A 57,671-nucleotide genomic window follows, 5' to 3' on the forward strand; every position below is an offset into this window, starting at 1 on the left:
GCTCTTCCGATCTGGCAAGCTGTTCATGGTGTCTGCGCGGACGGCCGGGAAATGGGCCGACCGCTACCGCGTCGAAGGCCCGACCGGGATGGTCGACCGCAGCTCACGACCAACCACACAACCGAACAAAACACCACCACACCTGGTGCGACGCATCGTGGCATTGCGTTGGCGGCACCGGTTGGGTCCGATCTAGATCGCGGGCCGACTCGCGATGCCGGCCTCGACCGTGCACGCAGTACTGGTTCGCTGCCGAATCAACCGTTTGTCGCGCATCGACCGTGTCACCGGTGAACCGCTGCGCCGCTACGAACATGCCCACCCCGGCTCGATGATCCACGTCGATGTCACCAAGTTCGCCAACATCCCCGACGCCGGCGGGCACCGTTACCTGCACCGCGCCCAGAGCAAGCGAACCGGGGAACGCGGCGCCGCTTACCGGCCCGTCATCGGCACGGCTTACGTCCATACCGTCATCGATGATCACTCCCGCCTGGCCTACGCCGAGATCTGCACCGACGAGAAGGCGGTCACCGCGATCGGGGTACTGCAACGCGCGGTCACCTGGTACGCCGAGCGGGGTGTCACCGTCGAGAAAGTATTGTCCGACAACGGATCAGCCTATAAATCACATGCCTGGCGTGATGCCTGCACCGAGCTCGGGATCAGGCATAAACGGACCCGTCCCTACCGGCCGCAGACCAACGGCAAGATCGAGCGATTCCACCGCACTCTGGGAGAGGGCTGGGCTTATGCCCGGCTCTACGATTCGACCGAACAACGCAACACAGCACTACCGGGCTGGTTGCACTTCTACAATCACCATCGAGCCCACTCCGCGATCGGAGGTCGGCCACCGGTCACCCGACTGACCAACCTCCCTGGACATCACAACTAGGCGACTGGCGGTGACCTTTGTCTCGGGTTCCGCGATGGGAATGGGCCGTCGATCCCGGCGCTGTCGCAGGTCGGCGTACAGATTACATGCTCGCAACCCGTGTCGGTGATAGTTTTATCGATCCGCCGTCCTAGTGGCCTCGGCCGTCCAGGCAAGGGGATTTACTGCGTCGAATTACATCCCGCCGCGGAACCCGGGACAAAGTCACTGCGGCCGGTGGATCGTGGAGCAGACTTGCGCCCGCTCCCCCGGTACCGGCGCCTGGCCATCCGGTGGGCGCGCCGCATCGACATCCATTACGGATTCCTGAATCTCGATGCCGCACTGATCTGATGGCGACGGCACAGCAACCGCACCGACAGAAGCTATTAGCCTGCGCCAGAAGGTCATCCGGACACGAACCCGAGAATGAGCGGCCCCCGACAGCACGTACAGCCCTCCCCACTCCCCCTTGAACACCAACCTCGGGCTGTGTGGTGAGGGCTGGCTATTCCCGGCGGCTTCACTGGGAGTTGCGGTTCGCTAACCACCACAATCATCCGTCACATAGGTCCGCTGCGAAACTCCCTGCATCGCAACGTGTCTCGGTGACACATGCAGATTCACGCTAGGAGCTATGAGGACCGGTACCCGAACTCGAATGCCGCCGAAGCTCCGTACGATACCAGCGGTGGCCCACCGCAGATACTGCGCGCGGCATGTTTGGCGGTGCGCGCGAACGTTGCTGTTGAGCATCTTCACCGACGGCGGACTTACTTCGCAATCAGCACCGCGTCGGCACGTACACAGGCTGGTGAGCCGGATCGCCCACCGCAGTCGGGACTGCGCAACTGGCCAAGCACTTCGCCAAATCAGGTATTGCGTAATGGCCACGTCATCACCATCTCGTACCCAAGTGTCTGTGTGGCATGCTCGACCCCACTCTGCAAGTCGACAAATGTAATGAGCGTAGTTTTCTGTGGACTGATGTCGACAAGCGTCCGGGCGACTTCGGCGGAAAGCCCAGTGAAAATAACCTCCGCACCCAAAAGCGCACATGCTTTTACTGCTGTGATCAGATGGGCAGCAACGTCGAGATCGATCGACGGCAGTCCGGTGATATCGACGACGGCGGCCTGCGCCCTCGAATTGCGGATATGCGCCATCAGCTGATTGGTCAAATTAAGAGCCCGGCGATCGTCCAATTCTCCTACGATCGGGACTACCAGAAGCCCTGGGATCAACTGCAGTACCGGAGTCGGGAGTTCGCTCACCGCCCTCTGCTGCTCGCGATTCGAGTGCTCGCGTTTGGCGAGGTAGATGTCGGCGGCGAGGCCGATATCGAGGAACACCAGCCTTTGTAGCGCCAGCAGCGTCGCCAACGCACGCTCGGGATCGGAAGATGAGCTGGATTCACAGATCCGGCTCGCAGCAGAGCAAAGAAACCGATTGTACGCGCCGAGAAGCCATGTCGGCTTCACGCCGAGTCGCTCGTGACGCGCGGCCATACGCATACGCTCGATGAGATAGTCAGCATCGACGGTTCCCGCCGTCAAACCGGAAAGGTGATCGCTTCGAAGATGTTCGGCCTGTTCCTCAGTGTCGCGCTCAGAAAGAAGTGCGGCAGTGTCCCGGTGTTCGTTTAGGTAGGCGCGGAGTTCGTCGGCGATCTCAGCCATACCGGCTGTCGCGACTCCGCTAAACTGCCGCAGCAATGCCTCGTCTTCATCGGTGAATTCCATTAATCGTTTCCGAGCAGCGACCATGTCATCGGTGGTCACGAGGCCACCGAAGCTTGGCGTTTCCGGGATTTCCGGACCGTGCGTGCCCATTAGAGTCATAACAGCCGCATCCTGTGCGTAGTGTTTTGGCGGATCGTGTCAGACAGCGCATACTCGTGAGCGAAGCCCGTAGGTCACCGTCCCACAGCAGCCTGCACCCCAGAGTGCGCTGGCGGCATAGCGGTCCCGACCCAAGTCGTCCTCATCGCCTGATCGCGCCGGCCACAGTACGTGATCGCCGCTTAGGCCGTTGGTGGCACGTCTGAAGAGGTGGCACGCTGTGAGGCCAGGAAGAAGTGGTCGATGTTGACGACGAGAAAGAGCGCAGTAGCGGTTGTAACCATGTGGCCATGGTCGTCTTCGATGGTGGCCCGAAGGTTCAGTTTGCGACCCTGGCGGGAATGAAGATGGGCGCGGGCGATATACGGGGTGTCGAGTAGAACCGGGGAGAGGTAGTCGATGGAGAGGTGGCGGGTGACGGCGGGTTCTCCCACGGTGTAGAGGAGGAACCCGAACAGGTCGTCGAGGACGGTGGCGACTGCGCCGCCATGGGCGATCGCTGGGGCGCCAACGTGGCGGGAGTCAAACGTGTGACGGGCGTAGACACCTTCCGCGTCACGTCGGACGCTCAACTGGTGGCCGTGCGGATTGGCTGGCCCACAACCGAGGCAATGATCATGATGGGGCGGCAAGTCTTGGCATTCCGGCGGAACCACAGGGAAGAGGGGCGTACTCTCCTCGGCCTCGGACGATACGGATCTTGTGGTATCGGATGTGCGGCTCATGGGTGCTTTCTGCATATGTGTGTCACTGGGTGGTGGCGATAAGGATGTCGCAGTGGGCTCTGCGTGCGAGCTCGGTCGGTGTATCGGACAGCAGCCGGGCCAGCGGAGTCGACCGGCACAAGTCGGCGGTGATGATGAGGTCCGGCGCCGCAGTGGCGGCAAGGCGCAATAGGGCACGCAAAGTGGGTTCGGACAAGATGCGGGTGTCGATGTCGATGGCGCCGTGCGCTAGGGCGTGCTGGCAGGCCGTGCGCAATATCGCTTCGACCGGGTTGGTGCCGCGCAGCCGGTAGGCCTCGGGTCCCAGCCGGTCGAGGTCAACTCCGAGTGTGCGTTCGTCGATGTGGTGGCGGACGCCGACGATAACCAGTCGGGCGTGGGTGGCGTGGGCCAATTCGGCGGCGCGGTCGACCACGCGGTAGGAGCGATCGGATCCATCGGTATCCACAAGGATCGTGCGATAGGCCGTCATGCCGGGCGTCCTTCGCGGGTAGGGGACGTGCGAGAGGCAGGAGCCATCGTGCACGAGGGTTGTGCGCGGCATCGGCGAGTGGTGGGCCCGGGTGCAAGCACAGCCAGCACGATCGCGCCTGCGGCGGTAATAGCAGCCAACACCAGCGCGGCCTCGCCGCTGCCGTGCACGAACGCTGCCTTGGCGTACTCGGCTAGCGGCTGGGCCGCTGGTCCGCCCTTTTCGGCGACCTGCAGGGCGGCGGCCAGGGAATCGGCAACTGGTTCGCGAGCGGACTCGGGCAGGCGGGGTAGGGCGGGCTGGATACGCTGAGTATAGCCAGCGGCCAGCACGCTGCCGGCCACGGCGATCCCGATCGCGGCGCCGATCTCGCGGGCGGCATCATTCACCGCAGCGGCGACTCCGTGTTTGGCCTCGGGGGTGTCGGCGACGATGGCGTAAGTCGCCGGGGCGGTACACAATCCCAGGCCCGCGCTCATGATCAGCAGCGGCCACAGTAGGTCGAGGTAGTTCGCGGCGAGGTCCAACCGGCTCACCAGCACCAGCCCGGCAGCGATGGTGAGGAGGCCAGTCACGGTCATCACCCGCAATCCCACCATGCTCGAGAGCCAAGGCGCGATTACGGAAATCATGGCCAGCGGCGCCACCATCGGCGCCAGCGCCAGGGCCGACGCCAGCGGACCGTATCCGAGAATCAGCTGTAGGTACTGGACCAACAGTAGAAACACCCCAAAGGTGACCAGGAACTGAATGGTCACGGACAGGGAGCCAGCACCGAAGCCTCGGCGTCCGAACAACCGCACGTTTAACAGTGGTGCCGAGATCCGTAGCTCCACGGCCACGAACGCCACCGCCGCCACGACTCCGACACCGGCGGTGACAGCGACGAGCGGGTCGGCCCAGCCGCGTGCGGGAACCTCGATCGCGGCGAACACGATCGCCGCGATCGCGACAGCCACCGTCGCCGCGCCAATTCCGTCCACCGGCGGATGCTCGGGTTGGCGAGACTCCGCGATCGTGCAAGCCAACCCGGCCAGCACAATCCCCGCCACGGTCAGCCCGACAAATACCGATTGCCACGACCACCGCTCAAGCAACATCCCGGCACCGAGAATCCCCAGAACAGCTCCGGATCCGGCGACGCCCGCCCATACCCCCACCGCTCGGCCGCGATGAGCTAGAGCGAAGCCTGCGGTCAGAATCGACAGGGTCGATGGCATCACTAACGCTGCGCCAGCACCGGCGAGTGCGCGTGCCGCGATGAGCCACACCGGGTCGGTCAGCACCAGCGGCAACGCCGAGGCGGCCGCGAACACCGCCAGTCCCGCCACCAGCACCGCGCGGCGCCCATAGCGGTCACCGATGGCTCCGGCGGGCAACACCAGACACGCCAGCACCAGTGTGTAGCCGTCAACGATCCAGGTGAGCTGGGCTTGGGTCGCCCCGGTCGCGACTGCAATCTGAGGCAACGCCGAGTACAACGCCGCCATGGCCGCGACGACCAGCGCCACCCCCAGGCACGATACTGCCAGCACCCAGTATTGGGCCCTGGTCCACCGGGCGATCTCGACAGCGCCCGTCCGGGAAGTGTTCACCGCTGCACCTCCCGCCGTTGTAGATCGATAGTCTCTGTGTGAGACTATTAGTATCATAGTGGGTCGGCGAGCGAGATGACGTCCACGCACGATCAAATTGAGCGATACGAATCGAGGAAAGGGCGGCCATGACAGAGCCGGACTCTGCCGCGGCCGATCCGCGCACCGTAGCCGACGAGCAGGTCGATCCTCGGCTGGCGCGGTCCCGCAACCGGTTGCTCGACGCGGCCAGTCATCTGCTGTCCACCGGCGGGGTCGAAGCGGTCACAGTCGATGCCGTCACCCGCGTGTCGAAGGTCGCGCGCGCCACTCTCTATCGACACTTCGGAAGCACCACCCAACTGCTCGCGGCAACTTTCGAACGGTTGCTTCCCCATGTCGACACACCGACCGGCGACGGGCCCGTGCGCGATCAACTCATCGCGCTACTCACTACTCAGGCGGACCTCGTAGAACAAGCCCCAGTGCAGATGACCACGCTGGCCTGGCTGGCTATGGGAACGATCGGTGACGACCACACCGACCCGGCAGCGGTCACCTCGCTGCGTGCCCGCGTCATCGAGCAATATCGCCAACCGTTCGACCGGATCCTCACCGGCCCCGACGCGCGGGCGATGCTCGGCGAGTTCGACACCACCTTCGCCATCATCGAACTCCTCGGCCCGATCGTGTTCGCGCGCCTCACCGGACTACGCACCATCGATCATGACGACTGCGCCCAACTGGTCGACAACTTTCTCGCTACCCGCCCAAGGGTCGCGGTCGGAAACGGGACCGACCGTCGATCAGTGCCAGTGACCGAATACCCGCCCGTGGATAACGGGTGAGCCGCTTCGAAGCAGGCCGACAAGATCAAGTACCCAGCTCACCGGCGATCCCCTCCACCTAGCGGGTAAGACTGTCGGTTCGGCACCGATCGTCGCCTTCTCGTCAACTCCGGCCCTGGATGCGGGGCACGATCGATTCGTGCTGCAGTCCTGCATCGCAATGTAACTGGCTCAGTTAGGGCTGGCTAACCGAGTTGATGCGCTTCACGATTGAGAGACTCGACTCCGTCCATCTCATGCCCAGCCGTCACCGGCAGGATCCTGGTGGCAACGCGCTGAGATCATTCAGACCGGTGCCGACTCACTACTCGCCGTGTTAGGTGTTAGCTACGCCGCTGATAGCCGTTGGCTGCAGCAACGAGTTCGGCAAAGTTCTGCACGGTTTCGGCAAAGTCGCGAGGTTTTTTTGTCATATGCCGCAGCGGGTTCCTGCCTGGGGCCAGCCCCAACCGATCTGCACCAGATCGCGCAGACTCCATCCACCAGCGACGGGACGGGTGGTGCTATTCGTGTCGAAATTCGCTGGGAGAGCGACCGGTCCATCGCTTGAAGGCGTGCGAGAAGTTCGCGAGGTCGCTATATCCGAGATCGGCAGCTATCTCACTCACCGACATCGATCGGTCGAGTAGCCGCAGCATCGCACGGTCACGCAGAAATGATTCGCGCAACTCGCGAAAGGTGGTCCCCTCCTCGGATAGGCGCCGCTTGAGTGTGCTAGTCGATATCGACAGCTCGTGTGCGACCCAGTCTTTACTCCGCTTTCCAGGATCTTCCTCCAGCAGCCGTCGTACCTTCTCCGAGAAAGACATGGTTTTACTTCGCTGGTCGAGGGTTCGTTGCAGATCCACGATGGCAAGTCGATAGGCGACCGGATCGGAGAACCTGCATACCTCGTTGAGAGTGTCTGCCGGGACACTAAGGAATGACGTCGGAGCGTCGAAGAACAACCGCCCAGCTAGGGCATCCTCATTATCGGCTAGAAAGTTCGGCGCTGACCAGCTCAGATGGAGTGTCACGGTCGGCATATCGCCGGCCAGCATGTCGAGCAGGCGCAGGAGTGCCGACCCGCTATACGCGACGACCAGGCAGTTCAGCGCCGAATCGCCTGTGTGCGCGGCGAGCCCGACGGTGAGTCCCTCGTCACTTGGGTGGAACTGCGGACTGAGAGCCGTCGAGATCAAAGGCAGATAGGTGAGCAGCTCCACGATCTCAGCTACCGAGCCTGCGCTGACCAGCGGAAAACTCAATGGGCCGAAGGACGTCAACTGAGCTTGTTCGGCGAACGCGAAGCCGAGCGAAGTTGCCTGGTCGACATCGAGTGCAGGGTAGACCTCGCGAAACCACCGTATCGGGGCCTGGATATTGCGTTGGATCAACGTCGTCTCGTCAATTCCTTCGCGAGCCATGATGTCGCGAAGCCGAGCGGCGGCGTCCGGGTCGAGCGCTTGGCTCTCGAGCAGTTGCACGAACATGAGCGGAGGCACGCCCTCGTCGTTGAGGTTCACCATGGTCTCTCTGAGCCGAATTCACAAACTTCTGACTCTGCCGAACATAGCCTCCGAACCCGTGTTCGACAACACTTGGACCAAGTCACATTGAGGACAACGCATCGAGGAGTTGGCTATGGCAGTTGTCACCTTTGTCTCCCACGACGGCGAGAAGCACGAGGCGCCGATCGAGGAAGACCAGTCGCTGATGCAGGTCGCGACCAACAACGCTGTGCCCGGCGTCGACGGGGACTGCGGAGGCGAAGCTGCCTGCGGCACCTGCCATGTGGTTGTCGATCCGCAGTGGATCGAGCAGGTCGGGCGTTCCGGCGCCGATGAGGAGGAGATGCTCGCGATGAACCCCGAGCGCCAGCCGACCTCCCGGCTGTCGTGCCAGATGATGGCATCGACGGCTTGGGATGGCTTGATCGTCCACCTACCCGAGTTCCAGATGTAACGGCGAGAAACGGATACGACGCGATGAAGATTCCCGGAGCAATCACCGCCAAGGTTCAGTCGACCATCCCGATGGATCTACAGATCCAGGGTGCACACCTATATGACAAGACTCGCCGATGGATGACCGGAACGAACGGGGAGAAGCTCTTCGTCGAGAGGCCCATCCCGCCAGTCGAAGAAGTCGCGCTCGCCGACATCGACCTCAGCAACCCTTTCCTGTACCGCCAGGGACGCTGGCAGTCCTACTTCGCGCGCCTGCGAAACGAGGCCCCAGTCCACTATCAGCCAGACAGTCCGTTCGGTCCGTTCTGGTCCGTCACGCGGCATGCTGACATCGTGGCCGTCGACAAGAACCACGAACTCTTCTCCGCTGAGCCGTTCATCGTTATCGGGGCTCCGCCCCGTTTCCTCGATATCGAGATGTTCATCGCGATGGACCCGCCACGACACGACGCACAGCGGGCCGCTGTTCAAGGCGTGGTCGCGCCGAAGAACCTGCGCGAGATGGAGGGCCTGATTCGATCGCGCGTCCAAGAGGTGCTCGACGATCTACCCGTAGATAAGCCGTTCGACTGGGTGCAGAACGTCTCGATCGAACTGACCGCGCGGATGCTTGCGACCCTGCTGGATTTCCCGTACGAGCAACGTCACAAGCTCGTCTACTGGTCGGACCTCGCAACCTCGCTGGAGCAGGCCAACGGTGGGCCATCGGACAACGATGAGGTGTTCCCCGGCATGCGCGACATGGCGAGAGGTCTCAGCGCTCTCTGGCACGACAAAGCGGCCCGGACAGCCGCTGGGGAGCAGCCCGGATTCGATCTGATCACGATGTTGCAAAGCAATGAAAATACCAAGGACCTGATCGACCGCCCGATGGAGTTCTTGGGCAACCTCGTATTGCTGATCGTCGGAGGGAACGACACGACCCGGAACTCGATGAGCGGCGGCGTTCTTGCGCTCAACCGCTTCCCTGAACAGTTCGCGAAGCTGAAAGCGAACCCCGACCTGATCCCCAACATGTGCTCGGAGATCATCCGATGGCAAACTCCGCTTGCCTACATGCGCCGTGTCGCCAGAGCTGACACCGTTCTTAACGGGCAGTTCATCCGCAAGGGCGACAAGGTAGTGATGTGGTACGCCTCGGGAAACCGCGACGAGCGAGTATTCGAACGCTCCGACGATTTCATCATCGACCGGTCAAACGCCCGCAACCACATAGCCTTCGGCTTCGGTGTTCACCGCTGTATGGGCAACCGGCTCGCCGAGCTGCAGCTGCGGATCCTCTGGGAGGAGCTACTTCCTCGCTTCGAAAATATCGAGGTTGTCGAGGAGCCCGAGTACGTGCAGTCCAACTTTGTGCGGGGCATCAGCAAGATGATGGTCCGTCTCACCCCGAAAACCAGCATATGACCACGCGGCGGGCCGTCATCGTCGGGGGCAGCCACGCCGGGGTCCAACTCGCCAGCAGTCTGCGCCAAGAAGGATGGACCGACGAGATCACCATCATTGGAGAAGAGGCGGTATTACCATACCACCGCCCTCCGCTGTCGAAGGCATACCTGGCAGGGAAGCAAACCCTCGACGAGCTCGCGATTCGCAGCGCCGAGTTCTATAACAAGCAGGAAATCCAACTCGTGGATGCAACGGTGGAGGCGATCGACCGTTCGGCTGGCCTGCTCTCACTGAGCACCGGCGACGAAGTGCCCTACGACAATCTCGCACTGTGCACGGGCGCTCGCCCCCGTCGACTCCCCGTGCCCGGTGTCGACCTGGCCGGGGTCTATTACCTACGCTCCGCGGCGGACGTCGAGATGATCCGAGAGGAAAGCAGCCCGGGGCGCCGGGTCGTGATCATCGGCGGCGGATATATCGGACTGGAGACGGCCGCCTCGCTGCGTGCGCTGGGTCTGCAGGTCACTGTGCTCGAGGCTACCGAACGCGTCCTCGAACGGGTCACCGCCCCCGAGGTATCCGCGTTCTTCGACCGAATTCACCGACAGGAGGGCGTGAACATCCGAACAGGCGCGCTAGTCGAGGCCCTATCCGGAGACGTCAGGATCCGAGAGGTATTCCTGTCCAGCGGCGAATCAATTCCTGCCGACCTCGTCATTGTCGGCATCGGCGTGGAGCCGAATACCGAACTCGCCGCCGGCGCGGGTCTGCTGGTCGACAACGGGATCGTGATCGACGGCCAGAGTCGGACCAGCGACCACAACATCATGGCCGCTGGGGACTGCGCCAGTCACGACATGGCCCGTTACGGCCGTCGCATACGCCTGGAATCTGTACCCAGCGCGGGCGAGCAGGCCAAGGTCGCTGCCGCGACCATCTGCGGGAAGTCAAAGAACATAGCTGCGCTTCCATGGTTCTGGTCGGATCAATACGATCTCAAGCTCCAGATCGCCGGTCTGAACACCGGCTACGACGAAGTCGTACTCAGCGGAGATCCTACCCGGGGCCGCGAATTCACATGCTTCTACCTCCGTGCTGGCGAGCTGATTGCCGCCGACTGCATCAATCGCCCCCGTGACTTCATCTTCAGCAAGCGGGCCATCACCCAGCAGCTTCGCATAAGCCGGGCAGAACTGGTGCTCGCTGGCTCGCCCTGAGTGACCGACTCTCGGGCGACTCGCACGACGACTGCGTGCGAACAGCATTCAGAAAGGAATGTCAGTGACGTACGCCATCCATCTGCCGCTGGCGAAGAGTCGGGAGCGACTCTCGTCAGTCCTCCTGGCGCCACTGCCGAGCCGGGTCGATGCGGCCCTCCTGCGGGCCAGTGATCAGTGGCCTGTCCGTGAGCTGGCAATGCCCCCCGCAGGGTCGGGCCTCAAGCCGATCCGAGGGACCGCTGGTCTGCCTGTGCTCGGTCACACCCTGGACTACATCCGTTTCGGATCCAGCTTCACCCGGGCCAGGTACCAGCGATTCGGGCCCGTCTCATGGATGGGCGCCTTCGGCACCAAGATTGTGATGGTGGCCGGTCCAGATGCCATACAGGAGGCGCTGACCGTCAAGGCGAAATCGTTCTCACAGGACGGGTGGGCGTATCTCATCGACGCCTTTTTTCACCGGGGTCTGATGCTGATGAGCTTCGACGAGCACAGGATGCATCGACGAATCATGCAGGAGGCGTTCACCCGCGACCGCCTGACCGCCTATGTGGACCAGCTCGGGCCGCCGCTCGAGACCGGTATTCCCGCGTGGCCAGCGGGCCAGTCCACACGCATCTATCCACTGCTGAAGGGCCTGACCCTTGACGTAGCGACGAAGGTCTTCATGGCGGATCGGGGTGGCAGTGAGGACACTGACGCCATCAACGACGCCTTCGTGGCGGCCGTGCGTGCGGCCAGCTCGATCATCCGTTTCCCGCTGCCGGGGACTCGGTGGCGGGCCGGAGTCCGTGGGCGTGCGCTCCTGGAGGACTACTTCACCTTCCACCTGCCGGCGGCGCGGAGCGCCCAGGGAGAGGACCTTTTTGCGGCGCTGTGCCATGCCCGCACGGCCGACGGTCAAGCTTTCACCGATGAGGACGTCGTCAACCACATGATCTTCTTGATGATGGCGGCACACGACACCTCGACCATCACCAGCACCGCTGCCGTCTACTTCCTCGCCAAGCATCCAGCTTGGCAGGAACGGGCTCGGGCCGAGTCCGACCAACTGGGCGGACGTCGCCCAACTATCGACGACCTGGACGCGCTGAAGACTCTCGACCTGGTGATCAAGGAGACGCTACGGCTGGTGGCGCCCGTGCCGATCATGATGCGTAAGACCATCGAGGATGTCGAAATCGCCGGACACCAAATCCCCGCAAACACACTGGTAGCCGTGGCTCCGGCGGTGAACCACTTCGACGAATCGTACTGGACCGATCCCGACACTTTTGACCCTGACCGCTTCACCGAGCCGCGGCATGAGGACCGGAATCATCGCCTCGGGTGGATCCCCTTCGGAGGAGGCGTGCACAAGTGCATCGGCCTGCATTTCGGCACTCTCGAGGTGAAGGCGATCCTGCATCACATGCTGCGAACCTACACCTGGACGGTCCCTGACCAGTATGAAGCCAGGTGGGACAACACCTCGCTCCCAATTCCCGTCGACGGATTGCCGATAGACCTGGAGCACAGATGAAAACGGACCGGATGACATTCTTGGGAGCGACCGACTTCCTCGACATCGAGCACGAGTTAGTCCGGGAGTTCACCGCCACTGTGATCGGCGACGCGAGCACCGGCCGAGAGAAGGCGAAGCGTCTCTTCGCCGCCGTTCGCGACCGGGTCTGGTATGACCCCTACACGGTGTCTGACGACCCTGCCCACTATCGCGCGAGCTTCGTCCTCGAGTCCGGGCGCGCCTATTGCGTCCCGAAGGCGGTGCTCTTGACCGCGGTGTGCCGTGCGGCGGGGATCCCTGCGGTGCTTGGCTTCGCTGACGTCCGCAATCACTTGCAGACAGACGCGTTGCGAGCGCTCATGGGTGGCACAGACCTGTTCGTCTATCACGGTTACAGCCTCCTCAATATCGACGGCCGGTGGTTGAAGGCGACGCCCGCGTTCAACACCGAGTTGTGTGCGCGTTTCGGTGTGCCGCCGGTGGATTTCGACGGCGATCGCGATGCACTACTGCACGCCTTTTCTGCCGACGGAGCCGAGCATATGGAGTACGTCCGCGAGCGGGGCGTCTACGACGACTTGCCGTTGAACGCGATCCTGGCCGAACTTCGCCGCACCTATGGGCCTCTTATCTTCAAGCGGCCCCAGGTGATCGCTGACGCTTTCACCGATACACGCGCCCACCGCACCCATCCCGACGGGATCGCCCGCGATCCCCATTCACCTACGGAGGTCCGATGAGCGCGACGATCCCAGCGGGCGTCTTGGACGTGCGCAACCCCGCCGACGGTCGGCTCATCGCAACCGTCGCTGTCGACGACCGCGAGACAGTAAGTCTCGTCGCTGCTGATCTTCGAGACGCTCAGGTCGGGTGGGCCGAAGCCGGCCCACGCCAACGCGCCAAATGGCTGCATCGCTGGCGGGACTGGATCCTTGATCACACCGACGAGCTCACCAACTTGTTGCAAGCCGAGACAGGCAAGGTGCGTCCCGACGCCCTGGTGGAGACGACAGCATCGTGCGAGTTCATCAGCTACTACGCCGACCATGCCGCGCAGTTTCTCGCCGGCGAGCAGGTCAGGTCCTCGAGCCTGCTGACCTTGTCGAAACGACTCACTACGACCTATCACCCCTTCCCGGTCGTCGGCATGATCATGCCGTGGAACTTCCCGATCACCCTCTTCCTCATGGACGCAGCGCCCGCGCTGGCAGCCGGCTGCGCGGTCCTGGCGAAGTCCTCGGAGGAGACGCCGCTGACGTGCGCGCGGATCATCGAGGGCTGGCACGAGATCGGCGCCCCCGCGGTTCTGGCGCACGTTGTAGGTGATGGCGATTCGGGCGCAGCCGTGGTCGATGCCGCTGACTTTGTACAGTTCACCGGCTCGACCGCCACCGGGCGTGCGGTCGCGATCCGCTGTGCCGAGCATTTGAAGCCGATGAGTCTGGAGCTTGGCGGCAAAGATCCGGCGATCGTGCTGGAGGACGCCGACCTTGCTCGTGCGGTGGAGGGAATCGCGTGGGGCGCTCTGTTCAACGCGGGACAGGTATGCATCTCTGTCGAGCGGGTGTATGTGGTATCTGAGGTTTACGACGAGTTCGTGGCGCGGCTGACCCAACGTGTGCGGTCCCTCGCCCATGGTGCGGCCGGTCGCGACGTGGGCGCAATGGTCACCGCGAGGCAGGTCGATATTGCCGATCGCCACGTCAGCGAGGCAGTGGTGGCAGGTGCGCAGGTTCTGGCTGGCGGAACTCGGAGTGCGGTCGGAAACTACTACGCTCCGACGGTCCTGGTCGGTGTCGACCACACGATGGCCTGCATGACCGAGGAGACCTTCGGTCCCACGATTCCGGTGATGCAGGTCGCGGATGAGAACGAGGCCATCCGCCTGGCCAACGACTCGGCGTACGGCTTGTCTGCGACGGTGTGGACCCGAGACCATGCTCGTGCTCAGCGCATCGCATTACAGCTAAACGCGGGAGCTGTCAACATAAATGATGTCTTCAGCAACCTGTTCGCCACCACACTGCCGCACAGTGGATGGAAGGCCTCGGGCATCGGTGCTCGGCTCGGCGGAGCTCACGGGCTACGCAAGTACTGCCGGGTACAGGCAGTGACAGAGCCACGGATCCCTGTCCTGTCGCGAGAACTCACCTGGTACCCGTACACCCCGCGGCGCGCGGCCATGGCCGGAAGAGTGTTGCGCGCGGCGGCCGGTCGCGGCCTATGGCAGCGCCTCGGCCTCAACAAGGAGAACAGCAAGTGACGACACACCGTGCCCGCACCGCCGCAAAGACCGTAGCTATCACCGGCGGGGCCCGCGGCATCGGCTACCAGACCGCGAAGGAGCTGATTCGACGAGGCCACCGCGTCGCCATCGGCGATGTCGATGAGAAGCGCGCTCAGGAGGCCGCCACCGAACTCGGCGTGAATATCGTTACCCACCTCGACGTAACCGACCCCACTTCGTTTCGGCAATTTCTCGAGCTGGTCGAGGAAGAGCTCGGCCCCCTCGACGTGCTGATCAACAATGCGGGCATCATGCCCACTGGTCACGTACACGAGGAAGACGACACGGTGACCCGGAGGCAGGTCGAGATCAACGTCCTGGGAGTCGTCTTTGGGACCAAACTAGCCCTTCAGCGAATGCTGCCGCGGCGCGCTGGGCACATCATCAACACCGCGTCGCTGGCCGGCGAGCTCGCTGTGCCTGGACTGGCGACGTATTGCGGTACCAAATTCGCGGTCATCGGATTCACCGAGGCGGCACGGCACGAGTACCGCACGTCAGGCGTCGAGCTGTCCACCGTTAGGCCCACATTCACCAACACCGAGCTCGTCGCGGGAACCGCTGGTGCCAAGGGACTGCGCAATGCCGAGCCCGAGGAGATCGCGCGTGCGACAGCCGATCTTATCGAGCGCCCGCGTCCATTCGTACGCGTCACTCGCCTGGCCGGCGTATTGGTCGCGGCGATGAAGTTCGTCCCTGGCTGGCTGACCGCCAGGCTCGGATCCGCGCTGGGCACGGACTCGGTATTTCTCGACGGCGTCGACACAGCGGCCCGCCAGGCCTACCTGGACAGAATCCGGAGCCACTGACCCGGTCTTCGATCCCCGTTGGCCCCCTCATTCACCCGAAAGGATTCACATGCCCCGCAGGACCCTGGTCGATGACTACCCGCACAAGATGGGGGGACACAGCGGTTCTGGCGCTATGCGGGATCTTCTGCATTGGCATGGACTGGGGTGGGATGGGCCGCCCGACGAAGGTCTGGTGTTCGCTCTCGGCGGCGCACTGGGGTTATCGTACCTCCGGTCAAGCGACCTCGTTCCACCGCTGTACCTGGTAGGACGAGGCGCCGACTTCGAAATTGATCTGCCCCGCCGACTCGGCGCGCAAGTCCAGGTTCTCACGACCGATGATCCCCGAGAGGGTGGTCATGGGTTCTCGACGAGCTCGAAGCAGGCAGACCCAGCCTGGTATGGGGAGATATCGGTGAGTTGCCGTACCTCCGCGTCCAGTTCCAGATGAGTCGCCACGACATCGTCGTGATCGGTCACGACGAGGCCGAGGGGATCGCCTTTGTCGTAGACAATGACCGCGCCGAGGTGCAGAAAGTCCCGCTCGATGCACTGGCTCGGGCGCGGTCCTCGAAGTCTTTCCCGCAACCGACGCGCCACTGTACATACCGCATCAGCTGGCCGAGTGCGCTGCCGGACGTGGCGGAAGTAGCGGCGGAGGCATTTCGACAGTCCGCAGCCGGAATGCGCCGCCCATCGCAACCCGGGATCGTCGATCTCAGGGCAGCGGCATCCGGTGCGGAGGGCTTGGCCGCGGCGGTGCAGCTGGCGGCCGACATTCAGACCTGGGCCGATCTTCCGGTGGACGACCTCGAGACTCTCCTGTTCAGCCTGAGCGCTTTCATTGAGAAGGCAGGTACTGGCGGCGGGCTGTTCCGCCGATTGCTAGCCGATGGCTGCGCAGATGTCGCTCGTCTGACCGGGGACTCCGCCACCGCTCAACTCGCCGTAGCGGCCAGCCGTTGTGCGCAGGCGTGGACCGCCACTGCGCGTGCCGGTATCCGCCGCGACGTTGATATACGAGTTCGCCTGGCCGGGGTGGCCTCGGCCGCTAGCCAACTACCAGAGCTGGAGACGGACCTGGTCGCGTCCCTGGAGGCTGCTTCCAGTTCGCTGACGGCTGGGATCGCTGACAGCAGCCCCATGTCGCCGGCCAGCGGCGAATCAACCCCCAGATCGCCTACGTTCGAAGACACTCTTGAATGAGGAAATGCTATGCAGAGCACGATGATGAACGTCCCGTTGACGACCGCGGCGATTCTGCGCCACGGCTCGAGTGTGCACGGCTCGGCGACCGTGCGGACTTTGCAACTTGACGGAAGCGTGAAGGTTGCTACGTTCTCCGAAATCGGACGGAGGTCCGCTCAGTTGGCCAACGCATTGCGGGCTTGCGGGATCACAGGCGATGAGCGCGTCGCGACCCTCATGTGGAACAACCAGGAGCACGTGGAGGCCTACTGCGCAGTGCCCTCGATGGGAGCGGTGCTGCATACCCTGAATCTACGGCTCGCCTCCGATCAGCTTGTTTACATCGGTAACCACGCTCAGGACCAAGTCGTGATTGTCGATGGAAGCCTAGTACCCATGATGGCCTCAGTGTTGCTGCAGCTCACTAGCGTGCATACCATCGTTGTCACCGGAGATGTGGACCTTACCCCGCTGCACCGTGAGGGACTGACAGTCGTTGATTACGAGGAGTTCATCTCCGCCCAGCCCGAGACGTTCGACTGGCCAGACCTCGACGAGCAGTCTGCGGCCGCGGCCTGTTACACCTCTGGCACCACCGGCGACCCCAAAGGTGTCGCCTATAGCCACCGGTCGACTTACCTCCACTCGATGGCGGCCTGCGCCGCCGACGGACTGAGCGTGAGCAGCGATGACCGAATCCTCCCCATCGTCCCGATGTTCCACGCGAACGCCTGGGGGCTGGTCTACGCCGCACTCATGGCGGGTGCCGACTTGCTCATGCCTGACCGGTTCCTACAAGCCGAGCCGCTCGTGCGGCTGATCGACGTCCACAAGGCAACCATCGCCGGGGCAGTCCCGACCATCTGGAACGACGTCTTGGACTTCCTGGATTCCCACCCCAGCTACGACATCTCGTCTCTAGGCCTGGTCGCTTGCGGTGGCTCAGCTGTACCCGTTCATCTGATGAAGGCCTTCGAAGAGAGGTACAACGTACAGGTTGTACAGGCGTGGGGAATGACCGAGACCTCGCCACTAGCGGCTGTCGCGCGGCCGCCGGCGTCGCTCGACGCCCAGGAGCGGTGGCGTCTGCGAGCGACCCAAGGTCGTCCGGTTGCAGGAGTCGAGCTGAGGATCGTCGACGACGGAGGCAATGAGCTCCCGCACGACGGCGAAGCCGTCGGTGAGTTGCAAGTGCGCGGACCTTGGATTACCGGCTCGTACATCGGCGAAGAGGATGGCGGGGATAAGTTCCAGGACGGCTGGTTGCGCACCGGCGATGTCGGCCGGATCGACGAACGCAGCTTTGTCACGCTGACCGACCGCACCAAGGACGTGATCAAGTCCGGCGGGGAGTGGATCTCCTCGGTCGAGCTCGAACTTCTGCTCGCCGGTCACCCCGACGTGCTCGAGGCATCAGTAATCGGGGTCCCGGATGAGAAGTGGCAGGAACGCCCCCTCGCTGTGATCGTCGTACGCGACGGGCGGCAAGTAACACCTGCCCAACTGCGTGACTTCCTCGACGGCAAGGTCGCCACGTGGTGGCTGCCTGAGCGCTGGAGCTTCACCGCAGAGGTGCCCAAGACCTCGGTCGGCAAGTTCGATAAGAAGCGGTTGCGCACCCTGCATGCGAACGGCGAGCTGACCGTCGTCGAGATTTAGGAATTATCTCCATGCCTGGTCCTGAGTAGGACGGAACAGGACATTGATACCCATAGTGCGAAGCTTTCGCGACACCGGCGACATTACCGTGCACGTCGACATCGGCGAAAGGCTGCAAATGAAGATGGGAGTCACCTCCCAGTGCACGGCACGTTTCGCGCCGGTGGTGGTGGAATGGGGCCACCGGCTGCGCACCCCCTCTGGCGTGCGCGATATGTATTTGCATAGTGGTCACGCTCGAGATCGGTGTTGGGTGCGGCTTCATCGACAGGAAGGCTGACCATGAGCAATCTATCGGACACGGGCGGCAGGTCGTCCGATCCTGACTTGGAGGAATGGGTGCGTTCGTTCCGACTTTTGGAACCTCGATCGACTGAGTTGCCTCCCCACCATCCCAACTGTCTCGGTTGTGGACCGGCCAACCCGCATGGGCATTTTCTGACGGCCCAGCGCTGCGCAGGCGGCGTGGTCGCTCACCACCGATTCGATCGACGTCATGTAGGAGCGCCCGGAATAGTGCACGGGGGCGCTGTGGCGACAGTAGTCGACGACCTATTCGGTTTCCTGCTATACACCGTCGGCGAACTCGCCGTGACGCGCCATCTCGACCTCGACTATCTTGCTCCGGTTCAGCTCGACACTCCCTACGCCCTACACGCCGAACTACGGTCTCGAGATGGCCGGAAATTACATCTCGGGGCCAGAATCGAGGATGCAGGGGGACATTTGGTTGTCACGGCCACAGCACTGTTCATTGTGGTCGATGTCAAACATTTCTTGCAGTCGCCGGTGAGTGCAAGGAGACAGGCATGACTGTACCGAGCGAGCGAGCACTGCTCCTGGATGCCTTGCTAACCGATCACGGCTCGGCCGGACCTTACGAGGCGTTCCGGCGGCTGCGCCAGACGCAACCAGTGTTGGTTACACGATCGGGCGTGCTGGTATTGAGCCGCTACGACGATTGCGCGGCGGCGCTCCGCGACCGCAGCCTCGGCAAGGCCGACGAGTCGCTGGGCTTCGGCTTGTCCGACATTCCTGAAGAGCTGCACCATCAGGCCATGCACCGGTTCCGACGCACCATGCTGTTCCGCAACCCTCCTGACCACCACCGGCTGCGTCGGTTGGTCGCCGACGTGTTCACCCCGAGGCACATCGACGAGTTGCGCGGCCGCATCGTCACACAGGTCAATCACTTGCTCAATGTCATGGAAGCACGGGTCTCCGTCGACATCATCAACGATCTGGCGCTCCCGCTGCCCGTGAATGTGATTGGAGATCTACTCGGGGTGCCCTTTACTGATAGAGCGGTAGCAGCACTGATAGAGCGGTAGCAGCCCCACTGGTGCGGGCCCTGCTGGCCTCGCTCGAACCCGGTGCCGATATCGCAGCCTTGACAGCAGCCTGCGACGCCGAAGACCAACTTGCCGCATATTTCGCTGACCTGTTGGCGGTCAAACGCGCCCGCCCTACCGATGACCTACTGAGCCGGCTCGCCGTCGCGAATGGCGACGACATCCTAGACGACGACGAATGCGTCGGCACCGCGATTCTTTTGTTTGCGGCAGGGTTCGAGACCACCACGAACCTGATCGGCAACGGCGTCGCCGCGCTGCTCGCCCACCCTGACCAAATGCGCGAACTTCGTGCCAGGCCAGAGTTGGCGAGCAACGCAGTCGAAGAACTATTGCGCTATGAGTCCCCCGTCCAGACCAACGGGCGTACGGTGCTCCAGCCGACGCGACTGGCGGGAGTTGATTTACATCCCGGTCAGGTCGTACTGATCCTGCTTGGGGGCAGCCAACAGAGACCCGGATCGGTTCGACGACCCCGACAGTCTCGACATCACCCGAACCGGGGTCCCGCCATTGTCGTTCGGGGCCGGCATCCATTTCTGCCTCGGCGCACCGCTTGCACGGCTCGAAGGGGCAATATTGTTCCCGCTCCTGGCGTCCCGATTTCCCGATCTTCGGCTGGTCGAGCAGCCCCGCTGGCGCACCGGGCTGTCTTTTCGCGGACTTTCGACCTTGAAGGTGGTCACCGCATAAGTCGTTGGTTCATCGGACAGAGTTGATCCGGCAAACAACAAGGCCCCTGGCGGCTTTGCCGATGAGCGCCTCCTAACGGCTGTCCATAATTCGTTCGACTAGCAGTGAGTATTGTTCTGGGGGTAGCCACTCGGCGGCTTATTCGATGATGGAGTTGATCTCCGGGCTGTGGCCACGCATGTTCGCTCGCCCGACCACACGGCTTCCGCACGAGGGCACCGACCGGTCGTTGCGGGGCCGACATCGGGAGTTGTGTTTCGAGGGCCGGGTGTTGCTGGTGGCCAGGTACTGCGGACGCATCTGACGATGCGTCAACCCGCGGCGGTATTCGGAATGGAAGCCGGCCAAAGCCCGGTGATCGACGACCTGGTATTACGTTGGCGCTGCGACCCCGGTCCGATCCCGCATGGTGTGGCGCTTACGGTGGTCAGCATCTGGTCCGACCTGCGACCGCACATTGCCGCACCGAGTAGGAACCACTGGTACTCGACCCACCATCTGGTCGCCAGCGACGCCCGATAACGAAGTCGTCGTCGTGATCGGACGTCCGTTGCACCGCAGGCCTGGACGGAATCCGGCCCGACGCCTGCCGCACCGCTATGGTCATCGCCGACGGCGGCTACCAGGGAACGGCCTCTTCATCCCGCACCGCCAGGCGCCCGGTGTCGGACTGCCGAAATGGAACAGGCCCACAACAAGTTCCACCGCTAGGTTTACGAGAAATCCCTGAGTAAACCACTCTTTGCCACGTACCGCAAACTGGCGATCGCGTGGGCAGTCGCGGACTACTTCCGCGGGCCGCTCACTTCCATCGATGCCAGGTTCAATTCCGGCCGAATCAGGGATCTGGCACTATTTCGTAATTCGACTGTGTGGGTTGCTCAGCCGCTCAGAAGGATTCGCCGAAGGTGGCGTCGCCTCTCACACAGCTCCTTGATGATCGCGGCAAACGAACGTGACCAGCGGGTGCGTCGAATCCGGGCTGGCGGTAGAGTCATGTCGAAGCGCCACTGGCCATTTGGGTCTATGCGAGCAGGTTCGGTCATAATTGGGGGCCCGATGATGTGAGCGGCATCGAGGAAGGCCTGATAGGCGCGGACGAGGTTCGGCTGACTTCGATAGCCGCAGGCGGTGATCGCGTCAAACAGCAGGGCGGCGTCGGGTGCATCCCTTATTCCACCGCTGAGGAGATAGGGCTTGAACTCGTAGATGATTCCTGGACCTCGGCGAAACGCTGCTGGCATCGGATCGCGACCCTGTCTTGGCGCAGACCTGGCTCGACCGGACCACGATGCAAGCCTGCGGAGACCTCGGCGATATCGGGTAGTTGCGGGGGCGTCATCGAGGCAGCCCGCCGCGGCGGTCAGGCAGTGTCGGCGGTGCGATAGCGTGTTCGAGGGCGTCACCGACGTTCTCCCAGATGTGCCACCGATCAGCGACCTGGAATCCTACTGGCTCCCCGCTGGCCACACCTCCGGAGTAGGGCTGTCACCCAATCCTGCAGGAGCCCCGAACGGCTCAGGCTCCAACCGGCTAGACCAGGAACGGGGCGCACTCTCGGGCCGGACACCACGACAACCGGGCAGTCACTCAGATCGGGCATGTGCCATTAGCCGACCACCCGAGCACGTCGGCGACGAGAGTTCATCACCAAAGTTCGCTCCCGACTGGCTGTTCTGCTGACGCCCTGAAGCGGTCCGCAAGTGTGAACGGATCCGGAAAGTGCGTTCGGCTTACCGTTGCGCCGGTTCAATGGTAGGCATTGACTCCAACCGCTTCCTCCGCGCACCACGCGTAAGCCGGAGGCGTCGCAGACGATTTCGACGGCCCCGGCGAACGCAACTGACTTTGTGGCCTTCGTCGACTGTGCGTCCAGGAGAGAGCGGGATGAGTATCAGCGCGCCTGCGAGGCTGATCACGGCCAGCGCGAACGCGGAGTGTTCCACTCCATCCCAGAAGGCGGCTTTCGCATACTCGGCGAGGGGCTCTCCCGCAGCCCCCGCGCGCTCAGCGACTTCGAGTGCACCAGCCAGCGAACTCCGCACCGGGTCGCGAGCAGGCTCAGGAAGGCGGGGTAACACCTCCGCGATCTTCGACGTGTAGTTCGCCGACAGGATGCTGCCGGCGACGGCGACACCGACTGCGGCGCCGATCTCTCGAGTTGCGTCGTTGACCGCAGCTGATACCCCGTGTTTCTCCAAGGGCGTGTCGAGCATGATCGCGTTGGTGGCGGGAGCGGCCGACATGCCCAGGCCAGCGCTCATGATCAGCAGCGGCCAGAGCGCATCGAGGTAAGACGAACCGGTGTCGAGGCGCTGGAGGGCCAACAAGCCGACTGCGATGGTAAGTAGCCCGGTCGTGGTCGTCACCCGGAGCCCCAGCCACGCGGCGATCATCGGTGAGACGAGAGACATCACGATGAGGGGAGCAACCATCGGGGCAAGCGCCAAGGCCGAGTGCAGGGGCGTGAACCCCAAGATGAGCTGGAAATGCTGCACCAGCAGGAACATCACACCGAAAGTCACGAGGAATTGAATGGTTATCGACAACGCACCGCTCGAGAAACCTCGGCGGCGGAACAGCCGTACATCAAGCAAGGGGTGCTCGACACGGAGTTCAGTGACGATGAAGGCCACGACACTCATTGCGCCGGTCGCTCCCATGGCGAAGACCCAGCCATCGGTCCAACCACGCGTCGGAGCCTCCATGACCGCGAATACCGTCGTCCCGATCGCCAGTACCACCAAGAACATGCCGCGAACCTCCAGCCGCGGGCATTCGGTGTCTTGTGAATCAGGGACGGTGAGACCAAGCACCAACAGCAGCAGTGCGACGACGGTCAGGCCGACGAAAATCGAGTGCCATGACCAACGTGTGAGGAGCAGACCGGATCCGACCATACCGATTACTCCGCCGGAACCGGCGACACCTGCCCACACCCCGACCGCGTACTCCCGTTTGTCCACCGGTAAGTTTGCGGTCAGCAGCGAGAGAGTCGCAGGCATGACAAAGGCGGCTCCGGCTCCCGCTACAGCCCTGGAGAGCATGAGCCATATCGGGGCGTCGACCAGCACGGGCACCAGAGAAGCGACCGCGAATACGGCCAAGCCTGCCGTCAGAACACGTCGACGGCCATATCTGTCGCCGATCGCTCCCCCTGGCAACACGAGGCAAGCAAGCACCAGCGTATAGCCGTCGACTATCCAGGTAAGCGCGTTTTGATCCGCGCCCGTGTCCAAGGCTATAGCGGGGAGCGCGGTATAGAGCGCTGCCATAGCCGCGACAACGAGAGCCACTGCGCCGCAGGTGACAATCATGGTCCAGGCTGCGGATCTTCGGGCGTCGAGCAGGTGTCCATAGCGGATCATGTCGGTTCCGGTTCCATTCGCAAGCGGCTGGTTGTCGCCGTCCGTCTTCGCGGTCCGTAGTTCAACTCGGCGTCGCCTCGACTTCGTCTAGTGATGACGGCGTGGGGTATGGCGGGCGACCGCGGCCTTGAATCCGATAGCGACCCCAGAAGTCTCGATCACCGATGGTTCCGGCAGCTTCGCCGGCAGAAGTCCGGACCACTACCGAACGTCGACGACCCTGCAGAAACTCGTCGAGAATGTCACTCTGTCCAACCCGCCCGTACCAGCAGAAGCGGCCATCGATGGGTTGGAAGAAGCCGCGCAGCTCGACCTGTACCTCGACTTCCGTGCTTGCCATGATCACCGTCGCGGACCCGATGTAGTCGGAGTCATCGTGCGGACTATGAGAATTCACTGTGGCTTCCTTCGCGTGATCGCCAGCCGACGCCTGCAACGGGATCCACCACACCAGCACTGCCGGTGTGGTGGGCCGACGTCGGAATCCGAGGGCGTTGACCGCTTGACAATCCGGTCTGCCGCAGTCAAAGTTACCTCATACCCCGAGTATCCGCTACCCATCGTTCGGGTAACTTTGGGCGGGAGTCCAAGCATTCCGACGGGGTGGCACACCGTGCCAGATACGCCGATGCCGTGCCATCGGCCGAGTCGAGAGATGGACAAATGACATCAAGCGAAGTACGAAGCCACAGCGCCGGGCCGATAGCCGTTACCACTGACGGCATGGCCCGCGTGAGTGGACGCCGACGCACCGATCTTCAACGATCGGCCGGGCGACTGCTCAAGACCTCTGCCGAGAAGTCCTATGACGCCGAGGTTGACATCGACTGGGATAGTCCATGGTGGCCGGATAAGGCATGGCTGCCCGAACACCGGGTGTCGCTCTTCGGCACCGAGATCTGGGACCGGCTCTCGGACGCACAGAAAGTTGAGCTGGGCAAGCATGAACTCGTGAGCATTCTCAGCTTCGGAATCTACGCTGAGAATCTGCTGAGCATGGCGTTGCTACGGCAGAACACCACAGGGGACCTCGTCGACAACAAGTCGCTGTACGCACTCGCCGAAGTTGGCGACGAGAGCCGCCACTCCATGATGTTCGCGCGCTTGATTGCCAAAACGGGCATCCCGCCCTACAAGCTCCCGCGCGGGTTCCTTTCGATGGCGAAGATCCTGCACTTCATCCCGCTGGGGCCGTCCATTCAGGGTGCGACGCTGTTGATCGAGGAGATCCTCGATAGGGCCCAGCGCGAGGCGATGAATGACGAGCGTCTACAGCCACAGGTCCGGCAGTTGATGAAGATCCATGTACTCGAGGAGGCACGCCACATCACGTTCGCGCGAACCGAACTTGTCGATGGCATGCGCGTACGGGGGCGAGTCTCGAGAGCATGGCATCGCGGCGTGCTCGCGGTCGTCGCAAACTTGGCTTATCCGATCTTGATTAACCCGAAGCTGTATCGTGTCGTCGGCGTGCATCCACTACGTGGGTTCTTGGCGTGCCAGTCCGGTCCACACTACCGGGAGAATTTGCAGTTCATGTCCGAGCCGATGATCCGGTTCTTTGACGAGGCCGGCATGATCGAAGGGCGCATCACAATGTTCCTGTGGCGTCTGTCCAGGAGCCTCCCCGAGGATATCGCCCAGCGGTGAGCAGCCCAGTCCGGCGAAAACACAAGCGCACGGACGTGGCGAGGAATTTCGCACGACACATGAATTTGCGGCTAGCACTGGGCGAGCCGCACCGGCCAGAGGAAACCGATGAGCAAAAGTCGATCTGCCAAGTATGCACAAAAGTCCAATGGCTCGGGAGGTGACGGAGCGCGAATCACAGTCCACCGGGCGCAAGTCCTCATCGTCGGAAGCGGATTTTCGGGAATGGGGATGGCAATACAGTTGCTGAGAGCGGGAATAGATGATTTCCTAATTATCGAGAAAGAGACCGAGATCGGCGGAACATGGCGCGACAACACGTATCCGGGCTGCGCATGTGACGTTCCTTCGCATATGTACTCGTACTCCTTCGAACCCAAACCGGACTGGAGTCGGCTCTGGGCAGGGCAGGGCGAGATCCAGAACTATCTCACCGGGCTAGCACGCAAGTACGATCTGTATCGGTACACTCATTTTGGTCGGACACTGCAATCCGGACATTGGGATCCCGATGATTCCGCCTGGCATCTGGTCACATCCGACGGCCACGAGTACATCGCCCAGTTCCTAGTCTCAGGAGTCGGAGCGCTACACATACCGAGCATCCCTACAATTGACGGGCAGAAGAACTTCAACGGCACGGTCTTTCATTCGGCGCAGTGGGATCATGATTGCTCATTGGCGGGCAAGAAGGTCGCCGTGATCGGCACCGGAGCCAGTGCGATTCAGTTCATTCCCGAGATTGCCAAGGAAGCCGCTGAACTGCACGTATACCAGCGGACGCCAGCATGGGTACTACCAAGGAAGAATGTCAAGATTCCGGAATCTATCCGGGCGGCATTCACCAGGATGCCGATTCTTGCGAAGGCAGTGCGGGCGGCTGTCTACTGGTCAGCAGAATCGTTGTCAATGGGCCTCAATGGCCACCTCAACCTCATGCGCCCACTTGAGAGCATTGCCAAGTGGAACATCGCACAGGGAATCGATGATCCCGTGTTGCGCGGTAAACTCACGCCTAGCTATCGCATCGGATGTAAGCGGATTCTCGGCTCGAGTGACTACTATCCAGCACTGAATCGACCAACCACAACCGTCATCACCGAAGGTATCTCTGAGATAACCGAGGACGCGATCGTGTCACGGAACGGCGAGAAGCGTCCAGCGGATGTGATCATCTACGCGACCGGATTCCATGTGACCGACGGGTTTGAAAGCCTTCGCCTCAAGGGCTCGTCCGGCAGGGAACTCGCAACGGTTTGGTCGGACGAAGGGATCCAGACGCACCTCGGCATCACCACCGCCGGATTCCCCAATCTCTTCTTCCTACTCGGCCCCAACACGGGGCTGGGCCATAACTCCGTAGTCTTTATGATTGAATGCCAGATCAGATACATTATCTCGGCGATCGATCTTGTCAACAAACGTGGCGCAGCTGCGCTAGAAGTACGCGAGCCGGTCCAGCGGAAATTCAACTCCGAAATTCAGGCCAAGCTGGTCAAGGGAGTCTGGAGTAGCGGCGGGTGTACAAGTTGGTACCTCGACGCACAGGGTGTCAACCGAACTGTTTGGCCGGGCTTCACATGGCAATACTGGCGGCGCACTCGCAAACTGGCGCCGGCGGATTTCGGATTTATCGGCGACTTGGCCGGTACACAATACACCGCCGACCTCTCGAAGGCGCTCGAAAAGGGGAACCTTCCGAAATGAAATACTTCAGAGACCGGGTGGTCTCGGTAACGGGGGGCGGTTCGGGCATCGGCCGCGCCGTCGCAATTCGGCTCGCTGGCGACGGCGCCCGGCTCGCGATCGCTGATATCGACGCGGAACGCGCACAGGAGACCGCCGCTGTTTGCAGTTCGCTTGGTGCAGAATGCCGACCCTATGAGCTCGATGTAGCCAATCGTCACGCATTCCAGGATTACCGGAACCGCGTCCTGGCGGAATTCGGATCGATCAGCATGGTCGTCAATAACGCGGGCGTTGCGCTAGGCGCCGATGTAGTGGACATGGAATGGATCGACTTCGAATGGTTGATGGGCATCAATTTCTGGGGTGTGGTTAACGGAACAAAACTATTTCTTCCGGATCTGATTGATTCAGGTGACGGCCACGTTGTCAATGTTTCGAGCGTTTTCGGGCTGATGGCCATACCCAGCCAGAGCGCGTACAACGCGTCCAAATTCGCTGTCCGAGGTTTCACCGAAGCGCTGCGTCAAGAGATGCGAATTAACCGCTTGCCCGTAGGTGTAACCTGCGTTCATCCCGGTGGCGTCCGGACCAATATCGTGCGGGATGCTCGGGGCGTCGGCACAATGGGCGATCAAAAGAAGATTGTTGCCGGATTCGATCGGATTGCTCTCACGACACCCGAAGGCGCTGCGGATTCAATCATTAAGGGCGTGCGTCGCAATAAGCCGCGCGTTCTCATCGGGCCTGACGCCCTCGGCTTCGATTTTATTACGCGGGCGGTAGGGCCACGGTACCAGGACCTCAACGCGCCTCTGGCCCGCCTCGGATTCGCGATAGGTCGCCGATACGGTCTGGTGAATTACAACATTTGATGCCGGACCGCCGGGCCATACGGACGTCCTAGAGTGACTGTCCAGCATCGAGGGAGATGGAATGTTCTCGAAGAAAAATATGCCATGTGAGCTCACTGTGTCCCGCGTGGTGCAGGAGACGCAGGATGCCGTCTCGATATGGTTTGACGTCCCGGAGCATCAATGGGCAACATTCTCGTACACTCCGGGACAGTTCCTTACGTTGCGCATTCCTGGGAGTGGCGAGAGGGAACCTGCAGCCCGTTGCTACTCGCTGTCGAGTTCTCCGCACACCGAGGACGAGCTGGCCGTAACAGTAAAACGCACAGCGGGTGGGTATGGATCCAACTGGCTGTGCGACAATATCACCACTGGCACTATCGTGTCCGTGCTACCGCCTAGCGGACACTTCACGCCGCAGGATCTGAATTCGGATATGGTACTGCTAGCAGCTGGCAGCGGCATCACGCCAATCATCTCAATTATCAAGTCAGCTCTGCTCGAGGGTGATGGCCATCTTGTGCTTTTCTATGCGAACCAGGACGCAGAGAGCGTAATTTTTGGCGAAGACCTTCGCTATATGGCGAAACAGTTTCCGGAACGGCTCATTCTCATAGAGTGGCTGGAGAGCGAGCGAGGACTCCCGGACCGAGAAACTCTCTCAGAACTCTGCAGCGCATATAAGAATCGAATGTACTTCGTGTGCGGTCCAGCGGCTTTCATGGACCTAGTGGGCGACGTAGCGCATCATGTCGGCATCCCGCATGGCAATCTCCATCGAGAAATTTTCCAATCTCTTCGTTCCGATCCGTTCGACACCGAAATTGGCGTCAAGCAGTCGATGACCACGGAGCAGGCACGTCTCGTGGTCTACCTGGATGGTGACCGTGCCGAGCTTCAATGGCCCAAGGATCTTACGCTCGTCGAAGTCCTGCTGAACGAGGGCTTTTCGCCGCCGTACTCGTGCCGCGAAGGCGGATGCGGCGCGTGCGTATGCAAGGTCATAGATGGTGACATACAGATGAGAGTGAACGACGTACTCGACGAGGACGACATCGAGGAGGGCGACCGCCTGGCTTGCCAGTCTCTACCGATCACCGATACCGTCATTGTGACATTCGGCTAACCGTCCACAACCAGCGGTGGCATCGCCAGAATCCAGGCGTTAACGGGCTGCCGACCTCGTGTACTTGTCCATCCGTGTAGCCCGTAGCGTAGGATCGGCATCGTGGCAGGCGCGCGACGGAAAATGTTGGAGGTCGGTAGCTCGGTGGTTCGGCGAGTTGACGCACGATCAAGCCGTTGGGAAGAGCATCGGGCCGTAGTGCGCGCGGAGCTGGTCGATGCCGCGTACCAAGCCTTCGCTAAATATGGCCCCGAGGCCAGCATGGACGATATCGCCCGGGAAGCAGGCGCAACAAAACCTAAGCTGTATCGCCACTTCAACGACAAACAGGGCCTCCGTGCCGCTGTGGTGGAGCGGGCGAAGGACCTCATGTGGACCAACATTCTCGATGCGGTCGACTTCGGATCCGAGCCGATCGGTAAAGTGATGAATCAGCTCGTCGAGCAATATACGCAATTGGTCGACGAGCACCGCAACGTTTTCAAATATCTCGTGCGGAGTCATTTTAGCGAGAGCTCATCAGAATCCGATCAGGCCCTGGAGGATGCACGCGAGCTCGCCGGTTTCATTGCTGGCCATTTCGCCGCCGTGTTGGAGAACGTTGGCGCGGACAGCACCGGCATAGATTTGGTCGTGCAGTCAATCATAGGGGCCAGCCTCTCCGCAACCGATTGGTGGATTGACTCGCAAGCCGACCCATCCGCGATGTCCCGCTCGGCCTTCCGGGATCATCTCAGCGCTATCATTTGGGGAATTATCGATGCGTCGTCACGAGCCCGGGGAATCCGAATCGATCCGACTGCGACGCTGCACACCGAGAATATTGGACTGCTCTAGGCGGATTTCGCAAGACAACGAAGTCTGATCAAAGGCCTACATTCCAGGCGTACCATCTCGGTCGCTTTGCCTTTACTTGCCAGGCCCAGCACGGCCGACGAGCAGGTTCAGGACCGCGCTGGGGTGCGGGGTCTGCTGCAGATTAGAAGGGATTTCGGGCTATAGCTACTGTAATTGCTGATGAGGGTTCTGGAAGGAAGCTGCGCTGCAATGTATCCAGCCCCATTGCTCACGTCATACCACCTCGCGTTGGCAATCATTCTATCATTTCCTTGATATTCAATTGCTTCAGTGCCAGTGGCTGATGCACCGGTGCTACATGTGAGTGCGATACGCATCCCACCGGGCCGGGCACCGGCAAGGACGCCATCGGTCCCGCTCTGCAACCAGTCACCACCGGTGCACTCGGAGTCCGAGGTCTCGAACCGGCGCGCTTGCTCGGCGGGTCGGTCGGAAATCCTAGGCTTGGCGAAGGCCGGAGTGAGATGTGGTGGGTGGTCTCACCGAGCGGCGTGCCAAGGTTATTCGGGTCGTCGATAATCGGCTCAGGGCCGTAGGGACGATCGGCTCGTTGGGAAGGCGCGGCAGTCTGGCGCAGTGACCGGGATAGACCGGGACGGTGGGCGTCATGTCAAATCCCCGTGGCCCCCAGCGCAGCCAGGGCTGCGCGCAGGCGGGTGGTGGCATCCTCGGCGACCGGATCGAGTGCGGGCTGACCGGTGACTGCGACCATGAACTGAGGGTTCATCGCTTCGACGATGATGGTGTCGGTGTCGGTGTCGGTGTCGGTGTCGGTCCGGTCGCGACGGACCACGACATTGCAGGGCAGCAGCAGCCCGATCTGGCGGTTGATCTCGACCGCTCGGTGGGCCAGGGGTGGGTTGCAGGCGCCGAGGATGCGGTAGTCCTCCATGTCGTGGCCGAGGGTGGCTTGCATGTCGATCTCGGTGAGGATGCCGAATCCTTGCTCGGCCAACGCGTCTCGGGTGCGTTCGAGCGCGTCGTCGAAGGTGGTGTGCAGCGTGGTCGACAGGGCCAGGTCCATTCGTGTGCTCCGATCCGAGGAGAGCGGTCAGGCGGTAGGGGTTGGGCAGGTCGTGTCGGTCAGACCGAATCGGCGCATCACCAGGGTGGCCGGGCACCAGCCCGCCGCGCTGTAGAGCAGCAAGTTCGCCCCGACCAGGGCGGCCAGGATCAGCCACCACGGAGACAGGGTCACACTCAGCAATACGCTGAGCAGGACCAGCGTCCCGGCCAGGGCCGGGACGAGGCGGGTGATGGTCCATCCGTGCGGTCGCGGTGGCAATGCCATCGGCGGGAGTCCTTCCAGTGTGCGTACCCGACCCCGCGCTGTGTGGGGTCAGGCTAGGGCGAGAAAGAGCTTTTCCAGTTCGTCGATGCTCATGGGCGCGGCCTCACCGTCGGGGGTTTCGGTGAGGCATTCGCGCAGGCCGGTGGCGACGATCTTGAATCCGGCGCGGTCGAGCGCTTTGGAGACCGCGGCGAGTTGGGTGACCACGTCCTTGCAGTCGCGCCCGTCCTCGATCATGGCGATCACCCCGGTGAGTTGGCCCTGGGCGCGGCGCAGTCTGTTGAGGACTTGCGTCATCGCCTCGTCGTTGGCGTTCATCGATGTTTCCCTTCTCGGATCCTCCCCAATATACCCCGTGGGGTATTGAGCGGGGGATCCGAGGAAGTGGGTTGGCCGGTGGTTCAGTGGTGAGCGAAGCTGATGGTGGGAAGCACCCGGGTCAGCCACGCCGGGCTCCACCAGGCAGCGTGCCCGGTCAGGCGCAGGATCACCGGCAGCAGCACCAGCCGCACCAGCAGTGCGTCGAGCAGGACCGCGACACCCAGGATGATGCCCATCTCCTTCGGGGGCAGCGGGTCGGCCAGGGCGAAGGTGAAGAACACCGCCACCATCACCGCCGCGGCGGCGAAGATGACCCGCCCCGAATGCGCGAGCCCGTCCAGGTTCGCGGCGTGCGGGTCGCCAGAGCGTTCGTAGTGTTCCTTGGCGGTGGCCAGCAAGAACACCGTGTAGTCCATCGCGATGGCGAAGATCATCGCGAAGAAGAACACCGGCCCCCACCCGTCCAGGAACCCCTGCGGGGTGAAGCCCAGCAGCTCGGCGCCGTGCCCGTCCTGGAAGATCAGCTTGGCCACCCCGAACGCGGCCGCGGTCGAGAGCAAGCTGACCAGGGTTCCCAAGGCCGCGATCAGCGGGGCCTGCAACGCGATCAGCAACAACACGAACCCGAGCACCAAGATGATGGCCACCACGATCGGCAGGTAGTCGTCGAGGGCTTATTTCAGGTCGAGGTTTTCCGCCGCCGCGCCACCGACCACCGCGTCGGCGGGCAGGTCGGCGCGCAACCGGTCCAGGATTTCGGCCATCTGTGGTGCCGAGGGATCGACTGCGGGCATGGCCTGCATCATCACCACATCAGCGCCGTCGGCGGCGGGCTGGGGCGGGGTGAGCATGACGATGCCGTCGCTGGCGCGCGCGATGGTCTCGCTGGCCGCCGCGTCGGCGGTCGGGCTGATGATCGAGAGCATGCCCGGAGCGCCGGACCCCATCTGCTCGGCGATCAGTTCATAGCCCTGGCGCACCGGCGCGTCGGTGGGCACGACCGCGATCGAGGGCATCGCGGTCTTGAGCCCGAACACCGGCGCGGCCAGCCCGATCAGGATGGCCAGTGCCACCGCGGCGAACGGCCACGGATGCTTGTGCAGGATCTGGGCCCAGCGCGCGAACACCGGCGAGCGGTGCTGCTGGCGGCGCGTGTAGGGCAGCGCGGCGGCGTTGATCTTGGTGCCTAGCGCGCCGAGGACGGCGGGCAGCAGGGTCAGGGTCGCGGCGAGGACGAACACCACCGCGAGCATGATCCTGACCGCCATGGTCCGCACGGCGGGAGCGGGCACGATCAGCACCGCCGACAAGCTCACCAGCACCGTCAGCCCTGAGAGCAGGACGGCTTTGCCTGCGGTGTCCATGGTTTCGGCGACCGCGGCGCGGGGATCGCCGGTGCGGGCCAGCGCGTCGCGGAAGCGCGCGACCAGGAACAGCGCGTAGTCGATGCCCAGGGCCAGGGCGAACATCATGGCGAAGTTCATCGCCCACACCGAGATCGGAGTGATCTGGTTCAGCAGCACCAACCCACCCGCGGAGGCCACCAAGCCCGCGAGGGTCAGCAACAGCGGCAGCCCGGCCGCGACCAGCGATCCGAACGCCAGCACCATGATCGCCAGGGTGACCGGCCACGACAGCATCTCGGCCTGGATCATCGCGTCGTGGTTGGCGACATTGAAATCGCTCCACAACGCCGACGCCCCGGTCGGATACACCTCGATGCCGTCTTTGGACAGCGCGGTCAACGAGTCTTTGTGCTCGTCGACGGCTTTGACCATGTCATCGGTGGAGGCATTGGCGCCCGCGATCACGATGCCGGTGTGTCTGTCAGGGCTGATCGTGAACCCCGGTTGCGGGGCGATCACCTGCCCGATCCGCTCGTCCCCGGCGAAGACCGCCGTGGCCTGCTCGACCACCCGTGCCATCGCCGGGGCACCGATGGTGGCGGTGTCGGAATGGATCACCACCTGCACCGCGGCCGAGGAGTTACCACCGAAGTGCTGCTGGGCGAGTTCACGGGCGCGGACCGATTCCGAGCCGTTGGCTTGCCACCCGGCCCCGGCCAGGGAGGTGAACACACTCGGCGCGGCGGCGCCCAGTGCGATCAGCACCAGCAGCCATATCCCGATCACTGCCCGGGTGCGCCCGGCCATGAACGCGCCCCACCGGCCCAGCAGTCCTGGCCCGGAGGTCGTGCCGGGTGGTTTCGCCGAGGCGGTATCGAGCTTCGTTTCGGTCATCGGGAGGGTCTTCGCCGCAGCCACCGCAACCGGCGGGCCCGAGGCGTTCGCGCGACTCTACGACACCGCCGGAAACCGGCTGCACACGCACGGCAACGACCTCGGGCCCACCGCGCTCGCCGAATCACTGTCCGACGCCGACATGGACCCGGCACTGGCCCAGTACCTGGACGACCCCGGTCTCGACAGCGCCGTCACCCGCTCACACCAGGCCAGCCAGAATGCCCTCGGAGGCACCGGCGGCAGTCCGATCATCGTCATCGACGGCCACGGTTTCCAGGGACCCGTCCTGACCGAAACCCCTGCCGCCGAGCAGGGCCCGGTCCTGCTCGAGGCGATGGTCACCGCAGCCACCACCCCGGGGTTCGCCGCCCTGCACCGCCCCTACCAAGGTCCCCCGAAAATCGAGACCACCACCGAGGCGGGCCGCTGATGTGCTCCCCCGTGCGATGCCAGACCTGCGCCAAGACCACCTGGTCGGGGTGCTGCGCCCACATCGACCGTGTCCGGGCCGGAGTCGAACCCGAACAGTGGTGCCCTGGCCACCCGCGCGTGCAGGCGGGCACACCGTGGTGGCGTCCCCGAAGAAAATGAGGACATCGGCGTCAGTGCGACGTCACCGGCTGCCATTGTTGTTGTCGCCGTAGTACATGGCGTTGAGCGCGCCCGGTCGCGAGGTACCACTGGCCGGCCAGGACCGCGGCGAGCGCGAGTTCGACAACGTCACCGCCGTAATACATGATCTGGGCGCCGAGCTGCACATCGCCGACAGCGAACGATGTTCCCGCCGGTCCGGAGGCATACAAGGTCTTGGCCAGATCGCATGCCCCGCGGCAGCCGCGACCAGCGTCGCCGCCCGCAGCAGCAGCGAGTACCGGTGCCGTACCGGCTCGAGCTGGGTCACCGCCGCGGAAAACAGCACCCCCGAGGCGAAGACGTGTACGAACACCACCGCATGCAGGCCCATCCGGTCATGCACGGCCGCGAACATGCCGGTGCGGTAGAGCAGCCATAATCCGCCGATATCGAGCACCGCCGCCACCGGCGGGAACATCAGCACCGCGACGACCCTAGACCGCACGATCCCGAGCAACCTGGCCCTGGCCGGTTTGCCCAACGCGCGGAGCGCGAGCGTGATCGGGCGAGCCAGCACCAGCGCCAGCGGCGCCACCATTCCCACCACCATGTGCGTGGCGAACGGTTCGCCCGGCAGCGGCGCGAGCGCCGCAACGATCAGCAGCACACCGCAGCTCAGAGCCGCGGCTGCCGGCCACCACGACCAGTGGTCACCGCGGGCCCGTAGCCGCCACACTGCCGCCAGATATGCACCGACGGCGGCGAGTACGAGCACAACGACGATCCCGGTCAGATACTCACCCGATACGTCGGGACTGTGATGTTCGTGCACGGCCCGGCCGCTATCGTGGCGCCGCCGCACCGCGGCGACGTGCTACACCCAACAGCAGTACGCCCACCACGAGCAGCAGCACGGCGATGACATTCCACGCCCAGTCGTAGGGTACGATGTCGACCTCATAGCGGATCTGGTGCAACCGCATCAGCTTGTGCTGAACGGTGCCGTCATAGAGCTCGAACCCGCCTAGTTGTGATGTCCAGGGAGGTTGGTCAGTCGGGTGACCGGTGGCCGACCTCCGATCGCGGAGTGGGCTCGATGGTGATTGTAGAAGTGCAACCAGCCCGGTAGTGCTGTGTTGCGTTGTTCGGTCGAATCGTAGAGCCGGGCATAAGCCCAGCCCTCTCCCAGAGTGCGGTGGAATCGCTCGATCTTGCCGTTGGTCTGCGGCCGGTAGGGACGGGTCCGTTTATGCCTGATCCCGAGCTCGGTGCAGGCATCACGCCAGGCATGTGATTTATAGGCTGATCCGTTGTCGGACAATACTTTCTCGACGGTGACACCCCGCTCGGCGTACCAGGTGACCGCGCGTTGCAGTACCCCGATCGCGGTGACCGCCTTCTCGTCGGTGCAGATCTCGGCGTAGGCCAGGCGGGAGTGATCATCGATGACGGTATGGACGTAAGCCGTGCCGATGACGGGCCGGTAAGCGGCGCCGCGTTCCCCGGTTCGCTTGCTCTGGGCGCGGTGCAGGTAACGGTGCCCGCCGGCGTCGGGGATGTTGGCGAACTTGGTGACATCGACGTGGATCATCGAGCCGGGGTGGGCATGTTCGTAGCGGCGCAGCGGTTCACCGGTGACACGGTCGATGCGCGACAAACGGTTGATTCGGCAGCGAACCAGTACTGCGTGCACGGTCGAGGCCGGCATCGCGAGTCGGCCCGCGATCTAGATCGGACCCAACCGGTGCCGCCAACGCAATGCCACGATGCGTCGCACCAGGTGTGGTGGTGTTTTGTTCGGTTGTGTGGTTGGTCGTGAGCTGCGGTCGACCATCCCGGTCGGGCCTTCGACGCGGTAGCGGTCGGCCCATTTCCCGGCCGTCCGCGCAGACACCATGAACAGCTTGCCTGCTGCTGTGTATGTCCAGCCGCGGTCGACGATCAGTTGGGCCAGGCGTAGTCGTGCTCGTGGAGTCAGGGCTGCGTTAGCGTGGGACACGAAGGCCTCCGGGTTGTGGTGAAGCGGTTCCTAGACAGCTCCACTTCACTACCGGGGGCCTTCGCCTGTCACATCGACTTACCCGCGGGGAGCGGGACAACCTCCCTGGACATCACACCTAGTCCGAGGAAGATCCCAGCGGCCCGACCCCACCAATATCGGCGAACGGTGATCGATGGAACGCCGCATCGACATCCACTATCGATTCCTGAATGTCGGTGCCGCAGTATCAGACCGCGACGACTCAGCAACTGAACCTGACCGCAGCTCCTAGGGCACAGCGTGGTAGTCGGATAGGGCGAACTGAGTCATTTGGCTACGGAATTGTCGAGCCAAGCCCGGGAAAGCCGCGGGATTAAAACCATCTTCCCCGACAGGCCAAGTAACGCATCCAGAGTTCCAAGTCGTGCGAGCCAAGTGCCGTTGAACAACCGCGTTGAATCGGTCCTGCGCTGACTTTCGTACATCAATATATCGGAGCCCCCATCGCTCCAGCGTCCGCACCGACTCTACGATGTAATCTATCTGCGCCTCCAGATAGGCTAGGGCTGTGCAGAAATACGGACCGGAGTTCGGTCCGAAAGTGAAATGTAGGTTGGGATACCCAGAAAGATGTATGCTCTTGTACGCGTAAACTCCTTCGACCCATTCTTCCTGGAGGAGACGTGCGCCACAACCACGAACCGGGAATGGTACTCCAGCCTCGCCGGGTGCATCGAAAACGATCGTATCGAAGCGGCGCTCGACGCCATCAACCGTGAGGATTCCGTGCTCCGTAAGCCGAATGATCGGGAAGGTGAGGAGTCTGCAGTTGTCCCGATCTAGAGCCGGTAAGAAATCATTTGAGATGAGCAATCGCGGACGGCACGCCCGGTTGTCCGGTGCGAGCTGCCGTCGCGCCCATCTATCTTTGACCTGAAGCCTCAACTGGATTTTAGATACCTGTTCCAGCGCGGTGGTGAGACCTGTTGTTCGAACCAAACCGTATCCGATAGACTCGTACGCCCAGAAGTGGGCACTCCGGGCTAGATCCTCGGCCAGCGGTAGTTTCTCGAATAGCGAACGTCTCCACCCTGCCGTCCCGTACTGCGGGTGGGGAAGAACCCATCGCGGTGCACTCTGAAATACGGTGACGTGGCGGGCTCGGTCCACCAACTCCGGGATCATCTGGACTGCATTGGTGCCGGTACCGACGACTGCCACCGTCAGTCCGGTGACATCCATACCGGCGTCCCATCGGGTACCGTCTATCTTGTGGCCACGAAAGTCGTCGGCGCCCACGATCTCGCGCCTGCTTGCGTTCGAGAACGGCACAGTCGCCACCACGACCGAGCGGGCAGTGATGCTCTCCTCCTCGCCACTGCTGGTCGAGACACGCACATGCCAGGTCCCTCGAGCCTCGTCGAAGTCGAGTCCGTTTACGTTGTACCCGTAGCGAATCCGTCCATCGAGACCATGCCGGGTGATCACGCCGCGCATGTAGGCACGGACGTCTACGCCCGGCGTATACCTATGGCTCCAGGCGGGATCCCGTGTGAACCAGAACGACCGCAGTACTGACGGACGACCGCAGGATGCGTCCGGATGAACGCTGTCGCGCCACTCACCGCCGGGCTCAGGTGCGCGCTCGAGAACCACGACGTCCTCGATCCCCGCGCACCGTAATCGGATCGCGGTGCCGATTCCCGAGAACCCGGCACCTATGATCACGACTCGTGTGGGACCGGGAATTGTTTGCCCGGGGTCATCGTCTGTCGGCCGCCCCTCGTCGATCATGCTGCGGCCACCGGTTGGTAAGTGAGCTCGTTGATCCAGGAAGGAGTCGAACCGAGCCATTGTTTAGGGTAGTGCTCAGTGATCGTCAACAGGGCATTGCCGAGTAGTCGATGATAAGGGTGCGACTGGTCCATGACCATTTCACCGTAGTACTTGACGAGTTGGTAGATCGGATTGCGGCGGGTGGCGACGCTCCGGTCACCGATAATGCCGAACTTCCGAATCGCGTCGAAGAGCATCTGTTCGTCGAGTCCCATCGCGATGATGCTGTCGTGCATACGGGTCAGCAGGGGCAACCCGGTGAGGATGCCGATGAGTAGGGATGGGCGCAGCGCGGCGCCGGCGGCTTCGATCAGCAGTCGGTGTATCGGCCCCGCTCCAATCATGTCCAGCACATGGAAATCCACAGCTAGGTGACGGGACTCATCGGCATTGATCCGCTGAAAGACCTTGTGGCACAGGGGATCCTGGATCTCCTCAAGTAGGAACTTCAACAGTGCTCCGTCGAGTGCCACCTCGAGCATCGGAATCGCTGAGCCTAGTACGGACAGCGGCAGATCATCTGCGTAGCTGTCCAGCCATTCTATGGCTAGTCGGATATTGATATTCGGTTCTGGGATCTCGTCGTCATCGAGCATTCCCCAACGGCGCATGAGGGCCAGCTCGGCGTTTGCGTGCTTTTGTTCCTCGGCCTGGAAGTAGCGGTAGATCTCAGCTAGCGTACTGTCCTTGGTTTGACGGCCGAGCGCGACGAAGGCGCGCGAGCCGACCTGCTCGATCCAGACCAGATCGGACATGAATTGCTTGACCTGCGGGAGCTGCTCGGCCGTTATCGTGTCCGCGCCGGGCTCCCCCCAGTCGAAGTCGCCGAGTGCCCATTGGCGTTGTTTTATGATTTCCAAGGTGTGCGGCAAATCGATTGACATCGCTCTACTCCTTCGCAAATATGGACACAAAATCTTGGCCTGGTGTCCGGAGGCCGTGCATTTCGCAGCGGTAGCCGCTCACGTGTGGCATTGTCGGACAAAACTCTTGGAACTCGTTCCAGTAGACGAAAACGCTCGTCGCTGGCGCATGCTGGCCGTGAGTAATCCGGCGCCGGGCGAAGGCCGCGGCGCAGCGGGGTCTCCTGAAATCGCGGGCCCGTGCGCGCCATTTGCGTCCGTTAGCGAGGTCGAGGCCGGCGAGGGGGGAGGTGTCAGGCGATCGCAGCTGCGATTAGGCGTACGTCCTGGCCATGAATCGACGGGCAGAGGCCCCGCCTCGGGTACTCCGCGATGGCGATTTGAAAGCCCTCTAATCGCGTGGCGGACCACCGACAGGCCCGCCATCCATGGTCGTGCGCACCAGGAGAGCGACACCGTCGGGGCGTTCGGCGCACGACCGAGGGCACCGGGAAAGGCAGATCGTGCGGAGAGCTCAGACGTCAGTCTGCTGTGGGCGGGCAGTGAACAAGCCGCGAGCGTAGCGGCGTGAACGCAGGGGAGTGTAGGTCCGCAATGCTTGACACCGGGAGCGTGAACTGCGCCACCAAGTGAGCAAGCAGCCCCGAAACGCGTGCGCACAAGCGAGACCGCCGACGCCCACACCGCACTTCGGACACCGCTTCCAATGATGACTATTGCAAGGCCAGAGCACTCCCTCTCCGATAGGGCCAGTCCCGAGGCGACGACATCCGACGATGAGGACCCGCGCGTGTTGGTCCTCATCCATTCGTTCGTCGTCAGCCCGGACTTGCACCGGGGCGCCCCGTTGCGTACCACAGGAACGATGGTACTCACCTAGTATGATCGTTTCAATGCCCACGTCAGGGGTTTGAAAGTATGGCGTACGGAGGTTCATTGGGTGCATACTCAACGGTCGACCAACGACCCCTGCCCACATGACACCCGGCGACGTTGCCCGGCTCGAAGGATCCGATCACGACGATGAACTACACCAGGTTGCTTCTGAAGGCCATCGCGGTGATCCGGACGCCGTCGCCGTCTGGGACCTCGGAACGTATCCTCGACGCCGGGCTAAGGCAATTCGAAGTTGTCGGGATCAGCCGCACACGGATCGAAGACATCGCTCGTCGCGCACGGCTGGCACGTGTGACGCTGTACCGACACTTCCCGAGCAAGGGGCGCATTGTCGAGGCGGTGATTCTGCGAGAACTCGCCAGGTTCCTCGTTGAGTTGGAAGCAGAGGTGTCAAATCATCAGGATCTCGAGGAGAAGATCGTCGAAGGATTCGTTTTCACGCTGAAGGCAGTACGGGGGCACGCCCTGCTCAACAGGCTGTTGGAGACCGAGCCGGAGTCACTACTGCCGTTTCTCACGATCGAGGCAGGGGGTCTTGTCGCGACCGCGTCGAACTTTCTGGCCGACCAACTCGCGCAAGAAGTTGATGCTGCCCGCACGGATGTCGAACTTCACGTGGTTTCCGAGCTGACTGTCCGCGTGATCCTGTCGTTCGTGCTGACCCCATCGACCCGCATATCCCTCGATACCCCTGAGGGTGCGCGCCGATTCGCGCGCCGCCACCTCCTGCCTCAGCTGCGTGACGACTCAGTTGGCGGTAGCGCGACATAATGTCAGATCTGTATCGCTGCCCGGCCGCAGAGATGCGCACCGGTAGAGGACAGAGGGGGATGCGCTCCTCGACGAAGTAGCGGCATACTTGTTGTGGTGACGACGAAATCTGCACGTCGCGGCGCGCGATTCTCGGCCCTGGGTAGCACCCGGGATGCCCTACTTGATGCCGCAGAGTTCTGCTTCGAAGAGGTCGGATTCTCGGCGACGACGATGGAGGACATCGCTCGGCAGGCCGGCGTCTCTCGGGCCACGGTGTACCGGCACTTCGCGAACCGTGAATCGGTGGTCTCGGGCGTCGTCCTGCGGACGGCCGGCCGCTACCTCGACGGGATTGGCGGGCCACTCGCCGGACAGCCTGATCTCGCATCTGCCGTGCTGGTCTTCGTAGAGACCACTGTTCACGCCGCCAGCCGAGAGAAGTCGATTTCCGCTCTGTTCGTCAGCGATGATCGCCTCGCTGGAATCGGTCTGACAGAGTCCACATCGGTCGCCCTCTTCGAACTCGTCACCGAGTTCCTGCGACCGGTATTCACCCGTCACCGCGATGACCTGCAGCCGGGGATCTCAGTGGACGACGCCGCGGAGTGGATCCTGCGGACGATCCTCAGCCTGCTCACCGTGCGCGGTCCGAGACGACGCAGCCCTGCTGGCCTCCGTGCGTACCTTTGCCGCTGCCTCCTGCCTGCCATCGTCGTACCAGCGTCTACCGAATTGGATCGGCACCGCTGTCACGACGACGTGCAGATCGGCAATGCAGGTGACACAAATCTGCAGTAGTGTCACCTTGGGCAGTAGTGTCACCTTGGGGCAGGTCAACGCAGAGACGGAGGAGGCTCCGATGGAATTCCCGCAGTTCGACCCCCGAGTTGCTGGGCAGGTGCTCGGCGCAGCAACGGATGTGGGCGGCATCTCGGCTTATCTCGGATTTCGTCATGCCGAACTGAGCGCCGGTCGGTTGATCGCCGAGATGGAGGTGCGAGACGAGCTCCTTACCCCCTTCCGTACATTGCATGGTGGCTGCCTGTCAGCCATGGTCGACCATTGCCTGGGTGTTGTCTTTTATCCGGTGATCCCGACCGGCTGCTGGGTCGCGACAACCGAGTTCAAGATCAATCTTCTGCGGCCGGTCACGGCTGGCGTATGCATCGCCACGGCAGATGTCATTGCCCTGACCAGGCGATCGGGCGTCGCACGCATCGACATCACCAACGACGGCAGGCCAGTGTGCGCCGCTCAGGGAACGGTTACGATCGTCAGCGACGGGGGCGGCAGCTCGTGACGGATGGCATTATCGAGATGCAGGTACTGGCGCGTGACGGAATCACGCTGGCGGCCGACTACTATCCCCATGGTTCCAACCAGCAGGTTGTGATCCTGCTGCATGGAGGTGGGCAGAGTCGTCACGCCTGGACCACCTCAGCGCTCCGCCTGCGCGATCGCGGCTACACAGTAGTTGCATACGATGCACGTGGGCACGGCGACAGTGACTGGGCCCCCGACGGACGATACGACGTCGAGCACCTTGTCGATGACCTGCTCATAATGCGAGAACGATTCTGCACCGAGGACGCGCCCGCGGTCGTCGGAGCATCATTGGGCGGGATGACCGTTCTTGCCGCGCACCTGCTTGCGCCCCCCGAGTTGTGGGGAGCGGTGGTGCTGGTCGACGTGACCCCACGGATGGAGTTCGATGGCGCTCGACGCATCGTCTCGTTTATGTCCGCGCATCCTGACGGATTCGCGAACCTCGAAAACGCTGCCGACGTCATCGCGGCATACAACCCGCACCGCGAACGACCGGTGCGGCTTGAGGGCCTTTACAAGGTACTGCGGCAACGAGCCGACGGTCGATGGGTGTGGCGATGGGATCCCGCCTTCATCACGAGTCGTTTTCAGGCGTTGCAACAGGACGCGTCTGCCGGTGCCGAGCAATTCGACACACTTGTAGAATTGCTCGTCGCGGGTGCGGGTAGAGTCGTCGCGCCGACCCTGCTCGTGCGCGGTGCCCTGTCCGATCTGGTATCGCAGGAGACCGTTGCAGAATTCCTGGAAATTGTGCCGCACGCGGAGACGACCGATGTCTCCGGAACTGGCCATATGGTGGCAGGAGATGACAATGACGCATTCACGCAGGTTGTCACCGACTTCCTCGGACGCACCCTATAGGCCCGATCGCTTCCGGCGGTTGGATGCTGGTCATGGCGCCTTGCACGACACCATTGCCAAGGGAACGCCTGCTGACGGGCTGTTCTCTGATTGCAAGAAGGCACATCGCGACTTGCAAAGGCCAGGCGGCTGAAGGGTGAGAGGCCCATCAGCCGCATATGACGCCGGCCAGAGATAGCGGGAGAGGCGCGGACTTGAGGTCGCTAGCGATGGCCAACTGGCGATAGTGCGCGGCCTGGGCAGCATTGCATGTGCTCTCCGTTCGTCCTGCTTGTGCTGGCACCAGCCTTGCCCCTTTGAGCCAGTTCGGGCAGTTTGGAGACCAATCTCAACCGTGTCACAGAATGACGCCGGGCCGTCGGCAAACCGTCACGGGTTGAGGACCGCCTTGGGCTGTCTAGGAATTCTGTCCGCTGAGTTGTGAGTTTCCAACCGTTCGATGGACGGATCTCCGCTCATGCCGATGATGTACTCCCCACAATTCCGTGAAAGCGCTGTCGCTCTGGTCGTCGATAAAGGACGCAGGGTCGCCGATGTCGCCCGTGATCTGGAGTCACCGAGCCACGCTGTAGCGGTGGAACACCAGGCCCGCGGTGAGGCCCCCGGGACATCCATGGACGAATCGGCGCAACTGAGGGATGCGCTGAACAGGATCAAGCAACTCGAGGAGGAGCTGCGAGCGACTCGGGGTTGGCCGCGAAGGTTTTCGACGACCCACGCTCGGCTCAAAAGGCGGTCCCCGGCTGTCTCGACCTTGACCGGGCAAGGAATCAGCATCCGCACCACCAGCCGTGTGCTCGGCGTGTCCGAGCGCGGCTACCGCCATCACCGCAACCGATCACCCAGCCAACGCCGACTGCGCCACGAGATGCTCGCCGAAACGATCCGGGCTATCCATCTGGCCTCCCGTGGCCGCTACGGCGTGCACCGCATGCACGCCGAGCTCACTATCGGCATGGGTATCGAGGTTGGCTCTGGACAGGTGCGCTCGATCATGAAACATCTTGGATCCAGGAGTCGTCGCAACGGCCGGACTATGAAGCGTCCATCAAAGCAGCCAAACGTTGGGCTGGTGTGTCGCAGTCGAGAATTTTTCTGTGGACGGCCGGTGAGTTCCTCGGCGACCTCGGTTCTGCCGCAGAGTACCATTGGTGTCTTTCGTTGCTGCCGCGCTGCCACAGTGCGCCGGGATCGGCGAAGAAGACGCGAATGTCGGTGGCCATGGGAAAGGGATCGGTGCTCGGCTGTCTCGGCATCCTGGTCCCAAGTCGCGGTGCGGTGGGGGGTCGCGGGTAGTTCGGTGACGGCGGCGATGAGGCTGTCGCGGACGACTTCGGCGGTCCGTTCGGCGCCGAGGTGTCCGAGGACGAGATAGCGCTTCAGAGTTTCTGGATCGAGGAGCCAGGAACCGGGCCGCTGCCGCGGGAGTTTCGCCTGACGTCGGCTATCGGTGGGTTCATCGGGCTGGAGGCTCGACGCCGCGTCCGACGCCACGGGTGTATATGCGGAGCAAGACGCGATGTTCGATACCTCGAGCTCTTCCGCAACCGGCAGCGGCGGCATAGCGGCATCGGAATGCTGACCTCGATGGAGTACGAGAACGCAACCATCGTGGCATGAGGTCCACGGCTCCGTGAAACCAGGGTAAGACCAGACCTAGAAGACCGGCCGAGACAGATTCCATCATGGCTGGCGGAAGCACTCGCGCCCGCATGAAGTTAACTGTAGTTTTGCTCATGCCATCTCGGTCACCTTGCGCGAGTGATGATGGGCCAGGTCTTCCCCGGACCGTTCTCCCGGCAGATTCTGCTGTGTATGCATGGAGACTGCTCGAAAATGGAGTTACGGGAAGGCTTCGAGACGGTCATGCGGCGATGAAGGGGCATATCGCGGTCGGCGAGACCGCGCTGATGGGTCTGGCGTGTCGGCGAGCTTGCATCCGGTGGAGGTCGCGAGCGACTCGAAATCCATCGCCAAGCGGCGATCGTCGGATCGGATCGCAAGTTAGCGGATCGATTGCTGTTACGCATCCGTTGGAGTCTGATGGTCTATTGACAGGGTGTGACCCAGGACGCATACTCGTACCTTGAGTATCTAGTACTTGCCGTAGCACACATGGAGGTGGCGTGGTCGTGATGGCGCACTTGGCCGCAACTCAGCAAGGCACAGCTTTCCGGCCAACACCAGCCGAGTGCGTCGGGTGCAAGATCGGCCGAACCGATGCGTTCTTTGCGCCCGCCGCCATCTCGGACAACGATGCGAGAGACGAGATGGGAATCTGCCGTGGTGCCTGCGCGTAGCGAGTTGTCGGCGTCGGCCCGAGTAATTCGTGAGAATTTATCCGGAACAGTGGTCTCTGGCCTCCGAACGTTTGGTCGGACTACGCGGATGGCGTATTCAGCCGCGATGGGTGCCGCGAGTGACATTGCCGGATTGAAGTTTCAATGGCGTGAGGCGCTGTATCAATCCTGGTACTTGATTACGGTTACCGCAATTCCGGCAATTCTAATGGCCGTGCCATTCGGGGTTATCGTCTCGGTTCAGGTCGGGAACCTGATCCATCAGATCGGCGCAGATTCGCTTCTCGGTGCAGCCGGCGGTTTGGGGGTAATAAAACAGGGCGCCCCCATGGCGACAGGATTGTTGCTGGGCGCGGCTGGCGCGGCCGCGATCGCGGCCGACTTGGGCGCCCGCAACATCCGTGAAGAGATCGACGCCATGCGAACGATGGGCATAAGTCCTATGCATCGCCTCGTGATTCCCCGGATGGTGGCGATGATTCTCGTTGCACCGATGCTCAATGTCTTGATCATCTTCGTAGGGGTCGTGGCGGGATATGCAGTCGCGGTCGGTCCTCAGGGGGTGACGCCCGGCAGCTATTGGGGAACCTTCGGATCCTTCACCGTAATGGCGGATATCGGCGTGTCGATTGTCAAGTCTGTGCTGTTCGGCTTCATCGTCGTGATGATCGCGTGCCAGCGGGGTCTTGAGGCCAAAGGTGGTCCACGTGGAGTAGCGGATGGCGTGAACGCGGCAGTTGTTCTCTCCGTCGTCTCTGTCGCTGTCGTGAATCTATTGGTCACTCAGTTGGTCTCAATGTTCCTTCCAACAAGGCTGGCATAGATGTCGGAGATGAAGTACACTCCCCCGCGGCTAGTGAAGGCCCGGCGAACTGCGGCGTCACTCGGGCACCGTGTCGTTCCGGTGGAGCCTCTAGGTTTCGTCCTCAATTTCATCTGGCAGGCATTGTCGGCGATACCGTTCACGCTCAAACGATATCGAGCGGAGACAATGCGCGCGATCACGGATATGACGTGGGGGCAAGGCTCGATCATCGTGGGCGGTGGAACGGTCCCGATGCTGGTGGTGCTGGGACTGGTCATCGGCGGCTCGGTCGGCGTCGAGTCATTCGCGACTCTAGACCTCATCAGTATGGGGCCGGTGTCAGGCATTGTCTCAGCCTTCGCCAACACCCGAGAGCTAGCGCCGATCGCGGCAGGAGTCGGATTCGCCGCACAAGCTGGGTGTCGTATAACCGCCCAAATCGGATCGATGCGGATCTCAGAGGAGATCGACGCCATCGAATCGCTTGGATTGCGATCGATTCCTTTCGTTGTAACGACCAGGATTGTTGCCGGCGCGGTGGCGATCGTTCCGACTTTTCTTATCGCGCTAATCCTCAGCTACGCGGCGTGCCGGACTGTGATCGTCCAGCTGCACGGCCAGGCCGCAGGTGTCTACGATCACTACTTCTATCAATTCATCAGCGGGTGGGATATCACTGCTGCTGTGATCAAAGTTCTGGTATTCGGGACGGCTGTCATCTTGATTCACAGTTATCAAGGGTTCTTCGCGACAGGCGGGCCGGAAGGCGTCGGAATTGCGTCCGGCCGTGCCGTCCGGGCAAGTTTTGTGGCGATCATCGGTCTAGACATGGTATTGACCATCCTCCTGTGGGGTGTCAACTCCGCGATCGAATTCACAGGGTGAGCGCCGATGTCTCGATATGAAATGCCGGGAGTATCGGCAACAAAGCGATCGTCGATTATTGTCGGTATGGTCGCCGTGCTGACGGCACTGTCAGTAGCGGCCGCTTGGACAGTTGGCAATGCGGCCCGCGGCGACAACCGAATGCTCGTGGTGTTGCGCACCGAGAAAATCGGAGACGGCGTCGGCGTGGGAACGCCGGTGCAGTTCGACGGTGTCGGCATCGGTGCCGTCACTGCCATCGGCTCAGGTGATGGGGCGAAACAGGTGACTTTGATGCTTGATCGAACAAACTCGAGCGGGCTCACCGACAGCCTTCTCGTAGACTACTCGCCGTCTAATCTCTTCGGTATCAGCGAGGTTGCGCTGAAACCGGGCGTTGGGGGCACACCCCTGCGAGACGGCGTTGTTATCGACCTGACGGGTCCTCGATCTGACAGGCAGCGAGATGCGACCATGGGTGTACTGATTCGGACAGTCGCGGAGACCACGGGAAGCCTCCTTACCCCGGAACTCACCGACGTGCTGGTGCGGGTTGCTACAGCGGCCCGCCAATTCACGCCACTGATGGAGGCGATTGTGGTATCCGGTCGGAACGTCGCTGAGACACGCTCTGTGCCGGTCTCGGCATTGCTGGAACAGTACGGCTCGATGCTTGTCGGCAGCGCATCGATGATCGACGGCACGGTAGGCCTGATATATCGACTCACCACCATCGAGATTCTGAATAACCAACGCGAACTATTCGACGCCACAGTCAGTGTTGTAGGCCAACGCTTCTTCCCCGCCCTCGCGGGAACGCTATTCACGGCGCAGGCGCATCTGTCAGAATACGCGGCAATGCTCACGCCGATTCTTGCAAGTGGCAGTCGAATGGTTTCGACGCCTGGTGTTTCGAGCATGCAGCTCTCCGAGATACTGTCGCGGCTGGATCGGTCGTTCACGTCGACGCCTAGTGGCCCGGTACTGAGTATCAAACTGATTCTCGATCTAGTTCCCGCGATTGCGGCGTCATCGCCGGAAACGTTGGTTCCGACACCGTATTTCGGGGGTGGTCGATGAACAGGCATGGCAGCCTATTGGTGGTAGTCGCGAAGCTCGCGGTTTCTGTAGTCGTGATCGCAGTGCTGCTCGCAGCAATCGCGCAGACTGTACAACGCCCGGTCTCAGGAGGGACTAAGCAGTTCTCATCGGAGTTCGTCGATGCGAACGGTCTCAAGTCCGGAGACGATGTTCGGATGAACGGTGTCCGCATAGGTAAAGTGCTTTCGATCTCACTTGAGGATGGTCGCGCAATCGTCACGTTCATGGTCGAACGCGATCGGCATTTATACGAGAACACCGTCCTAGCTATACGATATCAGAGTCTGGTGGGCCAGCGTTACGTCGACGTTCAACAATCATCGCCAGTCACTGCGGAGTTGGCGGCAGGCAGTAGGATCGGGGCTTCCAGAACCATCCCGTCATTCGACATCACAGCTCTATTCAACGGGCTGGAACCGGTTCTGAGCGAGTTGTCACCAGCAGCAGTAAATAAGTTCGCTACTAATATGATCGCCGCTATAGAAGGAGACGGCTCGGGTATCGGTTCGGTTCTCGACTCTATCCAGACCTTGTCCAGCTATACGATGGACCGACAGGCAGTGATTACCGCGTTGGTGGCTAATCTGAAAAAGATATCTGACCATCTCGGCGGTCGATCCTCACATCTGGTGCAGCTTGTTTCGGAGCTGTCGGTGGTTGTCTCCACGCTACGTAGCAAGGTGGATGGAATCGTCGAATTCGCTCTTATGGCTCCAGACGTGATCGCGCCGCTGAACAGCCTCCTCGACGCGATTGGGTTGACTCCTGGTAGCAATCCGGACGCCGATACACTGCTGCGGACGATATTTCCAGATCCTCAACAGGCAGTCGAAGTACTCCGAAAACTGCCAGCGATGCTCCAGACCCTGAATAGTTGGATCCCGTCCGATAGTCCTGTCGTGAACCGAAACTGTTCGAACGGGAACGTCGACAGCCCGGATCCTTTCCAGGTGATGATCACGGGACAAAGGATATCGATATGCAAAGGATGATAGCCAAACTAGTCAGCATTATCGGGAGATTCGCTGGCTGGGCGCCAACGGCTGCCTCATCACGTGACTCGCGGGAATTGCGATGGGGCGCCCTCGGAGCATTCCTGATGGGTGTCGCGTTGCTAGCGAGCGTTTTGGTGTACGTGGTGCCATTCGGCAAGTCGACGTACTGGGCCGAGATGTCGGAACTCGGGTCCATAAAGGTCGGCGATGACGTCCGTATCGCCGGTGTTCCGGTCGGCGCCGTGAAATCGATTGAGCTGCGTCGAAAGGACGTCCGCGTGAGCTTTACGATTGACGATGATATTTTCATAGGCGATCAGACAAGTCTCGACGTCCGAATGTTGACTCTGATCGGTGGGCACTATCTCGCCTTGACATCAGCAGGGACTTCATCGCTTCGCGCCCCGATACCTTCTGACAGGGTGCATCTCCCGTACAGCCTCGGTCGGACCTTTCAGGACGCAGCACAGCCGATCGCGGATATTGAGGGCGATACCTTACGGCAGAACTTGACTAACATGAACCGCGCGATCGTTTCCGGGCCGGCAGGGATCCAGCGAGCAGTCGATGCGTTCACATCGCTCGTCGAAATTCTCGACCGTCAGAGTCGGGACGTGTCGGAAACGCTTGCGATGGCCGACGAGTACATCAGTGCAATCAATAACTCGAAGGCGATCCTCGGGGAACTGATCGCAAGTGTCAACCTTATGGAGACGGTGGGGCTCGGCAAAAAGGCTGAGATTTTCGAGGCAGTCCGGTTGATGGAACAGCTTCTGTCTCGGATCGCAGCACTCGAGCCGGTGTACCGGTCAAGGCTGGATTCCATCGCCCGAAGTCTGGCCGAGGTCATACCCGAACTGAACCGTCTAGGCGAAGGTATGGGGCAGATCATCACAAGCACTCGGGACTTGATGTCGAGACTGCAGCCCGTCGCTTCCTCAGAAGATGGCATCGTTATTGACCAGTCTGCATCGGTTGTCGTTGCGCAGTCGTTTTGTATTCCCGTCCCTGGAAAGGACTGCTAAGGATGAATAGGATTCTGGCCTCCCGCGGCCTCATATCCCTCCTCGGCGTCGGGGCTATATGCACGATATTGGTTGCTGGGTATTTCGCGGTACTCAATCCTCCGAAGACGATGCGGCACTACTGCGCAACCATGCCGGACGCAATTGGACTGTACACCGGAAACCACGTCACCATTCGTGGCGTCAGAGTTGGCACGGTGACGCACATCGAACCTCGTGGCGAAGCGGTGCAGGTTGATTTCGAGGTGGACGCCAACCATACGCCGCGTGGTGAGGTATCGGCCACTACCCTTTCAGACACCATCGTTGCTGATCGCTCCTTGGCTATTCTCGACAACAGTGAATCCGATGCTGAATGGGATCCCCGAAAGTGCATTTCCCGTACTTTGACTCCGAAAAGCATGACACAGACACTCGATGCGTTGGGTGCCCTCGCAGCAGAAATCGACAATGGGAGTGATCCGGCACAGCGCGGGCAGCTATCCGAGGAAATCGCCGCACTCGACAGCTCGTTGTCCGGCACAGGTCCGAAAATGAATGAAATAATCCGTACACTCGACCGGGCGCTCGGCTCGTCCAACGCTGCCGCCGGACACCTCGGAGCCCTCATAGATTCGCTGCACAGCTTGATGAATAGTGTCGCGCGTGGATGGGGAGATATCGAATCCATGATCACCCGTCTGGCGCCGGGGCTGGCGGTGATCGACCACGGAATCTTCGCGCGAACAGTCTCGATCATCGACTCATTGCGAATTATCGTGCCATGGCTGAACGAAATCACCACTATGTTTGGTGACCAAATCCTCCAAGGTCTCGATGCGACAGTTCCCCTCGCGCGCCTCGCCAGCGCGAATATCGGTACAATGAGGGACATTGTCGACATGGCGCCCCCGCTGCTGCAAGCCTTCGGGGACGTAACCGACGCGCACAGCGGTCGACCCGTTCTGACGTATGCAACCCCTAGGGTGGCCATGCCCCAAGCTGATGCTGACCGAATATGTGCCGCGATCGGCCTGGTCGCACAGGGCCGTTGCGATACTGCTGAGGACGGTTTGACGAATGTTTCTCTGATTCCCTTGGTGCTCGGAATGGCGGGTGCGCGATGATGAATCTGCGAGTAGACGCGGTGGCCATTTCTTCCCGGACCCGCCGGACGCAATTCGTGACCGCGGCCGCTGTGGCACTTGTATGCCTTGTCCCCGGCTGCGGATTCGATCCAGCTTCGATTCCTGTCCCTGGGACTGGGATATCGGGGGCCCGCTATAGTATCCGAATCGAGTTCGCCAATACGCTAAACCTGCCGTCACAAGCACGAGTGACGGTCGACGGTCTGCGTGCCGGAATTGTCCGCGACGTTGCGGTGATCGATGCCGGGAAAGATAACGACGGGTATGTCGTGGTCGACGTGGAAATAATCGAATCGGTGCGGTTGCCTGTTGGAACTACGGCTGAGCTCCGCCAGCCGACCATTCTGGGTGACGTCTCCATAGCGTTGATCACCCCGGAGGCCGGCGGAGGTGGCCTCATCGCGCCGGGCTCCACAATCGATCGAGGACAAACTAAGCCGTTGCTTCAGGTTGAGGACACCATGAACGTCTTGGCGACCTTTGTCCAAGGGGGTGGAATACAGCAGGCTCAGGAGATCATCAACCGCGTGAACTCGGTGCTTCCGGCGGATACACGGGAGACTGCCTCGATCTCGGAAGTGCTGGGTGCCGATATCGAAGACTTGGCACAGCACCTGGATGCTATCGACGGCTTACTGGGTGGACTGCGGGCCAGTACCGATGCTGTCCTGAGCCGAACACCCGAATTGGAGTATCTGCTGACAGATTCTGGAGTGGATCAGGCGGCTGCGTCGATGACGTCGATGATCGGTTTGATCACACTGTATGATGGATTCACGCTACTGACAGATTCCCTCCGATGGATCGGTCCGCTGGCGCAGTCAGGCGACGCGGCTGCCCGTGCTTTTATACCACTCCTTTTCACGTCCCGTCCGTTGGACCTCTCAGCCCCGTCGAACTTGAACAAGATCATTGCGCTTTTGCGCGAAAAGGTCATTCCATTCGTGGAGCACGGACCGAAGGTTAATGTTGCCGGCCTTGAGACTGCCGAAGGCTCTCCCGGATCCGAAGCCGACCGGATCGCTGGAATTCTATCGGCATTGCGGATGATCGGAGCAGTGCGATGAAACTGAGTTCGGGACTATCCCTCGTTGCTATCATGTCGGTTTTGATTCTGGGCGTCGGTTATCTCACATTCGGTGTATTGCGAATAGATGTCTTCAGTGACTCGATCAACGTGACGTTGCGTGTTCCCCAGGCGGGAAGTCTGCTAGTGGGTTCACCGATACTCCTACGTGGTGTGAGGGTGGGAGAGATCGCGTCGATAGAGAAGGCTGAACGCGGTGTCGAAATGCAACTAGCCCTCGAGTCGAGATACCGAATTCCGGCAACAGGGACCGCGACAGTCGAAGACCTATCAGGTCTCGGTGAGCCTTATATCGAGTTCGTGCCGAAGAACGGCGCCGGTCCCTACCTAACCGATGGCCAGCGCCTCGACGCGGTGCAAGTAATACTGCCCCGTTCGATTCCAGACGTGGCGCAGACTGTTACGGGTCTGCTTGAACAACTGAATCCGCAGGCGATCAGCAACATCGTCAAGACGTTGGATCAAGCGCTGACGGGAACAGACACCGTTATGCCGAGGCTGGCAGCCTCGACGACACTGTTGTCGGAGACGATTCTGAGTAGGTCGCCCGCCATCCGCAGCATCCTCGTCGATCTACAGACGATGGGCGCGGACATGGCTTGGGCCGGGCCCGGGATGGCAGCCGCTGGTCCCTTGTGGGACGAGGCAGGAATGTGGGGTGCTCTCATCGCCGATTCCATCGCCCGGCTGGCCCGTATCGGCACCATGCCGGACGACTACTTGCAAGGCAACGGCGTCGTGCCTTTCCTCGGCGAGGTCACGGAATATCTCAGCCGCATTGGACCCGACTTGCAAGAATTGGCACCAGCCGTGCAACCGCTGGCGGACAGCGCGGCGATGTCCATGCCACAGATAGACATAAGCGATTTGATAGCACGTGCTCTCAGCGCGACTGGAGACAGTGCATTGAATGTGCGTATCGGCATCAAATAGGACCGAAACACGCTACCCGAGGAGATATTCATGCCCGTAGAAACCGCTGACAACATCGACGGCAGAGCGGAGACCGTATCTAGTAAGTTGGGTACGCCGGCAGAGTCGGTCGTAGCGAACAGGAACCGGTTTGGTCCGGGAAGAACGCTGTCGGTGGACTTGCGCTCGATCATTGTCGGAGCGATAGTGGTAACACTTGTCGTTGGGATGTCTGTTAGCTTTCTGTTGTGGCTCTCTACGAGGAATGAGCTGCGAGAAGCTGACTCCATTGCGTCCGCGGAAAAGAGGGCTGAAGAAGTAGCCTCCGAGTACGCTGTTGGCGCGTCCAATATTGATTATCAGAACTTCGATGGATGGGTACGTAATCTGAAATCGAATACTTCCCCCGCCCTAGCGAACAAGTTCGACCTCACTGCTCCGCAGCTCAAAGACATTGTACTTCCACTTAAGTGGACTTCGAACGCGACCCCAATCGCCGCGAGAGTGAAATCAGAAGACGCTGGTGTTTATGTTGTGAACGTCTTCTTGAGTGTGACATCGACCAGTGCGCAGACCCCGGAGGGCGCGCAAACAACTGTCACCTACACGGTGACGCTAGACAAGAACACGGATTGGAAGATCACGGATGTCGGCGGTGTTGACATGGCCCTTCCGGTCAAGTAGCCAGCGACACTGTCAGTAGTAGGGAACTGAAATTATGACCTCGAGATCTACGATCTTTGTGGCTCCCCGAAAATACATGCTTGAGCGGGACTCTGGGCCTGCTTTGCATATCGCCGAGTGGGGATCGACGAGCCCGAGAGTGACAATCATCCTGGCACACGGGCTGGCGCTTTCTCATGGGAGTTGGGAAGACGTCGCACAACTCGTCGTCACGGCGGATCCCACCGTGCGTGTACTCGCCTATGACCATCGAGGACACGGGCAGTCGCAATCTGCTCCAGCGAGCCTGGAGCTTCTCGCCGACGATCTCGCTGCAGTCATCTCCGCATATGCACCCGTCGGCCCGATCGTGCTCGGCGGTCATTCCATGGGCGGAATGACATTGATGGCGCTGGCCGAACGCGACAGCATGGTGCTCGAAGCGCGAGTCGTCGGTGTCGCGTTCGTGGCGACTGGAGCCGGAGATATCCTCGGACGACTGATGCGCCGCGGGTTCTGGTCATGGTTGGTATCGCTGGCGTTGACTGTGGCACCGCTTCTCGTGATCCCTTCCCGGCCGCTGCTCATCGTGCGACAGCTGACACGTGCCGTCTTGTTCGGGTACCGCCCATTCCGCCACGACCTGAACCGAGCGGTAGGGCAGCTGGCGAGCAGCAATCCTCGCAGCGTCGCACAGCTGGCTCGTTCGATCCTGTCCCATGATCGGTACTCGGCACTGGATCGATTCGACTGTCGTGTCGTCGTATTCGCAGGTTCGCGCGATCTGTTGACTCCCGTTTATCACGCTCGTGCGATACACCGTCGCGTACCAAAGAGCGGCCTGGTCATCTTCCCGAACTCCGGGCACTTTCTACCCTATGAACGCCGCGGTGAGATTGCGGCCCACCTACTGGGATTGACAATGCCAATGGCGTACTCGGACAGCGACGTTGCATAGCGGCATCGGAGGCTCGAGTTCGTCGTAGGCCCAGGCGGTGTCGCCGGACAGCTCTTAGGTCTTGTCCTCATGCCCCTCGGTGGTGACCACAACGGCGATGGCTTCGGTCAGATCCCGGCGCGACGCCGAGGCGACCACACCGTCGCCGGTGCTCGACAGCGGCACACCGGTCTCGCGAACGGTGGGGATGTCGCGGCCGTAGTTCTCGCTGTACCGGCCGTTGCGCAGGATCGTGTACGACACCCCGCTGGCACGCACGCGTCTTCGGTGGGCAGGTGCATGGCCGCGGTCGACAGCGCGGTGTCGTCGGCGTTGAGGCCGCTGGTGTAGATGATCCGCGCGGCACCGGCTTTCGCGACGGCAGCGATCTCCTCGGTGTGCTGGCGGTCGCGGTTGGCCAGGTCGGTGCCCGAGACCAGCACGAACATATTCACCGGCGTAATGGTGGTGGGGTCATCGTAGTCGATGACCGCGGTGTGCACCCCTCGGGCGGCGTGGTCAATGATCTTGGCCAGGTCGCGGGCACCGGCGATCACCTCGGCGGGGTCGGTGCTGCGGTCGAGGACGGCTTCGACGGCTGCTCGGCCGAGGTGACCGGAGGTAACGGTGATGACGATGGACACAGGTCTCCGTTCAGGTTTCGACGGTGGTCAGTTGCTGATGGCGCCTGCGCGATGCAGGTAGCGGCTCTCGCCGATCTGATCGGCGGTGAAGGCGGCGATGCCGGCGCGGGTGATCGCGAAGCCGAGCTTGTCGGTGCCGAAGAACCTGACCGGATATGGCCCTTCGGTGCACAGTCCTTGGGGGCGATGAACCGCACGATCGTCCAATCCAGCCCCGAGGACATGATCTGGTTCGACATGCCGGTGATCTCCTCGTAGGCGCGGGGCATGAACGTGCGCGGCATGAACTCGATCAACCGGGTGATCAAGGTCGGGGACCCCTGCGGGTCCAGTACCGCAGGAGTGGCGTGGCCGACGAAGCGGCCCACACCGTGACGCTTCATCGCCGCCAGGATGTGGCTGGTGCCCTCGATCAGCGGGGTCCCGGTTGGCTTTGCGGTCCATGCTCGGGCCCAACGCGCTGATCACTGCATCGGCACAACATACTGCGTCCTCGATCGCGCCGCATTGGAAACCTCGCCGACCACGACTTTCACTTGCTCACCCCAGCGAGAGGGGATCTTGGCGGGTTGTGGGCGTAAGCGGTCACGGTGTGCCCGGCCGCGAGCAGCCGGTCCACCATCAGCGAACCGGTGGCCCGAAAACGGTGACATTCATACGAGTCCTCCTTCGGGAATCGGGGTGGTCAGGAGGCGTAGGGGCCGAAACGTCCCCAAGTGACGAACACCGCGGCTGCCAGCAGGGCCAGGTTGAACACGATCGCGGCGGGCTCCTTCCAGCGCGCGTGGGCCACCATTGCCAGCGTCATGATCACCGCGAGGCCGACTGCGGCGCTGAGACGTCGATGCCTTCAGCTTCTACCGTCGCAATGCTCCGTTCGTTTTCTCGACACCACCGCCGAGCGGCTACGGTTCGATGCACCTCACGAGCTCGGGCACCTATGTATTCACTGCACTCATGCTGTGCGCACGGGCGCGAGGCGGAAGCTGCGGCGAATCAGTTCGCCAGCGCGCTGCTCATGCCTCGCAATGATGTTCTGGCGGTGGGTCTGCGAAACCCGAGCGTGGCGCAGATCATCCGTGCGAAGGCTCGATGGAACGTCTCCGCGACAGCGCTGGCGAACCGGCTGCATGCGCTGGGTTTGATGACTGACTGGACATATCGCGCAGCGTTGGTGGAGTTGAGCAAGCGTGGATTCCGCTCCGCGGAGCCAGGCTCGGCGCTTGTACATGAATCGTCACAGGTGCTGGATAGAGTGCTCGCCGGGCTGCGTGGGCAAGGGATGACGGTGCGCGACATTGCCAAGGAGTTCGGTCTCACTCCCCAAGGGGTGACCGAGTACCTGTTCGGACTGACGATGACCCAGCACGAGGGAAACGGGTCGCGGACGGTCGCGGATGGATCGCCTCGCCCGCGCCTCACTGTCGTGCGAGATTACGTATCTGCTGGGTACACCGTGAGAACCTTCGTGCTGAGGGCCGTGCGCACAGCGGAATCTCTCCGATTTCTCGGCGTGCGCACGGGGCGGGTGTAGATGCGCACGGCCAGCTGCACTGTGTGCGCGGCTGAACGGGGCGTGCGCACGGTCTCGATCCTGGGTGTCAGCGTGCGCACGCGCCCACAGCGGCGGCGTACAGAAGCAGTCGAAGTGGAACGGGTGAACCAATCGTGCGAGACATGGCTGTCGCTCCGGTTCTCGACGTCGGCGCGCCGAGTCTGGCCAGCGCCGTCCTCGTCGAGCCTTCAGCTGGCGCTGATCTGTCGGTGGCCATGGCTATCGTTGTGCAAGCTCACCGACTAGGAGGTACAACGTGACTTCTGCCGACCTGAATACCTGGGCCAACAACTTCTCTGCACTTCGCGACATGCTCGACAACTACGAGAGCGAAGCGGCAAGGATCAACCCCAACTCTCCGAACCAAGGCACGAGCCAGCTCGTTGCCTTCCAGTATGGCACCTGCCTCTCCATGCTGGATCTCGCTCCGTGGCAGCAGAAGCCCGCCTGGCTCGACGCCGTGGAGTTCGGGCCGACCGCAGGCAACGAGCATAAGCTGCTCGCCTCCCGCTACGTACTCGAAGCGACTTTGAATCACGTCGACAACGTGCCGCTTGAGCAAGCGCGCACCGCTTTGCGTAACTCGGCTGACCGGCTCGAACAATTCGCTACTCGGTGGGCTGAGGGAGGGGTCGATTCCGCTGAGCTCGACGCGATTGCCACCGAGCGCCGCGCCCTCGCCAGTCGCGCCAAGAAAGCGGCTGCGGCCGTTAGCCAGCAGTAGTCCCACGGGGCAGGCCCGGGCGAGAGCGTCAAATCGCGTGGGCCCCGACCCCTGCGGGAAGAACGTCTACGCCTGA

52 protein-coding genes and 5 pseudogenes are annotated in these 57,671 nt (G+C 61.9%); 37 read left to right on the forward strand and 20 right to left on the reverse strand.

All coding sequences use genetic code 11. The features are described from left to right. Positions 1-898: pseudogene (locus tag Q7X29_RS13670) on the forward strand (IS481 family transposase); the annotation flags it as partial. 851 nt (positions 899-1,749) lie between these two features. On the opposite strand, the gene Q7X29_RS13675 reads toward Q7X29_RS13670, so the two are convergent. The 4 genes from Q7X29_RS13675 to Q7X29_RS13690 form a co-directional block, all read right to left on the reverse strand. Continuing rightward, positions 1,750-2,709: a protoglobin domain-containing protein gene (locus Q7X29_RS13675; RefSeq protein ID WP_022565930.1), complete on the reverse strand. Its 960-nt coding sequence runs from the start codon at positions 2,707-2,709 to the stop codon at positions 1,750-1,752. A 191-nt stretch (positions 2,710-2,900) separates the two neighbouring features. After that, the gene (locus tag Q7X29_RS13680; protein WP_051719635.1) at positions 2,901-3,443 is read right to left on the reverse strand and encodes a PaaI family thioesterase; all 543 of its coding nucleotides are present in this window, start codon (positions 3,441-3,443) and stop codon (positions 2,901-2,903) included. A gap of 22 nt (positions 3,444-3,465) precedes the next feature. Beyond that, positions 3,466-3,915: a universal stress protein gene (locus Q7X29_RS13685; protein WP_022565929.1), complete on the reverse strand. Its 450-nt coding sequence runs from the start codon at positions 3,913-3,915 to the stop codon at positions 3,466-3,468. Further along, positions 3,912-5,510: an MFS transporter gene (locus Q7X29_RS13690; protein ID WP_019050193.1), complete on the reverse strand. Its 1,599-nt coding sequence runs from the start codon at positions 5,508-5,510 to the stop codon at positions 3,912-3,914. The genes Q7X29_RS13685 and Q7X29_RS13690 overlap by 4 nt, the downstream gene beginning before the upstream one ends. A 128-nt stretch (positions 5,511-5,638) precedes the next feature. Here Q7X29_RS13690 and Q7X29_RS13695 point away from each other — a divergent pair, with 128 nt between their 5' ends. Continuing rightward, positions 5,639-6,337 (forward strand): TetR/AcrR family transcriptional regulator, encoded by a 699-nt coding sequence (locus Q7X29_RS13695; protein WP_019050194.1) that lies wholly within the window; start codon positions 5,639-5,641, stop codon positions 6,335-6,337. A gap of 503 nt (positions 6,338-6,840) precedes the next feature. On the opposite strand, the gene Q7X29_RS13700 is transcribed toward Q7X29_RS13695, so the two are convergent. Next, complete coding sequence (locus Q7X29_RS13700; protein ID WP_030204276.1) at positions 6,841-7,842, reverse strand: helix-turn-helix domain-containing protein; 1,002 nt, start codon at positions 7,840-7,842, stop codon at positions 6,841-6,843. A gap of 118 nt (positions 7,843-7,960) precedes the next feature. On the opposite strand from Q7X29_RS13700, the gene Q7X29_RS13705 reads away from it, so the two are divergent. The 12 genes and pseudogenes from Q7X29_RS13705 (at position 7,961) to Q7X29_RS33170 (ending at position 20,395) form a co-directional block, all read left to right on the forward strand. Continuing rightward, a complete protein-coding gene (locus tag Q7X29_RS13705; protein WP_019050196.1) occupies positions 7,961-8,281 on the forward strand; it encodes a 2Fe-2S iron-sulfur cluster-binding protein in 321 nt (106 codons plus the stop codon). Between the two features lie 23 nt (positions 8,282-8,304). Continuing rightward, the gene (locus Q7X29_RS13710) at positions 8,305-9,693 is read left to right on the forward strand and encodes a cytochrome P450 (RefSeq protein WP_019050197.1); all 1,389 of its coding nucleotides are present in this window, start codon (positions 8,305-8,307) and stop codon (positions 9,691-9,693) included. Further along, entirely contained in the window at positions 9,690-10,892 is a 1,203-nt protein-coding gene (locus tag Q7X29_RS13715; RefSeq protein ID WP_019050198.1) for an NAD(P)/FAD-dependent oxidoreductase, read from the forward strand. The genes Q7X29_RS13710 and Q7X29_RS13715 overlap by 4 nt, the downstream gene beginning before the upstream one ends. Positions 10,893-10,956: 64 nt before the next feature. After that, complete coding sequence (locus Q7X29_RS13720) at positions 10,957-12,417, forward strand: cytochrome P450 (protein WP_022565928.1); 1,461 nt, start codon at positions 10,957-10,959, stop codon at positions 12,415-12,417. Further along, positions 12,414-13,139 carry a transglutaminase domain-containing protein gene (locus tag Q7X29_RS13725; protein WP_019050200.1) on the forward strand — a complete coding sequence of 242 codons (726 nt, stop codon included), beginning with the start codon at positions 12,414-12,416 and terminating at the stop codon, positions 13,137-13,139. The genes Q7X29_RS13720 and Q7X29_RS13725 overlap by 4 nt, the downstream gene beginning before the upstream one ends. Continuing rightward, positions 13,136-14,662, forward strand: a complete 1,527-nt coding sequence (locus Q7X29_RS13730) for an aldehyde dehydrogenase family protein (protein WP_316574273.1) — start codon at positions 13,136-13,138, stop codon at positions 14,660-14,662. The genes Q7X29_RS13725 and Q7X29_RS13730 overlap by 4 nt, the downstream gene beginning before the upstream one ends. After that, entirely contained in the window at positions 14,659-15,495 is an 837-nt protein-coding gene (locus tag Q7X29_RS13735; RefSeq protein ID WP_019050202.1) for an SDR family oxidoreductase, read from the forward strand. The genes Q7X29_RS13730 and Q7X29_RS13735 overlap by 4 nt, the downstream gene beginning before the upstream one ends. 49 nt (positions 15,496-15,544) lie before the next feature. Beyond that, positions 15,545-16,599: pseudogene (locus Q7X29_RS13740) on the forward strand (BtrH N-terminal domain-containing protein); the annotation flags it as partial. Between the two features lie 93 nt (positions 16,600-16,692). Then, positions 16,693-18,324 carry a long-chain fatty acid--CoA ligase gene (locus tag Q7X29_RS13745; RefSeq protein WP_019050205.1) on the forward strand — a complete coding sequence of 544 codons (1,632 nt, stop codon included), beginning with the start codon at positions 16,693-16,695 and terminating at the stop codon, positions 18,322-18,324. Positions 18,325-18,606: 282 nt separating this feature from the next. After that, the gene (locus tag Q7X29_RS13750; protein ID WP_022565926.1) at positions 18,607-19,137 is read left to right on the forward strand and encodes a PaaI family thioesterase; all 531 of its coding nucleotides are present in this window, start codon (positions 18,607-18,609) and stop codon (positions 19,135-19,137) included. Further along, the gene (locus Q7X29_RS13755; protein WP_198041206.1) at positions 19,134-19,655 is read left to right on the forward strand and encodes a cytochrome P450 family protein; all 522 of its coding nucleotides are present in this window, start codon (positions 19,134-19,136) and stop codon (positions 19,653-19,655) included. Before Q7X29_RS13750 ends, Q7X29_RS13755 begins: the two co-directional genes overlap by 4 nt. Positions 19,656-19,666: 11 nt before the next feature. Beyond that, positions 19,667-20,395: a cytochrome P450 family protein gene (locus Q7X29_RS33170; RefSeq protein ID WP_198041205.1), complete on the forward strand. Its 729-nt coding sequence runs from the start codon at positions 19,667-19,669 to the stop codon at positions 20,393-20,395. Positions 20,396-21,250: 855 nt separating this feature from the next. Here the strand turns inward: Q7X29_RS33170 and Q7X29_RS13765 are convergent. From Q7X29_RS13765 to Q7X29_RS13775, 3 genes are all read right to left on the reverse strand, one after another. Beyond that, positions 21,251-21,613: a hypothetical protein gene (locus tag Q7X29_RS13765; RefSeq protein WP_022565923.1), complete on the reverse strand. Its 363-nt coding sequence runs from the start codon at positions 21,611-21,613 to the stop codon at positions 21,251-21,253. Positions 21,614-22,102: 489 nt separating this feature from the next. Beyond that, positions 22,103-23,737 carry an MFS transporter gene (locus Q7X29_RS13770; protein ID WP_022565922.1) on the reverse strand — a complete coding sequence of 545 codons (1,635 nt, stop codon included), beginning with the start codon at positions 23,735-23,737 and terminating at the stop codon, positions 22,103-22,105. A 61-nt stretch (positions 23,738-23,798) separates the two neighbouring features. Next, positions 23,799-24,134 carry a DUF4873 domain-containing protein gene (locus tag Q7X29_RS13775; RefSeq protein ID WP_074965659.1) on the reverse strand — a complete coding sequence of 112 codons (336 nt, stop codon included), beginning with the start codon at positions 24,132-24,134 and terminating at the stop codon, positions 23,799-23,801. A gap of 266 nt (positions 24,135-24,400) precedes the next feature. Between Q7X29_RS13775 and Q7X29_RS13780 the strand changes: the two genes are divergently transcribed. The 5 genes from Q7X29_RS13780 to Q7X29_RS13800 all read left to right on the forward strand — a co-directional run bounded on the left by Q7X29_RS13780 (position 24,401) and on the right by Q7X29_RS13800 (position 29,890). Beyond that, positions 24,401-25,387: an AurF N-oxygenase family protein gene (locus Q7X29_RS13780; RefSeq protein ID WP_051719633.1), complete on the forward strand. Its 987-nt coding sequence runs from the start codon at positions 24,401-24,403 to the stop codon at positions 25,385-25,387. Between the two features lie 108 nt (positions 25,388-25,495). Next, entirely contained in the window at positions 25,496-27,094 is a 1,599-nt protein-coding gene (locus Q7X29_RS13785; protein WP_074965657.1) for a flavin-containing monooxygenase, read from the forward strand. Then, positions 27,091-27,948, forward strand: coding sequence for an SDR family NAD(P)-dependent oxidoreductase (locus Q7X29_RS13790; protein ID WP_280303040.1), 858 nt, complete (start codon positions 27,091-27,093; stop codon positions 27,946-27,948). Before Q7X29_RS13785 ends, Q7X29_RS13790 begins: the two co-directional genes overlap by 4 nt. Positions 27,949-28,009: 61 nt before the next feature. Continuing rightward, on the forward strand, positions 28,010-29,053 hold the full coding sequence (locus Q7X29_RS13795; protein ID WP_022565917.1) for a ferredoxin--NADP reductase: 1,044 nt from the start codon (positions 28,010-28,012) through the stop codon (positions 29,051-29,053). Positions 29,054-29,251: 198 nt separating this feature from the next. Beyond that, the gene (locus Q7X29_RS13800) at positions 29,252-29,890 is read left to right on the forward strand and encodes a TetR/AcrR family transcriptional regulator (RefSeq protein WP_019050212.1); all 639 of its coding nucleotides are present in this window, start codon (positions 29,252-29,254) and stop codon (positions 29,888-29,890) included. Positions 29,891-30,521: 631 nt separating this feature from the next. On the opposite strand, the gene Q7X29_RS13805 is transcribed toward Q7X29_RS13800, so the two are convergent. The 4 genes and pseudogenes from Q7X29_RS13805 to Q7X29_RS13820 form a co-directional block, all read right to left on the reverse strand. Beyond that, positions 30,522-30,935: a DUF302 domain-containing protein gene (locus Q7X29_RS13805; RefSeq protein ID WP_019050213.1), complete on the reverse strand. Its 414-nt coding sequence runs from the start codon at positions 30,933-30,935 to the stop codon at positions 30,522-30,524. 27 nt (positions 30,936-30,962) lie between these two features. After that, entirely contained in the window at positions 30,963-31,202 is a 240-nt protein-coding gene (locus Q7X29_RS13810; protein WP_022565916.1) for a YgaP-like transmembrane domain, read from the reverse strand. Between the two features lie 48 nt (positions 31,203-31,250). Then, a complete protein-coding gene (locus Q7X29_RS13815; RefSeq protein WP_019050215.1) occupies positions 31,251-31,520 on the reverse strand; it encodes a metal-sensitive transcriptional regulator in 270 nt (89 codons plus the stop codon). Positions 31,521-31,603: 83 nt separating this feature from the next. Then, positions 31,604-33,763 (reverse strand): annotated as a pseudogene (locus Q7X29_RS13820) (MMPL family transporter). On the opposite strand from Q7X29_RS13820, the gene Q7X29_RS13825 reads away from it, so the two are divergent. Then, positions 33,717-34,196 (forward strand): mycothiol-dependent nitroreductase Rv2466c family protein, encoded by a 480-nt coding sequence (locus Q7X29_RS13825; protein WP_019050217.1) that lies wholly within the window; start codon positions 33,717-33,719, stop codon positions 34,194-34,196. The pseudogene Q7X29_RS13820 and the gene Q7X29_RS13825 sit on opposite strands and share 47 nt — an antisense overlap. Before the next feature lie 183 nt (positions 34,197-34,379). Here Q7X29_RS13825 and Q7X29_RS13830 read toward each other — a convergent pair whose 3' ends face one another. The 5 genes and pseudogenes from Q7X29_RS13830 to Q7X29_RS13845 form a co-directional block, all read right to left on the reverse strand. After that, positions 34,380-35,201 carry a cytochrome c oxidase assembly protein gene (locus Q7X29_RS13830; protein ID WP_316574274.1) on the reverse strand — a complete coding sequence of 274 codons (822 nt, stop codon included), beginning with the start codon at positions 35,199-35,201 and terminating at the stop codon, positions 34,380-34,382. After that, positions 35,182-35,322 carry a DUF2243 domain-containing protein gene (locus Q7X29_RS33055; protein WP_081723039.1) on the reverse strand — a complete coding sequence of 47 codons (141 nt, stop codon included), beginning with the start codon at positions 35,320-35,322 and terminating at the stop codon, positions 35,182-35,184. Before Q7X29_RS33055 ends, Q7X29_RS13830 begins: the two co-directional genes overlap by 20 nt. Before the next feature lie 41 nt (positions 35,323-35,363). Further along, positions 35,364-36,338, reverse strand: a pseudogene (locus tag Q7X29_RS13835) (IS481 family transposase). Between the two features lie 270 nt (positions 36,339-36,608). Next, positions 36,609-38,048, reverse strand: coding sequence for a flavin-containing monooxygenase (locus tag Q7X29_RS13840; RefSeq protein WP_378671433.1), 1,440 nt, complete (start codon positions 38,046-38,048; stop codon positions 36,609-36,611). 62 nt (positions 38,049-38,110) lie between these two features. Further along, positions 38,111-39,040: a ferritin family protein gene (locus tag Q7X29_RS13845; RefSeq protein WP_022565911.1), complete on the reverse strand. Its 930-nt coding sequence runs from the start codon at positions 39,038-39,040 to the stop codon at positions 38,111-38,113. Positions 39,041-40,042: 1,002 nt separating this feature from the next. Between Q7X29_RS13845 and Q7X29_RS13850 the strand changes: the two genes are divergently transcribed. From Q7X29_RS13850 to Q7X29_RS13915, 15 genes are all read left to right on the forward strand, one after another. Continuing rightward, positions 40,043-40,687 (forward strand): TetR/AcrR family transcriptional regulator, encoded by a 645-nt coding sequence (locus Q7X29_RS13850; protein ID WP_022565909.1) that lies wholly within the window; start codon positions 40,043-40,045, stop codon positions 40,685-40,687. A gap of 96 nt (positions 40,688-40,783) precedes the next feature. Beyond that, positions 40,784-41,467: a TetR/AcrR family transcriptional regulator gene (locus Q7X29_RS13855; protein WP_081723035.1), complete on the forward strand. Its 684-nt coding sequence runs from the start codon at positions 40,784-40,786 to the stop codon at positions 41,465-41,467. 61 nt (positions 41,468-41,528) lie between these two features. After that, the gene (locus Q7X29_RS13860; RefSeq protein ID WP_030204326.1) at positions 41,529-41,969 is read left to right on the forward strand and encodes a PaaI family thioesterase; all 441 of its coding nucleotides are present in this window, start codon (positions 41,529-41,531) and stop codon (positions 41,967-41,969) included. Positions 41,970-41,986: 17 nt separating this feature from the next. Then, entirely contained in the window at positions 41,987-42,856 is an 870-nt protein-coding gene (locus Q7X29_RS13865; protein ID WP_022565907.1) for an alpha/beta fold hydrolase, read from the forward strand. Positions 42,857-43,322: 466 nt separating this feature from the next. Continuing rightward, the gene (locus Q7X29_RS33060; RefSeq protein ID WP_378911994.1) at positions 43,323-44,231 is read left to right on the forward strand and encodes an IS3 family transposase; all 909 of its coding nucleotides are present in this window, start codon (positions 43,323-43,325) and stop codon (positions 44,229-44,231) included. Positions 44,232-45,244: 1,013 nt separating this feature from the next. Then, on the forward strand, positions 45,245-45,979 hold the full coding sequence (locus Q7X29_RS13870) for an ABC transporter permease (protein ID WP_019050175.1): 735 nt from the start codon (positions 45,245-45,247) through the stop codon (positions 45,977-45,979). After that, a complete protein-coding gene (locus Q7X29_RS13875) occupies positions 45,980-46,846 on the forward strand; it encodes an ABC transporter permease (protein WP_022565903.1) in 867 nt (288 codons plus the stop codon). It abuts the gene before it with no gap. Between the two features lie 66 nt (positions 46,847-46,912). Beyond that, positions 46,913-47,905: an MlaD family protein gene (locus tag Q7X29_RS13880; protein WP_022565902.1), complete on the forward strand. Its 993-nt coding sequence runs from the start codon at positions 46,913-46,915 to the stop codon at positions 47,903-47,905. After that, positions 47,902-48,918: an MCE family protein gene (locus tag Q7X29_RS13885; RefSeq protein ID WP_022565901.1), complete on the forward strand. Its 1,017-nt coding sequence runs from the start codon at positions 47,902-47,904 to the stop codon at positions 48,916-48,918. Before Q7X29_RS13880 ends, Q7X29_RS13885 begins: the two co-directional genes overlap by 4 nt. 107 nt (positions 48,919-49,025) lie before the next feature. After that, entirely contained in the window at positions 49,026-49,946 is a 921-nt protein-coding gene (locus Q7X29_RS13890; RefSeq protein WP_019050177.1) for an MlaD family protein, read from the forward strand. A gap of 110 nt (positions 49,947-50,056) precedes the next feature. Next, complete coding sequence (locus Q7X29_RS13895; RefSeq protein WP_267890448.1) at positions 50,057-51,052, forward strand: MlaD family protein; 996 nt, start codon at positions 50,057-50,059, stop codon at positions 51,050-51,052. Further along, complete coding sequence (locus tag Q7X29_RS13900) at positions 51,052-52,140, forward strand: MlaD family protein (RefSeq protein WP_267890447.1); 1,089 nt, start codon at positions 51,052-51,054, stop codon at positions 52,138-52,140. Before Q7X29_RS13895 ends, Q7X29_RS13900 begins: the two co-directional genes overlap by 1 nt. Further along, complete coding sequence (locus Q7X29_RS13905; RefSeq protein WP_022565897.1) at positions 52,137-53,093, forward strand: MlaD family protein; 957 nt, start codon at positions 52,137-52,139, stop codon at positions 53,091-53,093. Before Q7X29_RS13900 ends, Q7X29_RS13905 begins: the two co-directional genes overlap by 4 nt. A 30-nt stretch (positions 53,094-53,123) precedes the next feature. Continuing rightward, on the forward strand, positions 53,124-53,756 hold the full coding sequence (locus Q7X29_RS13910) for a hypothetical protein (RefSeq protein ID WP_022565896.1): 633 nt from the start codon (positions 53,124-53,126) through the stop codon (positions 53,754-53,756). A 139-nt stretch (positions 53,757-53,895) separates the two neighbouring features. Then, positions 53,896-54,693 carry an alpha/beta fold hydrolase gene (locus Q7X29_RS13915; RefSeq protein WP_067488063.1) on the forward strand — a complete coding sequence of 266 codons (798 nt, stop codon included), beginning with the start codon at positions 53,896-53,898 and terminating at the stop codon, positions 54,691-54,693. 54 nt (positions 54,694-54,747) lie between these two features. Here Q7X29_RS13915 and Q7X29_RS13920 read toward each other — a convergent pair whose 3' ends face one another. The 3 genes and pseudogenes from Q7X29_RS13920 to Q7X29_RS13930 form a co-directional block, all read right to left on the reverse strand. Next, complete coding sequence (locus Q7X29_RS13920) at positions 54,748-54,951, reverse strand: Rossmann-fold NAD(P)-binding domain-containing protein (RefSeq protein WP_022565894.1); 204 nt, start codon at positions 54,949-54,951, stop codon at positions 54,748-54,750. Positions 54,952-55,225: 274 nt separating this feature from the next. Beyond that, positions 55,226-55,699: a Rossmann-fold NAD(P)-binding domain-containing protein gene (locus tag Q7X29_RS33065; RefSeq protein WP_022565893.1), complete on the reverse strand. Its 474-nt coding sequence runs from the start codon at positions 55,697-55,699 to the stop codon at positions 55,226-55,228. A gap of 302 nt (positions 55,700-56,001) precedes the next feature. Continuing rightward, positions 56,002-56,139: pseudogene (locus tag Q7X29_RS13930) on the reverse strand (DoxX family protein); the annotation flags it as partial. Positions 56,140-56,256: 117 nt separating this feature from the next. Here Q7X29_RS13930 and Q7X29_RS13935 point away from each other — a divergent pair. Together Q7X29_RS13935 and Q7X29_RS13940 are read left to right on the forward strand one after the other, a co-directional pair. Beyond that, on the forward strand, positions 56,257-56,850 hold the full coding sequence (locus Q7X29_RS13935; protein WP_022565892.1) for an ImmA/IrrE family metallo-endopeptidase: 594 nt from the start codon (positions 56,257-56,259) through the stop codon (positions 56,848-56,850). Between the two features lie 277 nt (positions 56,851-57,127). After that, positions 57,128-57,595 (forward strand): hypothetical protein, encoded by a 468-nt coding sequence (locus Q7X29_RS13940; protein ID WP_019050185.1) that lies wholly within the window; start codon positions 57,128-57,130, stop codon positions 57,593-57,595. Positions 57,596-57,671: the final 76 nt, after the last annotated feature.

Source organism: Nocardia canadensis, assembly GCF_032656385.1.
GTDB classification, from domain to species: domain Bacteria; phylum Actinomycetota; class Actinomycetes; order Mycobacteriales; family Mycobacteriaceae; genus Nocardia; species Nocardia canadensis.

Excerpts from the sequence above, each read along its gene's own strand:
- Q7X29_RS13770 (WP_022565922.1), bottom strand. The coding sequence starts at position 23,737 with ATGATCCGCTATGGACACCTGCTCGACGCCCGAAGATCCGCAGCCTGG.
- Q7X29_RS13730 (WP_316574273.1), top strand. The coding sequence starts at position 13,136 with ATGAGCGCGACGATCCCAGCGGGCGTCTTGGACGTGCGCAACCCCGCC.
- Q7X29_RS13875 (WP_022565903.1), top strand. The coding sequence starts at position 45,980 with ATGTCGGAGATGAAGTACACTCCCCCGCGGCTAGTGAAGGCCCGGCGA.
- Q7X29_RS13880 (WP_022565902.1), top strand. The coding sequence starts at position 46,913 with ATGGTCGCCGTGCTGACGGCACTGTCAGTAGCGGCCGCTTGGACAGTT.
- Q7X29_RS13680 (WP_051719635.1), bottom strand. The coding sequence starts at position 3,443 with ATGAGCCGCACATCCGATACCACAAGATCCGTATCGTCCGAGGCCGAG.
- Q7X29_RS13815 (WP_019050215.1), bottom strand. The coding sequence starts at position 31,520 with ATGAACGCCAACGACGAGGCGATGACGCAAGTCCTCAACAGACTGCGC.
- Q7X29_RS13885 (WP_022565901.1), top strand. The coding sequence starts at position 47,902 with ATGAACAGGCATGGCAGCCTATTGGTGGTAGTCGCGAAGCTCGCGGTT.
- Q7X29_RS13805 (WP_019050213.1), bottom strand. The coding sequence starts at position 30,935 with ATGGACCTGGCCCTGTCGACCACGCTGCACACCACCTTCGACGACGCG.
- Q7X29_RS33060 (WP_378911994.1), top strand. The coding sequence starts at position 43,323 with ATGTACTCCCCACAATTCCGTGAAAGCGCTGTCGCTCTGGTCGTCGAT.
- Q7X29_RS13810 (WP_022565916.1), bottom strand. The coding sequence starts at position 31,202 with ATGGCATTGCCACCGCGACCGCACGGATGGACCATCACCCGCCTCGTC.
- Q7X29_RS13785 (WP_074965657.1), top strand. The coding sequence starts at position 25,496 with ATGAGCAAAAGTCGATCTGCCAAGTATGCACAAAAGTCCAATGGCTCG.
- Q7X29_RS13695 (WP_019050194.1), top strand. The coding sequence starts at position 5,639 with ATGACAGAGCCGGACTCTGCCGCGGCCGATCCGCGCACCGTAGCCGAC.
- Q7X29_RS13795 (WP_022565917.1), top strand. The coding sequence starts at position 28,010 with ATGTTCTCGAAGAAAAATATGCCATGTGAGCTCACTGTGTCCCGCGTG.
- Q7X29_RS13745 (WP_019050205.1), top strand. The coding sequence starts at position 16,693 with ATGCAGAGCACGATGATGAACGTCCCGTTGACGACCGCGGCGATTCTG.
- Q7X29_RS13860 (WP_030204326.1), top strand. The coding sequence starts at position 41,529 with ATGGAATTCCCGCAGTTCGACCCCCGAGTTGCTGGGCAGGTGCTCGGC.
- Q7X29_RS33055 (WP_081723039.1), bottom strand. The coding sequence starts at position 35,322 with ATGCGGTTGCACCAGATCCGCTATGAGGTCGACATCGTACCCTACGAC.
- Q7X29_RS13675 (WP_022565930.1), bottom strand. The coding sequence starts at position 2,709 with ATGGGCACGCACGGTCCGGAAATCCCGGAAACGCCAAGCTTCGGTGGC.
- Q7X29_RS13895 (WP_267890448.1), top strand. The coding sequence starts at position 50,057 with ATGCGGCACTACTGCGCAACCATGCCGGACGCAATTGGACTGTACACC.
- Q7X29_RS13845 (WP_022565911.1), bottom strand. The coding sequence starts at position 39,040 with ATGTCAATCGATTTGCCGCACACCTTGGAAATCATAAAACAACGCCAA.
- Q7X29_RS13710 (WP_019050197.1), top strand. The coding sequence starts at position 8,305 with ATGAAGATTCCCGGAGCAATCACCGCCAAGGTTCAGTCGACCATCCCG.
- Q7X29_RS13890 (WP_019050177.1), top strand. The coding sequence starts at position 49,026 with ATGGGTGTCGCGTTGCTAGCGAGCGTTTTGGTGTACGTGGTGCCATTC.
- Q7X29_RS13900 (WP_267890447.1), top strand. The coding sequence starts at position 51,052 with ATGAATCTGCGAGTAGACGCGGTGGCCATTTCTTCCCGGACCCGCCGG.
- Q7X29_RS13755 (WP_198041206.1), top strand. The coding sequence starts at position 19,134 with ATGACTGTACCGAGCGAGCGAGCACTGCTCCTGGATGCCTTGCTAACC.
- Q7X29_RS13725 (WP_019050200.1), top strand. The coding sequence starts at position 12,414 with ATGAAAACGGACCGGATGACATTCTTGGGAGCGACCGACTTCCTCGAC.
- Q7X29_RS13850 (WP_022565909.1), top strand. The coding sequence starts at position 40,043 with ATGAACTACACCAGGTTGCTTCTGAAGGCCATCGCGGTGATCCGGACG.
- Q7X29_RS13750 (WP_022565926.1), top strand. The coding sequence starts at position 18,607 with ATGAGCAATCTATCGGACACGGGCGGCAGGTCGTCCGATCCTGACTTG.
- Q7X29_RS13905 (WP_022565897.1), top strand. The coding sequence starts at position 52,137 with ATGAAACTGAGTTCGGGACTATCCCTCGTTGCTATCATGTCGGTTTTG.
- Q7X29_RS13780 (WP_051719633.1), top strand. The coding sequence starts at position 24,401 with ATGACATCAAGCGAAGTACGAAGCCACAGCGCCGGGCCGATAGCCGTT.
- Q7X29_RS13790 (WP_280303040.1), top strand. The coding sequence starts at position 27,091 with ATGAAATACTTCAGAGACCGGGTGGTCTCGGTAACGGGGGGCGGTTCG.
- Q7X29_RS13910 (WP_022565896.1), top strand. The coding sequence starts at position 53,124 with ATGCCCGTAGAAACCGCTGACAACATCGACGGCAGAGCGGAGACCGTA.
- Q7X29_RS33065 (WP_022565893.1), bottom strand. The coding sequence starts at position 55,699 with ATGAAGCGTCACGGTGTGGGCCGCTTCGTCGGCCACGCCACTCCTGCG.
- Q7X29_RS13935 (WP_022565892.1), top strand. The coding sequence starts at position 56,257 with ATGTATTCACTGCACTCATGCTGTGCGCACGGGCGCGAGGCGGAAGCT.
- Q7X29_RS13685 (WP_022565929.1), bottom strand. The coding sequence starts at position 3,915 with ATGACGGCCTATCGCACGATCCTTGTGGATACCGATGGATCCGATCGC.
- Q7X29_RS13865 (WP_022565907.1), top strand. The coding sequence starts at position 41,987 with ATGCAGGTACTGGCGCGTGACGGAATCACGCTGGCGGCCGACTACTAT.
- Q7X29_RS13715 (WP_019050198.1), top strand. The coding sequence starts at position 9,690 with ATGACCACGCGGCGGGCCGTCATCGTCGGGGGCAGCCACGCCGGGGTC.
- Q7X29_RS13705 (WP_019050196.1), top strand. The coding sequence starts at position 7,961 with ATGGCAGTTGTCACCTTTGTCTCCCACGACGGCGAGAAGCACGAGGCG.
- Q7X29_RS13765 (WP_022565923.1), bottom strand. The coding sequence starts at position 21,613 with ATGCCAGCAGCGTTTCGCCGAGGTCCAGGAATCATCTACGAGTTCAAG.
- Q7X29_RS13870 (WP_019050175.1), top strand. The coding sequence starts at position 45,245 with ATGGCGTATTCAGCCGCGATGGGTGCCGCGAGTGACATTGCCGGATTG.